General features: G+C 45.9%; 48 protein-coding genes (2 of these 48 only partly in view). 13 read left to right on the top strand and 35 right to left on the bottom strand.

Annotated elements, in window-relative coordinates; all coding sequences use genetic code 11:
• The 5 genes in view from hisB to hisIE are tightly spaced (at most 5 nt apart) and all read left to right on the top strand, a layout consistent with a single transcriptional unit that may run on beyond the window.
• Positions 1-76 carry the final stretch of a bifunctional histidinol-phosphatase/imidazoleglycerol-phosphate dehydratase HisB gene (hisB, locus tag KGP16_RS09315; RefSeq protein WP_179248903.1) on the top strand. The gene continues 992 nt to the left of window position 1, outside the view, so 76 of the gene's 1068 nt are visible here — the last part of the coding sequence; its start codon lies beyond the left edge, outside the window; it ends in the stop codon at positions 74-76.
• Positions 76-666: an imidazole glycerol phosphate synthase subunit HisH gene (gene hisH / locus KGP16_RS09310; RefSeq protein ID WP_223501217.1), complete on the top strand. Its 591-nt coding sequence runs from the start codon at positions 76-78 to the stop codon at positions 664-666. The genes hisB and hisH overlap by 1 nt, the downstream gene beginning before the upstream one ends.
• A gap of 5 nt (positions 667-671) precedes the next feature.
• Complete coding sequence (hisA, locus tag KGP16_RS09305) at positions 672-1409, top strand: 1-(5-phosphoribosyl)-5-[(5-phosphoribosylamino)methylideneamino]imidazole-4-carboxamide isomerase (RefSeq protein ID WP_021179971.1); 738 nt, start codon at positions 672-674, stop codon at positions 1407-1409.
• Positions 1391-2167, top strand: a complete 777-nt coding sequence (hisF, locus tag KGP16_RS09300; RefSeq protein WP_021179972.1) for an imidazole glycerol phosphate synthase subunit HisF — start codon at positions 1391-1393, stop codon at positions 2165-2167. The genes hisA and hisF overlap by 19 nt, the downstream gene beginning before the upstream one ends.
• Positions 2161-2778 (top strand): bifunctional phosphoribosyl-AMP cyclohydrolase/phosphoribosyl-ATP diphosphatase HisIE, encoded by a 618-nt coding sequence (hisIE, locus tag KGP16_RS09295; RefSeq protein ID WP_223501216.1) that lies wholly within the window; start codon positions 2161-2163, stop codon positions 2776-2778. The genes hisF and hisIE overlap by 7 nt, the downstream gene beginning before the upstream one ends.
• 74 nt (positions 2779-2852) lie before the next feature.
• Here the strand turns inward: hisIE and gndA are convergent, their stop codons facing one another.
• The 30 genes from gndA to galU (KGP16_RS09150) all read right to left on the bottom strand — a co-directional run bounded on the left by gndA (position 2853) and on the right by galU (KGP16_RS09150) (position 41240).
• A complete protein-coding gene (gene gndA / locus KGP16_RS09290) occupies positions 2853-4259 on the bottom strand; it encodes an NADP-dependent phosphogluconate dehydrogenase (RefSeq protein ID WP_021805011.1) in 1407 nt (468 codons plus the stop codon).
• 153 nt (positions 4260-4412) lie between these two features.
• Entirely contained in the window at positions 4413-5534 is a 1122-nt protein-coding gene (locus KGP16_RS09285; RefSeq protein ID WP_223501215.1) for a glycosyltransferase family 4 protein, read from the bottom strand.
• Positions 5535-5542: 8 nt separating this feature from the next.
• On the bottom strand, positions 5543-6676 hold the full coding sequence (locus KGP16_RS09280; RefSeq protein WP_223501213.1) for a glycosyltransferase family 1 protein: 1134 nt from the start codon (positions 6674-6676) through the stop codon (positions 5543-5545).
• Positions 6677-6678: 2 nt separating this feature from the next.
• On the bottom strand, positions 6679-7572 hold the full coding sequence (locus KGP16_RS09275) for a GDP-mannose 4,6-dehydratase (RefSeq protein ID WP_223501212.1): 894 nt from the start codon (positions 7570-7572) through the stop codon (positions 6679-6681).
• On the bottom strand, positions 7572-8639 hold the full coding sequence (gmd, locus tag KGP16_RS09270; protein WP_223501211.1) for a GDP-mannose 4,6-dehydratase: 1068 nt from the start codon (positions 8637-8639) through the stop codon (positions 7572-7574). The genes KGP16_RS09275 and gmd overlap by 1 nt, the downstream gene beginning before the upstream one ends.
• Before the next feature lie 2 nt (positions 8640-8641).
• The gene (locus KGP16_RS09265; RefSeq protein WP_223501210.1) at positions 8642-11743 is read right to left on the bottom strand and encodes a glycosyltransferase; all 3102 of its coding nucleotides are present in this window, start codon (positions 11741-11743) and stop codon (positions 8642-8644) included.
• Between the two features lie 5 nt (positions 11744-11748).
• Complete coding sequence (locus tag KGP16_RS09260) at positions 11749-13161, bottom strand: FkbM family methyltransferase (RefSeq protein WP_223501209.1); 1413 nt, start codon at positions 13159-13161, stop codon at positions 11749-11751.
• Positions 13158-14381: an ABC transporter ATP-binding protein gene (locus KGP16_RS09255; protein ID WP_223501208.1), complete on the bottom strand. Its 1224-nt coding sequence runs from the start codon at positions 14379-14381 to the stop codon at positions 13158-13160. Before KGP16_RS09255 ends, KGP16_RS09260 begins: the two co-directional genes overlap by 4 nt.
• Positions 14381-15175: an ABC transporter permease gene (locus KGP16_RS09250; protein WP_223501207.1), complete on the bottom strand. Its 795-nt coding sequence runs from the start codon at positions 15173-15175 to the stop codon at positions 14381-14383. The genes KGP16_RS09255 and KGP16_RS09250 overlap by 1 nt, the downstream gene beginning before the upstream one ends.
• Complete coding sequence (cpsG, locus tag KGP16_RS09245) at positions 15168-16547, bottom strand: phosphomannomutase CpsG (protein WP_223501205.1); 1380 nt, start codon at positions 16545-16547, stop codon at positions 15168-15170. Before cpsG ends, KGP16_RS09250 begins: the two co-directional genes overlap by 8 nt.
• Positions 16548-16561: 14 nt before the next feature.
• A complete protein-coding gene (locus KGP16_RS09240; RefSeq protein ID WP_199063809.1) occupies positions 16562-17971 on the bottom strand; it encodes a mannose-1-phosphate guanylyltransferase/mannose-6-phosphate isomerase in 1410 nt (469 codons plus the stop codon).
• A gap of 665 nt (positions 17972-18636) precedes the next feature.
• On the bottom strand, positions 18637-19659 hold the full coding sequence (gene galE, locus KGP16_RS09235) for a UDP-glucose 4-epimerase GalE (RefSeq protein WP_223501204.1): 1023 nt from the start codon (positions 19657-19659) through the stop codon (positions 18637-18639).
• Between the two features lie 412 nt (positions 19660-20071).
• Complete coding sequence (locus KGP16_RS27585; protein WP_256461126.1) at positions 20072-20449, bottom strand: SGNH hydrolase domain-containing protein; 378 nt, start codon at positions 20447-20449, stop codon at positions 20072-20074.
• A 4-nt stretch (positions 20450-20453) separates the two neighbouring features.
• The gene (locus tag KGP16_RS09230; protein WP_256461125.1) at positions 20454-22028 is read right to left on the bottom strand and encodes an acyltransferase family protein; all 1575 of its coding nucleotides are present in this window, start codon (positions 22026-22028) and stop codon (positions 20454-20456) included.
• Positions 22029-22380: 352 nt separating this feature from the next.
• Positions 22381-23268, bottom strand: coding sequence for a glucose-1-phosphate thymidylyltransferase RfbA (gene rfbA / locus KGP16_RS09225; protein ID WP_223501203.1), 888 nt, complete (start codon positions 23266-23268; stop codon positions 22381-22383).
• 20 nt (positions 23269-23288) lie between these two features.
• Complete coding sequence (gene rfbB, locus KGP16_RS09220; protein WP_223501202.1) at positions 23289-24353, bottom strand: dTDP-glucose 4,6-dehydratase; 1065 nt, start codon at positions 24351-24353, stop codon at positions 23289-23291.
• Between the two features lie 183 nt (positions 24354-24536).
• On the bottom strand, positions 24537-25667 hold the full coding sequence (locus KGP16_RS09215) for a TDP-N-acetylfucosamine:lipid II N-acetylfucosaminyltransferase (RefSeq protein WP_223501201.1): 1131 nt from the start codon (positions 25665-25667) through the stop codon (positions 24537-24539).
• 26 nt (positions 25668-25693) lie between these two features.
• Positions 25694-26257 (bottom strand): acyltransferase, encoded by a 564-nt coding sequence (locus tag KGP16_RS09210; protein WP_223501200.1) that lies wholly within the window; start codon positions 26255-26257, stop codon positions 25694-25696.
• Between the two features lie 14 nt (positions 26258-26271).
• On the bottom strand, positions 26272-27390 hold the full coding sequence (locus tag KGP16_RS09205) for a DegT/DnrJ/EryC1/StrS aminotransferase family protein (RefSeq protein ID WP_223501199.1): 1119 nt from the start codon (positions 27388-27390) through the stop codon (positions 26272-26274).
• A 143-nt stretch (positions 27391-27533) separates the two neighbouring features.
• Positions 27534-28958, bottom strand: coding sequence for an undecaprenyl-phosphate glucose phosphotransferase (locus KGP16_RS09200; protein ID WP_223501512.1), 1425 nt, complete (start codon positions 28956-28958; stop codon positions 27534-27536).
• A gap of 210 nt (positions 28959-29168) precedes the next feature.
• Entirely contained in the window at positions 29169-30626 is a 1458-nt protein-coding gene (locus tag KGP16_RS09195) for an oligosaccharide flippase family protein (RefSeq protein WP_223501198.1), read from the bottom strand.
• A 144-nt stretch (positions 30627-30770) separates the two neighbouring features.
• Complete coding sequence (locus KGP16_RS09190; RefSeq protein WP_223501197.1) at positions 30771-32093, bottom strand: hypothetical protein; 1323 nt, start codon at positions 32091-32093, stop codon at positions 30771-30773.
• 265 nt (positions 32094-32358) lie between these two features.
• Positions 32359-33108, bottom strand: coding sequence for a WecB/TagA/CpsF family glycosyltransferase (locus KGP16_RS09185; protein WP_223501196.1), 750 nt, complete (start codon positions 33106-33108; stop codon positions 32359-32361).
• Positions 33059-34024, bottom strand: coding sequence for a glycosyltransferase family 2 protein (locus tag KGP16_RS09180; RefSeq protein ID WP_223501195.1), 966 nt, complete (start codon positions 34022-34024; stop codon positions 33059-33061). The genes KGP16_RS09185 and KGP16_RS09180 overlap by 50 nt, the downstream gene beginning before the upstream one ends.
• Entirely contained in the window at positions 34021-35181 is a 1161-nt protein-coding gene (locus KGP16_RS09175; RefSeq protein ID WP_223501194.1) for an O-antigen ligase family protein, read from the bottom strand. The genes KGP16_RS09180 and KGP16_RS09175 overlap by 4 nt, the downstream gene beginning before the upstream one ends.
• Before the next feature lie 113 nt (positions 35182-35294).
• Positions 35295-37472, bottom strand: a complete 2178-nt coding sequence (gene wzc, locus KGP16_RS09170; RefSeq protein ID WP_223501192.1) for a tyrosine-protein kinase Wzc — start codon at positions 37470-37472, stop codon at positions 35295-35297.
• Positions 37473-37488: 16 nt separating this feature from the next.
• Positions 37489-37923 carry a protein tyrosine phosphatase gene (locus KGP16_RS09165; RefSeq protein WP_223501191.1) on the bottom strand — a complete coding sequence of 145 codons (435 nt, stop codon included), beginning with the start codon at positions 37921-37923 and terminating at the stop codon, positions 37489-37491.
• A 23-nt stretch (positions 37924-37946) separates the two neighbouring features.
• Positions 37947-39083, bottom strand: a complete 1137-nt coding sequence (locus KGP16_RS09160) for a polysaccharide export protein (RefSeq protein WP_223501190.1) — start codon at positions 39081-39083, stop codon at positions 37947-37949.
• A 314-nt stretch (positions 39084-39397) separates the two neighbouring features.
• Positions 39398-40294, bottom strand: a complete 897-nt coding sequence (gene galU, locus KGP16_RS09155; protein WP_021805038.1) for a UTP--glucose-1-phosphate uridylyltransferase GalU — start codon at positions 40292-40294, stop codon at positions 39398-39400.
• A gap of 46 nt (positions 40295-40340) precedes the next feature.
• On the bottom strand, positions 40341-41240 hold the full coding sequence (gene galU, locus KGP16_RS09150; protein WP_021180603.1) for a UTP--glucose-1-phosphate uridylyltransferase GalU: 900 nt from the start codon (positions 41238-41240) through the stop codon (positions 40341-40343).
• 667 nt (positions 41241-41907) lie between these two features.
• Between galU (KGP16_RS09150) and KGP16_RS09145 the strand changes: the two genes are divergently transcribed.
• On the top strand, positions 41908-43494 hold the full coding sequence (locus KGP16_RS09145; protein ID WP_071680823.1) for a TerC family protein: 1587 nt from the start codon (positions 41908-41910) through the stop codon (positions 43492-43494).
• A 68-nt stretch (positions 43495-43562) separates the two neighbouring features.
• Here KGP16_RS09145 and dcuC read toward each other — a convergent pair whose 3' ends face one another.
• Positions 43563-44921, bottom strand: a complete 1359-nt coding sequence (dcuC, locus tag KGP16_RS09140) for an anaerobic C4-dicarboxylate transporter DcuC (protein WP_094982915.1) — start codon at positions 44919-44921, stop codon at positions 43563-43565.
• A gap of 566 nt (positions 44922-45487) precedes the next feature.
• Between dcuC and KGP16_RS09135 the strand changes: the two genes are divergently transcribed.
• From KGP16_RS09135 to araD, 7 genes are all read left to right on the top strand, one after another.
• Positions 45488-46555: a zinc-binding dehydrogenase gene (locus tag KGP16_RS09135; RefSeq protein ID WP_024484881.1), complete on the top strand. Its 1068-nt coding sequence runs from the start codon at positions 45488-45490 to the stop codon at positions 46553-46555.
• Between the two features lie 133 nt (positions 46556-46688).
• The gene (locus KGP16_RS09130) at positions 46689-47606 is read left to right on the top strand and encodes an ABC transporter substrate-binding protein (RefSeq protein ID WP_021180599.1); all 918 of its coding nucleotides are present in this window, start codon (positions 46689-46691) and stop codon (positions 47604-47606) included.
• A 186-nt stretch (positions 47607-47792) separates the two neighbouring features.
• On the top strand, positions 47793-49283 hold the full coding sequence (locus KGP16_RS09125) for a sugar ABC transporter ATP-binding protein (RefSeq protein WP_021805042.1): 1491 nt from the start codon (positions 47793-47795) through the stop codon (positions 49281-49283).
• Entirely contained in the window at positions 49280-50269 is a 990-nt protein-coding gene (locus KGP16_RS09120) for an ABC transporter permease (RefSeq protein WP_223501189.1), read from the top strand. Before KGP16_RS09125 ends, KGP16_RS09120 begins: the two co-directional genes overlap by 4 nt.
• 16 nt (positions 50270-50285) lie before the next feature.
• A complete protein-coding gene (locus KGP16_RS09115) occupies positions 50286-51776 on the top strand; it encodes an FGGY-family carbohydrate kinase (protein ID WP_223501188.1) in 1491 nt (496 codons plus the stop codon).
• A complete protein-coding gene (locus KGP16_RS09110; RefSeq protein ID WP_223501187.1) occupies positions 51763-52632 on the top strand; it encodes an L-ribulose-5-phosphate 3-epimerase in 870 nt (289 codons plus the stop codon). Before KGP16_RS09115 ends, KGP16_RS09110 begins: the two co-directional genes overlap by 14 nt.
• On the top strand, positions 52626-53318 hold the full coding sequence (araD, locus tag KGP16_RS09105; RefSeq protein WP_071680828.1) for an L-ribulose-5-phosphate 4-epimerase: 693 nt from the start codon (positions 52626-52628) through the stop codon (positions 53316-53318). Before KGP16_RS09110 ends, araD begins: the two co-directional genes overlap by 7 nt.
• Before the next feature lie 208 nt (positions 53319-53526).
• Here araD and KGP16_RS09100 read toward each other — a convergent pair whose 3' ends face one another.
• From KGP16_RS09100 to udk, 4 genes are all read right to left on the bottom strand, one after another.
• On the bottom strand, positions 53527-54531 hold the full coding sequence (locus KGP16_RS09100) for a LacI family DNA-binding transcriptional regulator (RefSeq protein WP_059200312.1): 1005 nt from the start codon (positions 54529-54531) through the stop codon (positions 53527-53529).
• Positions 54532-54685: 154 nt separating this feature from the next.
• A complete protein-coding gene (gene asmA / locus KGP16_RS09095; RefSeq protein ID WP_223501186.1) occupies positions 54686-56527 on the bottom strand; it encodes an outer membrane assembly protein AsmA in 1842 nt (613 codons plus the stop codon).
• Between the two features lie 34 nt (positions 56528-56561).
• Positions 56562-57143 (bottom strand): dCTP deaminase, encoded by a 582-nt coding sequence (dcd, locus tag KGP16_RS09090; protein WP_021805049.1) that lies wholly within the window; start codon positions 57141-57143, stop codon positions 56562-56564.
• A gap of 126 nt (positions 57144-57269) precedes the next feature.
• A protein-coding gene (gene udk / locus KGP16_RS09085) for a uridine kinase (RefSeq protein ID WP_021180590.1) crosses the window boundary here: on the bottom strand, positions 57270-57671 show its 3' portion. Its footprint extends 240 nt past the window's final position; only the last 402 of its 642 coding nucleotides appear in the window; its start codon lies beyond the right edge, outside the window — the gene reads right to left on this strand; the stop codon is at positions 57270-57272.

Here is a 57671-nt window from a genome sequence, read left to right as displayed (position 1 = left end):
GGTGTTTGGCCGCACGCTGCGCCAGGCGATCCGCGTTGAGGGCAATACGCTGCCTAGCTCGAAAGGAGTGCTGTGATGAACGTGGTGATCCTGGATACCGGCTGCGCCAACCTCGCCTCGGTCAACTATGCGGTGCAACGCCTGGGCTATCAGCCACAGGTTAGCCGCGATCCAGAGATCGTGCTGCGCGCCGACAAACTGTTCCTCCCTGGTGTGGGTACTGCACAGGCGGCAATGAACCAGTTGGAACAGCGCGACCTGATCGATCTGATCAAGGCATGTACCCAGCCAGTGCTGGGGATCTGCCTGGGCATGCAGTTGCTGGCAGCCAGCAGTGAAGAAAATGGGGGTATCAAAACGCTAGGGATTATCGATACTCCGGTAACACAGATGACCGATTTTGGCCTGCCTTTGCCCCATATGGGCTGGAATCAGGTTACGGCGCAGGCCGGCGATCATCTGTTCCGCGGCATCGAGGATGGTGCTTACTTTTACTTCGTTCACAGTTATGCGATGCCGATATGCTCAAGCACCATCGCTCAGGCGAACTACGGCGAGCCCTTCACCGCCGCCGTACAAAAAGACAACTTCTTTGGCGTGCAGTTTCATCCAGAGCGATCTGGCAACGCCGGGGCGCAACTGTTGAAGAACTTTCTGGAGATGTAGGCAGCATGATTATTCCCGCTTTGGATTTGATCGACGGTAACGTAGTGCGTCTTCATCAGGGCGATTACGGCCAACAGCGCGACTACGGCAACGATCCGCTGCTGCGTCTGCAAGACTATCAGCAGCAAGGGGCGCAAGTTTTACACCTGGTTGATTTGACCGGGGCCAAAGACCCGGCTGCTCGCCAGATCCCGCTGTTGCGTAAACTGCTGGCCGGAGTAAGCGTGCCGGTACAGGTTGGCGGCGGTATTCGTAACGAACAAGACGTTGCCGCGCTGCTGGAAGCCGGAGCCACGCGCGTGGTCATCGGTTCCACCGCAGTCAAGCAGCCAGAGATGGTACAGGGGTGGTTTGAACGCTACGGTGCCGATGCCATGGTGCTGGCGCTGGACGTACGCATCGACGCCGCAGGCCGCAAGAACGTGGCTATCAGCGGCTGGCAGGAAGACTCGGAGGCCACGCTGGAACAGGTGGTTGAGCAATATCTGCCGTTTGGCCTGAAGCACGTGCTGTGCACCGATATCTCACGCGACGGTACGCTGAAAGGTTCTAACGTGGGGCTGTATCAGGAAGTGTGCCAACGTTATCCGCAGATCGCCTTCCAGGCTTCTGGCGGCATCGGCAACCTGGACGATATCGCCCAGCTGCGTGGCAGTGGTGTGGAAGGGGTGATCGTCGGGCGCGCCCTGTTAGATGGTAAATTCAGCGTTGAGGAGGCTATCGCATGCTGGCAAAACGGATAATCCCTTGTCTGGACGTCAAGGACGGGCAAGTGGTCAAGGGCGTGCAGTTCCGTAACCACGAAATCATTGGCGATATCGTGCCGCTGGCCCAGCGCTACGCGCAGGAAGGTGCCGACGAACTGGTCTTTTACGATATCACCGCTTCCAGCGATGGGCGGGTGGTAGATAAAAGCTGGGTATCACGCGTGGCGGAAGTGATCGATATTCCGTTCTGCGTGGCCGGGGGCATCAAGAGTGCCGAAGACGCCAGCCAGATCCTTTCCTTTGGGGCGGACAAGATCTCCATCAACTCCCCTGCGCTGGCCGACCCAACGCTGATCAGCCGCCTGGCAGATCGCTTCGGCGTACAGTGCATCGTGGTCGGGATCGACACCTGGTATGAAGCCGCAACCGGCAAATACCACGTCAACCAATATACCGGCGATGAAAGCCGCACCCGAGTCACCGAGTGGCAAACCCTCGATTGGGTGCAGGAAGTGCAAAAGCGTGGCGCTGGGGAGATTGTGCTCAACATGATGAACCAGGACGGCGTACGCAACGGTTACGATCTGGAACAGTTGAAGCGGGTACGTGAAGTGTGCAAGGTGCCGCTGATCGCCTCCGGCGGTGCCGGTACCATGGAACACTTCCTGGAAGCCTTCCGCGATGCCGACGTTGACGGCGCGCTGGCGGCTTCGGTATTCCATAAGCAAATCATCAATATCGGCGAACTGAAACGGTTCCTGGCAGAGAAAGGCGTGGAGATACGCGTGTGTTAACAGAACAACAGAAAGCTAAACTGGATTGGGCAAAAACCGACAACCTGATGCCAGCGATCGTACAACATGCCGTTTCCGGCGAAGTGCTGATGCTGGGCTATATGGATCAGGCAGCTCTGGACGTGACCGAGCAAACCGGCAAGGTGACGTTCTTCTCACGCACCAAGCAGCGCCTGTGGACCAAAGGCGAAAGCTCCGGCAACTTCCTTAACGTGGTCAGCATTACGCCAGACTGCGATAACGATACCCTGCTGATCCTGGCCAACCCGATTGGCCCAACCTGCCATTTGGGTAACGACAGTTGCTTCCATCCGGCAAGCAGCGACTGGGGCTTCCTGTACCAGCTTGAACAATTGCTGGCTTCGCGTAAAACCGCCAGCCCGGACAGCTCGTACACTGCCAAGCTGTATGCCAGCGGTACCAAGCGCATCGCACAGAAGGTAGGTGAGGAAGGCGTAGAAACAGCCCTGGCCGCCACGGTGAACGATCGCGAAGAGCTGACCAACGAAGCTTCCGACCTGATTTACCACCTGCTGGTGCTGTTGCAGGATCAGGAGCTGGATTTGAGTAAGGTGATTGGCCGCCTGCGCGAACGGCACGAGCAAAAGTAATCCTGTTTTGCGAACAATAAAAAAGCCGCCGGGCGTTAACCTCGGCGGCTTTTTTTATCGTTCAACGTGCGGGATTATTCCATCCATTCGGTATGGAATACGCCTTCTTTGTCGGTACGCTTATAAGTGTGTGCACCGAAGTAGTCACGCTGCGCCTGGATCAGGTTGGCAGGCAGCACCGCAGAGCGGTAGCTGTCGTAGTACGCGATCGCCGCAGAGAAGGTTGGCGTTGGGATACCGTTCTGCACCGCATAGGAAACCACGTCACGCAGTGCCTGCTGATACTCATCGGCGATTTGCTTGAAGTAAGGTGCCAGCAGCAGGTTGGCGATGTCGGCATTCTCAGCGTAGGCATCGGTGATCTTCTGCAGGAACTGAGCGCGGATGATGCAACCGGCACGGAAGATCTTGGCAATTTCGCCGTAGTTCAGATCCCAGTTGTTTTCCTTGGAGGCCGCTTTCAGCTGAGAGAAGCCTTGCGCATAGGAAACGATTTTACCCAGGTACAGAGCGCGACGAACTTTCTCGACAAACTCGGCTTTCTCGCCGCTGAAGGCTGCAACTTTCGGGCCGGTCAGGACTTTAGAAGCCGCTACGCGCTGGTCTTTCAGAGAAGACAGGTAACGAGCGAATACAGACTCGGTGATCAATGACAGTGGCTCGCCCAGATCCAGAGAACTCTGGCTGGTCCATTTGCCGGTGCCTTTGTTGGCCGCTTCATCCAGGATCACATCAACCAGGTATTTACCCTCTTCGTCTTTCTTGGTGAAGATGTCTTTGGTGATGTCGATCAGGTAGCTGTTCAGTTCGCCCTTGTTCCACTCGGCGAAGGTGTCAGCCAACTGCTCGTTGTTCAGATTCAGCGCCTGCTTCAGCAAGGAGTAGGCTTCTGCGATCAGCTGCATGTCGCCATATTCGATACCGTTGTGCACCATCTTCACGTAGTGGCCAGCACCGTCGGCACCGATATAGGCTACGCATGGCTCACCTTCGGCCACAGCGGCGATTTTCTTCAGGATTGGTGCCACCAGCTCGTAAGCTTCTTTCTGGCCACCAGGCATGATTGAAGGCCCTTTCAGCGCCCCTTCTTCGCCACCGGAAACGCCGGTGCCAATAAAGTTGAAGCCCTGAGCAGACAGCTCGCGGTTACGACGGATGGTATCCTGATAGTAGGTGTTACCACCGTCGATCAGGATATCGCCTTTATCCAGGTGCGGAGTCAGCGAGGCAATGGTCTTGTCCGTAGCTTCGCCCGCTTTTACCATCAGCAAAATGCGGCGCGGTGTTTCCAGCGATGCAACAAACTCTTCGACGGTGTAGTGCGGCACCAGGTTTTTGCCCGGGTTCTCTGCAATAACTTCGTCAGTCTTGTCGCCTGAACGGTTAAAGATAGAAACGGTATAGCCACGGCTTTCGATGTTCAAAGCCAGATTGCGGCCCATCACCGCCATGCCGACAACGCCGATTTGCTGTTTGGACATTAGGAACTCCTGTCTGAGGATGACACCTGTATCACGGCTCTTGGCCAACAGGTTTTTGATGTGGCCAACATGTTAACTCAGGATTGTGTTCGCTGGGTAGTGATTGGTGCGATAGGTCACATAATTGCATATCACGGATAGACAATGCGCTTTTTACAGGCGCTTTTCGATCAACTGCTGGTAAAGCTCAATGTAGCTTTCCGCCATACGTGCAGACGTGAACAGGTCCTGGAAACGTTTGGCAGCATTCTCTCCATAACGAGCTGCCAACTGCGGATCGTTCCACAGTTGCACCATCGCTTGGCGCAATGCATCAGCATCTGACGGAGGTACGACGATGCCGGTTTCCTTATCCAGATTGATGTAGGTTGTCCCTGTGCCGATCTCGCTGGAAATGAGCGGCTTACCAAACATCGCCCCTTCCAGCAAGGTTATGCCAAACGCTTCAGAACGCAGATGGGAAGGGAAAACGACGCTGTAGCACAACTGCAGCAACGCGGCCTTATCCTCATCAGGTAAAGCGCCAAGGAAATGAATATTCTTCAATCCTAAATCTGTCGCCTGCTGTTTCAACTCTTGCTCAATAGGCCCGGCCCCAACAATGACTAATGGGAAATCAGTGCCTTTCGCCGCATCCAGTAAAATATGCAACCCTTTGTAGTAACGGAAAGCACCAACAAACAGGAAAAAGCGATCGCCCACCTTTTGACGCCAGTAGTCAAGATGTTGCTCATCCGCCATTGGGTACGAGTTTCTATCCAGGCCGTAAGGGATCACTTTGACTTTAGGCAGATATTTCTGCAAGGTCGTGCTCGTTTTCACATAGTTTGGCGAAGCCGCGACGATACAATCAACCGAATCTAAAAACTTGTTCATCAACGGCGTATAAAATTTTAACGCCAATTTTTGTTTCACGATGTCCGAGTGATAGCTAACAATCGTCGGTTTTTTTACACCAGCGATAAAATGCACCATATCCATAAATGGGTATGGAAAATGATAATGAATAATATCTGCCTGTGCAGCCAGCTGTTTAAACTTTTTTACTGCACTGAGAGAAAATGGTGTTGAGGCCACTTCAAAATTGGTTGCTGCGTAATAGGCCGAGTGCGTGCCGACGCGCTCATTATCTATATCACCACGCGTGCTTAGCGATAGCGTCGTCGATTCGATATCATGACATATGCCAGCTTCGCTTAACTGGTAGATAACCTGTTCAATGCCGCCAAAAGAATCAGGATAATATGTTTTATAAAAATGCAGAACTTTTAACATGAAAGCTATTAAACCTGCTGATATGCGTGAATAGTCTCTGCGGCACAACGCTGCCAAGAGAAGGTTTTTGCCCGACTTAACCCACCGGTGATGGCAGATCCACGCCAAGTCTCATCTTCAATGCTCTGATGAATTAACTGCGTCAAGGTTTCGACATCTAGAGCGGCGCAGGTCAATGCGCACTCGCCAACCACTTCGGGTAACGAAGAACTATTGGAACACACCACCGGCACGCCCGATGCCATGGCTTCCAGCACCGGCAATCCAAATCCTTCATATAAAGATGGGAACAGGAAACTCCTGGCGCCAGCGAATAGATAAGGTAAATCGATTGACTTGGTGTAGCCCAGATAACATAACCACCCTTCGCGTTCAGCCTGTTCAAAACGCACGTGCAAAGCTTCACTACGCCAGCCTTTAAAGCCGCTGATAGCTAATGGATAAGCCTTTCTTAAGCCAAGAGGCAACCGTTCGTAGGCGGATAGCAAGGTTTCAATATTCTTGCGCGGCTCAATCGACCCGGTAAATAAACAATATCGCCCTGCCTGCAGCCCATACTGAGATACTACGGCAGTAATAGACTCAGGATCGCGAGGGTAAAATTCCCCACTGCTAGCCAGCCTTGCCGCATACACTTTATTAGCAGGCAGGTTAAAATAATCCATCACCTCTTGCCGTGTAAAGTCTGAGTCAGTGATCAAGATATCGGCACGTTTCATCGTCAGCAGCAGTTCTTTCTGCATAAAACGGACGCGTTCTTGAGGATGACATTGTGGCCATGTAAAGACAGAGAGATCGTGAAAGGTGGCTACGCTTGGCCCGACTTTGGGAGGTAAATAGAAATTTGGGCCGTGGTAGATGGCATCCGGGTGTTTCTTTAACGCTAACGTTTTTAACCAAGGAGCCGTCAAACGGTATATCTCAGAAGCAACTCTGCTTTTTTGCACCATGTGACGCAAACCCTGGCTTGAAGAACTGCTTTCCCTGGCTTGCGGTATTTGCTTACTTAGCCTACGCCCCTGAAGAAATAAAAGCTCGGATATCTCCGAGCTTTTAGTTAAACAGTTAGCTAACTCATAAGCATATCGGCCAATCCCAGTTAACGGATATTTAATCGGGTCAGTACCAAATATGACTTTCATCGTCAGTTTTCCAACATCCAGCGCAAGGTTTCCTCCAACGGGGGAGTATCCCAATCACCGACAAGACTGCGCAGTTTTGTCGCATCGCCACACAGTATCTTGACTTCGTTAGGGCGGACAAAAGCCGGATTTACGCGGATATCCAGGTGGTGCGATGTGATTTTTTCACATAAATCAACCGCGTCACGTAAAGAATAAGTTCGGCCGGAGCAAACATTGATCGTTTCGCCGATAGGCTTGACCCGTAACAGTGCCACATAGGCCTTGCTCAAGGCGCGGACATCGGTAAAGTCACGCCAAACGTCGATATTGCCGAGCTCGATAACGGCAGCCTTACTCTTGTAGTGCTTGACGATTTTCGGCAACAAGAAATTATCTGCCTGGCCAACACCGGTATAATTAAAGGGCCGCGTAATGAATATCGGCAGTTTATCCACCCACAATCTGGCCATAAACTCCATGGCTAGCTTACTCACCGCATAATCATTCGCCGGGTTGGCGGGGGTCTCCTCACCGAGTTTACCCTCAGTGCTGTTACCATAAACATTGGCACTGCTGGCAATTAACACGGCATCCAATGGATGGGCACTGTCGGAAAGTGCCTGGAGTAAATTCCGAGTGCCCTGCAGGTTTACGCTATAGAAAGCATTCGCGTCACCATGGCCCACAAACGCAATGGCAGCAAGATGAACAACGACATCTGGCTTAACCTGGCCGATAGCTTCCGCTAACGCCGCTTCGTCTTGCAAGTCTACCTGAAAATAGTCCGCCTGGGCCGAAGGTAATGAACCCAGCCCATAAACCCGATATCCGGCAGCGGATAATTCCGCTGCCACATAGCGGCCGGTAAACCCATTGATGCCCGTAACCAAGGCACGTTTGCCGGCGCCGAACATCAGAAGGAAGACCCTTTCTGATTACGTACCAGATCCTGCTCCACCATCATCTGGCACAGTTGCTCCAGAGTGGTCTTAGGCTCCCAACCCAAAATTTCCTTGGCGCGAGCTGGATTACCGATCAACAGTTCCACTTCTGCCGGACGGAAGAATTTCGGGTTAACGCGAACCAGCGTTTTACCGCTAGCAACGTCAATCCCGACTTCTTGCTCATCTTTACCTTCAAAGCGCAGGGTATAACCGGCGGCTTTAAATGCCATGGCAACGAAGTCACGAACGGTTTCTGTACGGTTGGTTGCCAGCACGAAGGTATCCGGCTGCTCAGCCTGCAGCATACGCCACATACCTTCGACATATTCTTTGGCAAAGCCCCAGTCACGTTTGGCGTCCATGTTACCCAGTTCCAACACGTCCAGTTTGCCCAGTTTGATCTTGGCAACGGAGTCAGTGATTTTACGGGTAACAAACTCACGACCACGCAATGGTGATTCATGGTTAAACAGAATGCCACTGGAGGCGAAGATACCGTAGCTTTCACGGTAGTTGATGGTCATCCAGTGGGCATACAGTTTGGCAACGCCATACGGGCTGCGCGGGTAGAATGGCGTATCTTCCTTCTGCGGCACTGCCTGCACTAAACCGAACATTTCAGAGGTCGATGCCTGATAGAAACGGATTTTAGTGTTAACAATGCGGATCGCTTCCAGCAGGTTAACCGGGCCAATACCGGTTATTTCCGCTGTGGTAATAGGCTGTTCGAAAGACACCCCCACAAAGCTCTGTGCGGCCAGGTTATAAACCTCCGTTGCCCCTGTTTGCTGCAACAAACGGATGCTGGCCGACAGATCGGTCAGATCATACTCAACCAGATGCAGATTCGGGTGCTTATTAATCCCCAGTTCTTCTATGCGCCAGAAGTTTACTGAGCTGGTACGGCGATAGGTTCCATAAACCACATACCCTTTTTCAAGGAGAAGCTCAGCAAGATATGCGCCGTCTTGGCCAGTGATACCTGTAATTACTGCGATCTTTTGCACAGAAAAGTTCCTATTTTGATCAAAACACATGATTACGCATCCAACAATGCTGCCATCCACTGAGGCACAGGTTCATTTTCTCTATCAAAACCTAGCAGCAGATTTTCTTTAAAGCCTGAAGTAATAGCGTAATGTCTCTCTTGTAAAAAAAGCTCATGGTACTTATCCGGGTGTTTGCGGTAAAGCAGAACATCCTTCTGGAAGAAACGAGCACGGATTACCGCTGACTCCCGCTCTTTTGAACGTAATTGAGCCGGATGAAATACATCAACATCCCTTGCATAAGGCACTGCACCTAACTGCTGCATTCTCCAGCCAAAGTCCGTATCCTCACGAAAATGTGGGTGGTCAAATTGCAAATCAAATCCGCCCAAATAATTGAATACAGAACTTCTTACCAGCAGATTTGCCGTCATGAAGCCAATACTTTCAAAACCAACATTGGTGACCGGACGCCAATTATCATCACCCAAATGATCTGAAGTGATCATGCCTTCAATACCAACAACACCTTCTAGCTCAAAATACTTCCGTGCATTGGCTAACCAGTTAGGACCAGGGCGACAATCATCATCGGTGAAGGCGATGATCTTCCCTTGAGCCAACATCGCCCCCGTATTCCTCGCGCGTACCGCACCTTTCACCGGAGAGTGGTAGTAACACAGCGGGAAACCGAAATCACGCTCACGCTCTGACCACGGGCTCTCACTTTGATCGATGATAATGACCTCAAAATCTCGCTCTACCTGCTTTTGCAGATATCCCACCAACTCCTGGAGCTGATCGGGCCTTTCGTAGCTCGGGATCACCACAGAGAAATGCGGTTGCGGCTGGTTTGCCAACTGAGCCCTAGAAGCAAACATTTGGCCTACAACATCTGAGATTCGCTCCCAGGCATAACTGTTTTCAACGCAAACACGTGCTGCAGAGCCAATGGCTTTACTGGTTTGCACATCAAAGAGAGAACGGATAGCCGTAGCGAACGCCTGTTCTGTCGGTTCAACCACCAGCATGGCATTAAGCCCACCGGTATCAATACCACGCGCACCAATTTGGGTGGTTACAGTCGGCATTGCCATTGACATAAAGTCAAACATCTTGATATTGGTGCCAGAGCCAGAAAACATCGGGTTCACAGCCATATCTGCCGCAGATAGCCATAACGCTTTATCTTCTTCACTCAACATGCCAGTCACACGCACATTACCGTGACTCACTTTTTCAACTGCCGCTCCGACCCCACCGGCGATAACAAAGGTGACATCAGGAACAACTGCAGCAAGCGACCCCATAATAAAGTGGGCAGCCTCGACATTTGGACCGTAAGCACTGCCGATAAAAATGGCAATTTTATCATCATTGGTAAAACCAAGTGCTTTTTTGGCTTTGACTCTTTCAGCCTCACCGGGGACATCATTTTTAAACGCCATGACCCCATTGGGGACAACCCGCATTTTTTCTGGCGAGAATTCATAAACCCGGTTGAATCGCAACAAATCCTCTTGAGAGCATGCCAGTATCACATCAGCACGTAGCCCTAGTTGATATTCATCACTAATAACCTGTCGTATAGCGGCTAACTCAGCCTCATTACTCTCATCAAAGAGTTGTGCCCGTAGATAACCCTCAACATTTTGAGAGTCATAGACCACCACTTTTCCTTGCAACAAGTTGGGCTCAATTAATGGATAGACCCACGGATGAGAGAATACGACTACATCTGCCCGTTTAATATTCTCAATGACTTCATTTAAATAATTCGGCGACAAATGCCCTTGCTGACTGAATACCACGTCAATGACAGTTTTGCCCCCCGCTTGGGTCGCCCATTGTTGTGCAGCCAGGTGGTGCTCATCACTCAGGGGGACATTAATTTCTTCCAGACCCGGGCTGAGTTGGTGCTTACGATACTTTTCGCCTGGCCAGTCATATGAACCAACATAGGTGGCCTTAATATCCGTTCCCAAATTATGGTAGAGACCGAGCAGACGCAAACGCCCTCCCCCAATAGGCGGATCAATAGGCTGCATATCCGTGATGAGTACGTTCACAGCTTCTTGCTTCAGAGCTACATCAGGAGCCATTGCCGCAGAAATTAGCTGTTTACCAACGGTAGCCCAAGACATGCCTTGAATTACATCGTATCCCTGTTGCCCCATTGCGGCCGCTTGTGATGTGTTATTGAATAACCATTCAAATCCATCACGCAGACTCTCAGCGGTGGGCTCACAAATTAGCCCGGTTTCTTTATGCTTGACGAAATAAGTCGGTTCACCAGAGTCAGTGCAAGTGATTACCGGCTTACCACTGGCGAATCCTTCCAGTGTGACATAGCCGTAATCTTCTTTCTTTGGCACAAAAGCAACGGCCAGAGAATCAGCATAGTAAGCTAACAACTCTTCATCGCTGAGCCTGCCAACGAACTCAATTCTGTTATCACCAGCAGCCAACGCCTTAAGATCACTTTCCGCTTCACCAATCCCTGAAATAACCAGGCGCATAGGTAACTTGGAGGCTTTTACAGCCTTAATAGCCAAGTCAACCCGCTTCCAAGGGTGAAGCCGCCCTGGAAGGAAAAAGTAGTTGCCGGTTTGTCCTTGTCTGAAACCATTGACACCTAACGGAGGGTGAATGACCTCTGAATGAATACCACGCCACCGATATAGACGATTAGAAACCTCGTGACCAATGGTAAATTTAGCTTTTGCCTTCGAAATCGCCTCAAAATCCCATTGATGCAAAATCGCTCGCTCAGCCATCCGTACAGGATCATTACCCGGGAATGACTCACTGAACATGTCGTCAAATACGCGAACCGTATGTACTAAATACATCACATGGTTAGGGTGATTGACAGCAAAGGTCGGCGTCTTGGTCGAAATAACGGCATCAAAACGCGTCAAATCAAGATCACGGCAATACTGATAGTTATTGCCTATCTGCTCGAAGGAAGACTCGTCTGCAATGACCGACACAATTTCAGCTGCACAGCCAATCTCGAGTAAACCGCCAAGTAGCCCTTGATAAAAGCGCTCGGCCCCACCGACTTCACCTTGCGCCGATTCCGTCGCTAAAACCGCAACGCGTAACCCTTTAAAGTCTTTCAACCCAGTGTATTGATTATGGTATTTCACTGATATCACCCTTGATCCTTATTGACTTCAAGTTCTTTTTTGATCCTTCGGTGCAATTCATCAATACTGAGGGAGTCAGAAGACTTAAACGATGAGAACGTATTGTTTTGCGCCGCTAAAACATCTTTTGCAGAAAACGCAGTATTTGGGCTACTCCCCAACAACATTCTGAGGTAAAGATTGCGTAGCGCGTTATACAAACCTAATTTTTTAGAGGTACGCACTACCAGCATTCTTAATCTTGGGTTTTGATTGGCGATCCGGGATAGCTTTCTCAGGCCCCGTTTCAGCAGCCCAGTGCTTGATGCTTGAGATGAAGGAGCATTTCTATTTTTCAAACGCCCTAACAAACGAACCGGAGAACTTATGCGCCACGAAGTACTGCAGTAGATTTGATCGAAGTGTTTGCGCATCTGTTCGAGCTCTTGTTCTTGAGCATAGATGCGTTCATTGGCCGCGTCATACGCCTGAGATAGCGCGCTATAGGCCGTATGTACTCGTTCATTCTCTGCGGTTAAGGAAGAAGTTTTGTGGATCAGATCCTGATATTTTTCTGTGTGATTTAAACGGCCAGATACTTCCTCTAAGCCAACAGCCACTCCATCAAGCTTATCATTAAGCTTGTCATTTTTATCATTTAGCAGCGTGAGTATTTTAGCCAAAGTGCCATTATATTCTTGCTTGTAATTAGCCAACTCTTGACTAAGGGCTTCAGCGTTTTTCAACGCAATATACTCATTGTACGTTTGGTAGTCATCAAAAACACTAGGAGGATATTTAAGTGACGCGACCAGATCCTGATGCTCAAGGGAGACATAAAAACGATTAAGTCCGTCAGCATAAGCAAAGAGATAGTTATTTTCAATGAGCAGTTCTTCAACTTCCGAGTGCGTTTCAATCTGCGTATTGGGGAAGGTGGACTCAACCACCACTACCCATGGCCGAAACTTATCCCAATCATTGCCTTTTAAAACAGCAATTTCCAAGCCTTCGACATCAACCTTCAAGAAGTGGATATTTTCTGGCTGATATTCCTCACAGACATCGGCTAATGTTCTTACCGTAACCTGATGCCATTGACCGTTATGCCCTTCGGCCTCATGCGCTTTGGCAACTTCTTTATCAAGAGTCGCCCAACCGCGAATATCACACTCCCAGATTTCCAACTGGCCAGAACATTCATTTAACGCACAATTAAGGTTTATATCTTCAGGCCGATCGGCGACAAGTTCATTGAAGTGACCAAGAATAGGCTCAACATTGATGCCACGCCAACCCAAGTTATAAAATGAGCGAGTTACGGAATCGATAATGGGATCATTTGCTCCCACATCGATATAAAAACCGTTCTCCACATTTTTAAGGGCCTTCCAAAGCACCACATCCTCTAAATTCTGCGCATATGAAATAAAACTCATTTTTGATGAATCCCTATTTTTGGATCTAACCACGTCAGCCCGACAAAATTGGCCTTATCAATATTCACAACGTTAAAAAGCAATGCCAAATCACGCCACTCATAATTATTAACTAAATGAGTATCAGTACTTACCAACGCGGTTTGTACGGAGTAGCTGCCGGGGCCAAGGTTCGCGTCAAAGCTGAAATCGTAAACCAACGTTGTACCAGCTTTAACATTCTCAATAACGCTCTTTTTCAAGTCTGTATTTGTGCCATACAGCACTTGACCTAAACGATCTTTAATACCATATCCTAAAACTAATCGCGGAATATCTTTATTAACTTTAACTTCGATATGCAAGGTCACCGCTTGACCTACGTTAACAAACTCAACCTTCCGCTTATCGCTATCCTGTAAGGATATTTCGGAGACTTCGGCCTCCCCAGTTCCGGAAATGGTTTGAACCTTTCCTTCAGCGGTAACTTTTTGCTCAACTTTTTGATTCTGTTTAGCAGCCAATAATGCATTATAATAATCCATTACGGCTTCAGGTTCGCCTTCCATCTCAATACGGCCGGCATTAAGAAGAATTGCCCGATCGCAGATACTTTGTATGGCTTGTTTATCATGAGAAACGATTAACAGCGTGGTTCCTTGCCGACGAAATTCACGTATTCTTTCAAAACTTTTATGTTGAAAGTAATCATCACCAACGGAAAGCGCTTCATCAACAATCAGAACATCCGGCCTGATGGCCGTTGCCACGCTAAACGCCAAACGCATCTGCATGCCACTGGAATAGACTCTTACCGGGCTATCAAGATATTCACCAATCTCTGCGAATGCTTCAATCTCCGGCATCAAACTGGAAATTTCATCCCCATGCAACCCCAGCAATTGCCCCGCCATATACACGTTTTGACGGCCAGTAAAATCTGGGTGAAACCCCATACCTAACTCTAATAATGCGGCAACACGCCCAGAAATATGGATATGCCCTTTAGTAGGTTGGCTGGTACCGGTGATCATCTTGAGTAATGTGCTTTTACCCGCACCATTGATACCAATAATACCAACAGCTTCGCCAGGATTTACGGTGAAATTGATATCCTGCAGTACCCATTTCAACTGATGCTTTACGACATTACCAGGGCAGAACCACTCTATAAGACGCGCCCAGCGATTAGGATATTGTTTAAATGCCTTCCCAATATTACTTACACTGATAGTACTCATTAAAGTTCATCCACCATTTCTGCCGCACGCTTTTGGAATAGGCGCATCCCAAAAATGCAAAGCAACACGCCAATGATTGCTGCGGGCAAAATCCCATACCAATCAGGCAACTCACCTTTGACCAAGACCGTTTGGCAAGCCATGACGACCCCCGCCAGCGGATTGTACTCAATAAAACCGCGGAAATTTTCCGGTAAAATAGTTACCGAGTAAACGATCGGAGTAAGCCAGAACCAAAACTGTAAAAAGATACCAAAAAACTGCCCGACATCACTAAAGAAAACGTTGAGGACACCAATCGTCAAACCGAGCCCAATAGCAAAAAGAATCAAAACGGCAATAACGGGTATTAGTGAGAGTATTACCCAACCAGGGAAATAACCGCTAATTATTAAAAAAACACAAAAGATGAAAGATACAATAAAGAAGTTTAGCAGCGAGCTTCCAACGATGATTGTAGGAATGCATATCCGCGGAAAATTAATCTTCTTAAGCAGATTGCCATTATCAACGAACATAACCTGTGATCGAGAAATTATTTCAGCAAATAAACCCCAACTTAAAATACCAGCACAGAGATAGATACTATAAGCAAATGTATGATCTACGCCAGGTAATTTGGCCCGCATTATTTGAGAGAAAATAACCGTATAAATAACAATCATAGCCAAAGGATTCAGGACATTCCATACGGCCCCTAACAATGAATTTCTATATTTAGTTTGAAACTCACGTTTAATACTACCCAAAATAAAGCTACGGTATTGCCATAGCCCTTTTATCATATTAAACATTGTTAGTCCCTTTGATGATAGCTTCAATCTCTTTAACTTTCTTTGATACTATATTTCTATCACTCTTGGCTTCAACATTAAGCCTTAGCAAGGCTTCGGTATTAGAGCAGCGAACGTTAAAACGCCAATCATGGAACTCAATTGAAAGACCATCAGTTTTATCAACAACTGCATTATGCCCATAAATAATTTCTATTTCTTTTAGCAGGCTTTCGGCGCTGGTGACTTTATAATTGATCTCCCCGCTACACGGGTACTGGGTAATACGTTCCCCAACCAACTGGCTCAACGTCCTTCCTTTAACCGAAAGAAAACTTGCTACCAACAACCATGGGATCATCCCACTATCACAGTAGGCAAAATCACGGAAGTAGTGATGAGCACTCATTTCCCCGCCATAAACGGCATCTTCTTTACGCATACGCTCTTTGATAAACGCATGACCGGTCTTAGACATTACCGCTGTACCACCAGCCTGGCTGACAATATCAATGGTATTCCAGGATAGACGAGGGTCATGAATAATTTTCGCGCCTGGGGTAGTTTGCAGGAATGCTTCCGCCAATAAACCAACGATATAGTAGCCTTCAATGAAGGTTGCGTTTTCATCAAATAGGAAACAGCGATCGAAATCGCCATCAAACGCGATCCCCATATCAGCCTGGTGCTCCAATACCGCTTTTGCGGTATCAGCACGACACTCTGGCAACAAAGGGTTGGGAATGCCATTTGGGAATTGGCCGTCCGGCTGGTTATGCACCTTAACAAAGGAAACAGGCACATTATCTTGCTTGAAACGCCGTTCGATCTCATCGATCACATGGCCGGCAGCACCATTCCCTGAGTTGATCACCAATTTCATTGGGCTTAGCGTCTTGGTATCAATGTACCCTAGCAGATGATCGACATAATCATTCAGAATAGAGATCTGCTGATAGCTACCACGTTTGCTTTCATCAACCGGAGCGAAATTATTCACTTCGGCCAATTCCTTAATCGCAAACAGGCCTGTGTCGCCACTGATAGGCTGCGCATTCTCGCGAACCAGCTTCATCCCATTATAATTCATAGGGTTGTGGCTTGCTGTAACTTCGATCCCACCATCCATATTGAGATGGAATGTAGCAAAGTAAACTTCCTCTGTCCCACTTAACCCAATGTCAAAAACATCTGCACCAGCATCACGCAGGCCGTTAGCCAGAGCCAATTTTAATGCTTCACTCGTTAAGCGCACATCGCCCCCCACGATTATGCGCTTTGGCTTTAAATATTCGCCATAGGCTCGCCCAATACGGTAAGCAATATCTTCGTTTAACTCTTCACCAAGTTGACCGCGAATATCATAAGCCTTAAAGCATGTTAAACAGTTCATTAAAACCTCAAAAATTAGCAACGCCCGTAGTGATCTTTAATGCGGATAACGTCATCGTCCCCAAGATAAGAGCCAGACTGAATCTCAATCAATTCTAGCGGAATGTTACCTGGGTTTTCTAAACGATGGATAACCGCAACTGGGATGAATGTTGACTGATTCTCGGTAATCAAGAACGTCTTGTCGCCAGTAGTCACTCTCGCAGTGCCGGAAAGCACGACCCAATGCTCAGCGCGATGGTGGTGCATTTGCAAAGAGAACGCCTCACCCGGATTCACAGTAATACGATTGACGTTAAAGCGTTTCTCGGCGACCAAAATGTCGCAACGGCCCCATGGACGATACACCTCACGATGACGACGGTATTCACTACGCTTGTTCTTCTTCAGATGTTCAACAATCTTTTTAACATCTTGAACCTTGGATCTATCTACTACCAACACGGCATCTTTGGTGTTAACAATCACCAGGTTTTCTACACCTACAGCAGCGACCAGCTTCTCGTCAGTATTGATGTAGCAGTCACGGGAGTCATAGAGGAAAGTATCCCCAGTTAGCGCATTACCCGCCGAGTCTTTCTTGCTTACTTCCCACAACGCCGACCAAGATCCGACGTCACTCCAACCAGCATCCAAGGGAATGACCACCGCATCGTGAGTCTTCTCCATTACCGCATAGTCAACCGAGTCATCCGGGCAGGCAGAAAACGCATCGCGATCAACATTGATAAAGTTTTTATCGCATTCGGTGTTATCAAGCGCATCACGGCAAGCCGCAAGGATATCTGGGCGGAATTTCTCCAGCTCTTCCAGATAGCGCTTGGCACGAAACATGAACATGCCGCTATTCCAGTAGTATTCACCGGTCTCGATATAGCTTTGTGCCGTCTCGCTGTCAGGCTTCTCTACAAACCGTTGAACAGGCGCAGCCACCGATCCATTCTTACATTCCCCACGTTGAATATACCCGTAACCCGTTTCAGGCCCGGTGGGGACGATACCAAAAGTGACCAGACTCTTTGCAGCCGCATGTGGCAGTGCCAGGTCAATGGCACGATGGAATGCTTCGACATCGTTGATAATGTGGTCGGCCGCCAACACCAACATGATAGGGTCATTGCCCTGAGCAATGGCATTCAATGCTGCCAGTGCGATCGCTGGAGCCGTATTGCGCCCTACCGGTTCCAAAATGATGTTATGCGATAACATGTCGATCTGCCGAAGTTGTTCAGCAACCATAAAGCGGTGATCTTCGTTACAGATTACAACAGGCTCACTGACGCCGACACCATCAAGCCGCTTTAACGTTTCTTGCAGCATTGAATGGATGCTATGCAAACGCAGAAATTGCTTGGGATGGAGTTCACGGGACATTGGCCATAAACGACTGCCAGTGCCGCCTGCCATAATTACGGGTAGTAACATTATTTATCCTTTATTACGTTAAGCTAAAAAGCTTTAAGTAATACAATCACTTAATAAAAATACGCCAATCGCAGTCTTTAACTCGCTTTCTTAGGTCATCACTCAGTCTTAATCCTCTTGGCAGTCAGTATGTCATTATTCCGATTTTAACCCAAACCGTCATACTTTGTTACATCATGAAGTATAATGGTTGATTGTAGAGGCGAGGTCAAAAAACAACCAAAAAGCCATTTTACTCACTGCCAGATCAAAAAAGCACGCTACCGCCCTTGGCTCAACAGCTACCAATAGACTGAAAATAAAGTATAAATTTTACGTTTTGTCCAATCCATACGCTAAGTTAAGCATACAACAAGGCACACGATCATTACTTAAACGCGTACTTGTGCCCATTGGACGAGATTTTTGTTGCGTATGCTACCACCTAAGCGGACAAAACACCTGTACATTGTCCACTCTTTCAGTTTAATCTGAAGACGGTTGTTGGTTTATTGAGCTAACCGCCTGCTCTATCAGCAAATTTATTTTATATCAATTAATTAAGATCGAAAAAATCCCTAAACGCTGTAACAAAGCCTGCAAATAGATAGTCGCCTTATCATTGTAAGGGCGAAAAAAAAGCCCACGAATGGGCTTTTTAGAATGCACAATACTAAAGAATTTTCTTAGTTTTTACTAGCATAACCTTGAGGATTGTTCTTCTGCCAGTTCCAGGTATCACGCATCATTTCATCGATACCACGACTCACCTCCCAGCCCAATTCTTGGCGAGCCAAGTTGGCGTCAGCCCAGAATGCTGGCAAATCACCATCGCGGCGCGGCAAGATCTGATAAGGGATAGCGACACCGGAGGCTTTCTCGAAAGCATGCACCATCTCCAGCACCGAGAACCCAACACCAGCTCCCAGATTATAAGCTTTGAACCCTTCGACCTTCTTCAGATGATCCATGGCCATCAGGTGGCCTTCCGCCAGATCCATCACATGAATGTAGTCACGCACACCGGTACCGTCTTTCGTTGGATAATCACCGCCGAAAACACCCAGTTTCTCCAGCTTGCCAATAGCAACCTGCGAGATGTATGGCAACAGGTTATTAGGGATGCCATTGGGATCTTCACCGATCAGGCCAGACTCATGGGCGCCAACTGGGTTGAAGTAACGTAAAGCGATAATCGAAAACTGCGGCTCTGCCTTGGCGAAGTCCTGCAGGATTTGCTCAACCATCAGTTTGGATGTGCCATACGGACTAGTCGTACCGCCAATAGGTGTGGTTTCAACATAAGGTACTGGAGAGTTAGCACCATAAACAGTGGCTGAGGAACTGAAGATAAACTGATGAACTCCAGCACGACGCATCTCATCCAGGAGCACAAGGGTGCCAGAGACGTTGTTCTGATAATATTCTAACGGTTTGCGGGTGGACTCCCCTACCGCCTTGAGGCCAGCAAAGTGGATCACCGCCGAGATATGGTGACCATCGAAGATACGGTTCAGACACTCCGGATCTTGAATGTCGCCTTGGTAGAAGATGGCTGCTTTGCCTGTTAGCTGCTCCACACGGTGCAGTGACTCTTCGGATGAGTTCGAGAGGTTGTCTAGGACGACAACCTCTTCTCCACGTTCAAGCAGGGCCAGAACGGTGTGGGAACCTATGTAGCCGGCTCCGCCGGTGACTAGAATTGCCATTGTTACCCCTTTTGTGCGCGCTGGCGCGCATAGAATCAGAAACCTGTAGCCTTCTATTCTACTCATTAAAAGTTTAGCGACTAGCAGGTTTGGCAAAATCCTCTGCCTAGGAACCACATTCAGCCATATTAAACATAGTTAAAAGGGATGAGTCTAACAGAGCACTTATTTTGATGTAACAACAGATTTTACCTTTCTGAAAAGAACAAGCAGCTAAACTATCATCGTTTATAAATGGTAAACGCCAATCATACATGAAGCAACTCTGTTACTCATACACATCATAGAGTAAAAAACCACATTATTGGCATCAAAACATGAAATTATAATCTAAGATTTACTAGCCAAAAGAAACATAACAAACAATTCCTAAAATAAACAACCCCAGTAGAAATAATGCCCCTTTAAGTTTTCAGAAAATTTTCTGAAACATAGGGACCAAAATTTTATTACCATACTCACTTAAATGGTCATCATCGTAATAAATAGGTCTACCATCATGCATACTTCCACATATTCCATTTTTGCACAACAGCGGTAATGGATTAAGTATCTTCACGCCACATTTTTTTGCAGCCTTGTCCTGAGCCTCCCAGACAAAGGAATGACGATTCATGTAATCTATTTCGGATAAATAAATATGTGGTGTTTCCTTGCCAAACATCATCGCTCTAGACAACGTTTTTGGAACATCAGACATCATCTCCGGAATAGGACGAACTATAAACACTGGGTGAGTTGAAGCAATTTCACACACAGTATCAATAAGTCCCTTTTCAAATTCACTCAAAAATTCAGGAGTTGGTGTACGGAAAAACAGACGTGAAGTAGACGATTGGCCTATTCATCTTTTCTAGAATGTTATGTTGTCCAAATGCATATGCTGAAGTTCTGTTTATGATGACCACAGGAATGGATTTATCCATAGTGGCCAACTTCTTTTTTTCCCACTGATTGTACTCAAAGCAATGCTGGTTATCAGGAGCTTCTCCTGGAATAACCTTTGCACTATAAATAGTTGGGCAATTAGCATAAGTCAGGTCTAATACACCATAACTCTTTGATGGAAGTGCAGCTTGTACCGCAGTTGTCATGGCGTCAGCGTGGCTATCACCAACAACAATAGCCTTGATATCACTTCCCCCGTATACACAAGCATTAGAGGTTGTACCTGATGTCGAGAAACACTTATCCCGGCTAGGTTTGATGTTGTAGCTTTCGTTTGCGATAAGATCAATCTTCGCGGGGACGCGGCTTACAAAATTAACTTTATAGATGGCGAGTGATGCTGCGCTGATGATCACCATGCATAGAACTATTGTTAATACGTTCCCCCATGGTGTTTGTTTTGATAGCCTTCTGCGTGCTGGGTTTTCAATCAGGTGCAGGGATAGTTCGCCAAGCACGAGGCTGACGATGATCCCGATAACTATCCACTGCCACTGGTGTGCAGTTTCAGTATATGTCAACAAAACCACTACCGGCCAATGCCAAAGATATATCGAATAGGACGATACACCTAGTCGTTCGGCAATGAAATTGGATGTAAATATTGAGTTTTGACGGCCAGCCCCCAGGACGAGCATCGCCCCTATAACAGGAACTGCTGCATACAGACCCGGCCACGCAAGTGAAGGGCTAAAAAGCACAATTGACGCACTTATTAAAATAAAGCCAAGAAGTTCGATCTGTTTTGCTTTTGGCGCTGAAATTGTAGCATTACGAGTACCCCACCAGACCGCACCGCCAGCCAGCATTTCCCATGCACGGGTAGGCAATAAGAAAAATGCAGCTGCAGGCGTTTTAAAGGCCAGATAGCTTGACAGTGCAAAGGAAAGAATACAGCCAGCAAAAATAACAAACTTAATCCCATTTTTTTTCCAGAAATGCCACATTACCATGAAAGCAATCGGTAATATCAAATAGAACTGCCATTCAACGGATAAAGACCAGGTATGAAGTAGCCACTTTTCATGGGATGCAGCGTCGAAGTATCCAGCCTCCCTCCAAAACTTGATATTTGAAATGAAGAAAATAGCTGATAGTGTATGGATAGAGAGCGTTTTATAATCTGCTGTGGGGAGCCAAAACCAACCCAAGGCCAATAGGCACAGACACAAGGCAACGAGTGCTGGTATGATCCTTCTGGCTCGCGCAAGGTAAAACTTCCATATTGAAAACTTGTCTGCTTCAAGCCCGTTGACGATGATTTTTGTCATAAGGAAGCCAGAGATGACAAAGAATACGTCTACACCGACAAACCCACCGCCGAAGCAAGGGATGCCAAAATGGAACAAAACAACAGCAATGACAGCCCAAGCTCTGAGTCCATTGATGTCATGCCTAAAAGCCGTTACATTTGAAGACATAATTTAACTCGATTAGCAAAAAATGAATATATTGTTGAACACAAAAAAAATGTCATCAAAACTTAAAGTTGGCTAACATTCCTCATCTAATGTTCGGAGGTTATGAGAATGTAATGCCACTCATATACAAATAACGACTGGCATAAAATCATTAAATAAGAGAAGAACACTATAATGACAAAAAATTGAATTTTTAAAATAAATTAGAGTCGAAAAGAAAAAGATATTAGCGAAAATTACAGTCTGGATTATCGTAACTTTATCAATTAAGGATAATTGAAGCATCACATTACGACATTAATAACCTCGTTTTAAAGAGTGCATTAAACCAGACTTGAAATTATATTTACAATTAACTTTTATTTATGTCCGAGCGCTCACCAATAACATGCGATAAATATTGTCCATAAAGCGTTTTTCCTAACAACTTGGCCTCTTCCTCAACTTGCTCACGAGAAAGCCAGCCTTTACGAAATGCAATTTCTTCCAAACAAGCAACTTTAAAACCTTGGCGTTTCTCAATTGTATGAATAAACTGTGACGCTTCAATAAGGCTATCATGAGTACCAGTATCTAACCAAGCGAAACCTCGACCAAGTAATTCAACATTCAACTGACCTGCTTCAAGATACATTTGATTCAGAGTAGTAATCTCTAGTTCGCCACGGTGAGATGGTTTAACATTTTTGGCCATTTCCACCACAGCTGCATCGTAGAAATATAATCCTGTAACAGCCCAGTTCGACTTGGGAGCAGTAGGCTTTTCTTCAAGTGAAAGAGCACTAAACTTTCCGTCAAACTCGACAACACCAAACCGTTCAGGATCCATCACCTGATAACCAAATACCGTAGCACCAACTTCTCGTTTAGCAACGCTTTCAAGTTTCGTGCTGAAACTTTGACCAAAGAAAATATTATCCCCAAGAACCAATGCACATCGTTCTTTATCTATAAATTCTTCACCAATGAGGAAAGCCTGTGCAAGCCCATCTGGACTAGGCTGAATCTCGTAGCTGAGTTTTATTCCGAAGCGACTGCCATCACCAAGTAAGCGTTTAAATGAGGGTATATCATCAGGCGTTGATATGATTAGAATATCTCTGATCCCTGCCAGCATCAGTACAGAGAGCGGATAGTAGATCATTGGTTTATCATAAATAGGGAGTAATTGCTTGGATACACCGCGAGTGATGGGATACAGACGAGTTCCAGACCCACCAGCTAAAACAATTCCTTTCATATTCACTTTCCTAGATTAAATTAACGGGTAAGCGCTAAACGTTCACTTTTGTAGGAGCTATCCTTAACACGACGCCACCATTCTTCATTTGCTAAATACCATTCAACAGTTCTTCGAATTCCACTTTCGAAAGTCTCCTGAGGGCTCCAGCCGAGTTCTCGTTCTATTTTCGAAGCATCAATTGCATAACGCATATCATGTCCGGGACGATCGGTAACAAAGGTGATCAATTCTTCATACATAACTAGGTTACGGGGTTTATTCGGCACCATAACATCCAAAATACGACAGATCGTTTGCACAACTTCAATATTTTTGCGCTCGTTATGGCCACCAATGTTGTACGTTTCACCTACTTCACCGTCACAGACAACTTTGTACAGAGCCCGTGCGTGATCCTCTACATACAGCCAGTCACGCACTTGAGCACCATTGCCATAAATTGGCAATGCTTTACCTTCAAGCGCATTAAGGATGGTTAGCGGGATCAGTTTTTCTGGGAAGTGATAAGGGCCATAGTTATTGGAGCAGTTCGTTACGATCGTTGGCAACCCGTAAGTGCGTAGCCAAGCTCTGACTAGGTGATCGCTTGAAGCTTTAGAAGCAGAATAAGGACTGCTTGGTGCATAAGGTGTGGTTTCAGTGAATAAATCATCGGTACCGTGCAGATCGCCATATACTTCATCAGTCGAAATATGGTGGAAGCGGAAGGTTTTCTTTGCCTGCTCCCCCAAAGTTTGCCAATACTTGCGGGCAGTTTCAAGAAGCGTATAAGTTCCCAAAATATTGGTTTCTATAAAAGCATCAGGACCATCAATAGAGCGATCAACGTGACTCTCAGCAGCCAAGTGCATTACCGCCTCAGGTTGGAATTCGGCAAAAATATGGTCTAACTCGGCTCGATTACAAATATCTAAATGTTCAAACCTGTAACAGTCACTTTGTGCTATCGAGGCTAAAGACTCGAGATTACCTGCATAAGTAAGGCTATCTATGATCAAGATTTGATCTTTAGTTTCGTTAATAATATATCGCGCTAAGGCAGAACCAATAAAACCAGCACCACCGGTAATAAGAATTTTCATATTCCCCCTCAGAGTAGCTACACAATGTGAGCTATCGATTGTCCACACAGTTATTAACTACTAATGACAAACCAATATAATTCCCTACGTAATAACATTGTCTATTAAACATTAACAACAGAGTCATTAATGACTATGATACTTTATGAACTTACAACGCTATTCTTTAGAAATGCTTATAACTTAATTTATTACAACATCGGAATCATTAGATGTCATTATATTAATAAACCTTTCAGTTTTAGAAAATTGAGCCTCAGCGCCCCAAATTGAAAGAATTATGCTTCTATTTTTCGTAACATCGGGTTTTGGTAGTGAATGAACGGTTTTTATATCATCAATACTGTAAATATCAAAACCACTTTCCGATAAAAATGCATATAAAGGATTAGCCTTATCTAAAAAAACGTAAGCACCTACAAACAGGGATATGATAATGTTACCCAGCCCTTGTTGTCTAAGATGATTCATTACAACATAAGGACAATCCTGCAGCAGACTGACATATTCATCGAATGAAACAAAGTCAGTTAATAACTGTAAATCTTCAGATTCAAATGATTCATTAAACAATCTAACAATTATATTTTTATAGCAATTAGTGTCACCATAACTCAGTGGAACCACTATTTTATACCCTGACCCGAAATTGATTACATCTTTAAAAGCATCAATATGATTATTCGTAGGTGTACAACTATTCCCTAAAAGAACCTTTTTACTATCATAATTAACCTTAAGGTCACCTAGCAAATGAAGAGTGTTAACGAAGCCACAATAGTTCCAATCAATATAATTCATTTCGCAATTGAACTTATCTGAAACCAAACTAAACTCGCTGAATAAAACAGGTGAAAAATAATTAATGCTCTTTGGATTAAAGAACACGGAAATCATCCTCTTTATAAAGGCACTCAAAAATGAGTCTGGCTTAGAGTTTCCATAAATATCAATTGCAATTTTTTTTGTGTCAGGTTTTAAAATGTAAAGCTCGTCATTTTCTATGATGTTATAATAATCAAAACCAAAACCTATCCAAGCCCTCTTAACTCTAGCCGAGCTGAATAGGCAGGCTATTTTGGCTGGTTGAGTAAGGGAGTGAAAAATGATTGCGTCAAATTTATTCAGTTTACCAAGTATGCACAACATTAAAAATTTTTGAAAAGAAAATACTTTTATCCGTTTACTTTTGACGAATTCAGGAGTTTTTTTCTTTGATATTACCCAATACTCATTAATATCCTCATTGACAGCATCAAATTGGGCGATCGCATCATCGATGAATTTCTCATCTGCAGCCAAATGTAAAATCATGTTATAGTTAAAGCTCCACTACAAAATTAAAAAAGAACATTTATTTTTTTCTCTAACTCAAGGATATTCATCTTCCTAAGACCGACTATCTTCGCAGGAACTCCTGCATAAATGGTGAATTGATTACAAAATCCTTTTATAAGACTTAATGCTCCGATAGCTACACCAACATCTAATTTAGCACCTGGTAAAATAACAGAACCAGATCCAACAATACAATGTTTCTCTAATGTAACTCCTTGATGGTGAACATTTGTCAAATATGCAGGAACCATTGGGTTTGTCATAAACTCACCGGAATAATCATCAGAACTTGAGTATATACTTACTCTTGATGATATATTGCAGTAATCCTTAATTGTAATAGTTCCTTTTCCAATAATGGAAGTATAAACAGCAATATGTACAAAATCCCCAATTATTACACCATCACTTCCAGCAGATATCACACAGAAATCATCAATCCTAACATTACTACCGATGGTAATATTACTAGTATTGTGGAATGATGCCTTATCCGATATTAATACATTATTACCAAAAGACTTGAACCCGACTTTTTTTAAGTCATTTAAAGATAACCATCCCACAATTGTCTCCAGCTTTATTTTTTACGATAGTTAATTATTAAGTTAGCAACTTTAGCAATATCATTGCTAGACAAACTGGCATGAAGAGGTAGACAAATAACATTATCGGAAATTTGCCTTGCGTTTGGTAGATTTGATGGATCTGAAGATGGTAATCCTCTATAGGTTGAAAAATCAGAAATCAAAGGATAAAAATATCTACGACCTAGTACATCATTATCTTTTAAATGATTATAAAGCTCATCTCTACTTCTTCCATATAGAGTTGAGTTGACAATAATAGGATAATAAGAATAATTATAGACCACATTGTCAGATAAAATTGGCAATTTTATACCATCAACATCACCTAATAAGGTCAAATACTCCTCGAAGGCAACTTTGCGTTGACTTATTGCTTGATCAACATAGTTTAGGGACAACAATCCAAAAGCAGCCTGAACTTCATTCATTTTGGCATTTATGCCAGGAGCAATCACAGTAACTTCATCTCTAAAACCAAAATTTTTTAAATCATCAATGTGCTGTTTCATTTTCCTATCTTTGCAAATAATTGCACCACCTTCAATCGTAGAATATGTTTTGGTAGCATGAAAGCTTAAAATAGATAAGTCTCCCCAGTTTAAAACAGACTCACCATCCGATTTAACTCCAAATGCATGCGCTGCATCATAAATGACTTTTAAATTATATTTCTCAGCAATGTCCATGATTTTTTTATTATCACATGGATTTCCATAGACATGTACCGGCATAATAGCTGTAGTCTTCGGTGTAATTGCAGCCTCGATCTTTTCCGGATCCAAGTTAAACGTAACTGGATCGATATCAACAAAAACTGGCTTTATTCCATTCCACCAAAGGGAATGAGTTGTAGCTACAAAACTGTACGGCGTGGTTATTACTTCTCCGCTAATTCTGAGAGCCTGTAGAGCAGTTATTAATGCTAATGTACCATTTGAAAATACGCTTATATATTCCGTATCTAAATATTCGGCTAATTTTTTTTCTAACTCTTGGTGATATGTGCCATTATTTGTTAGCCATTTTTTCTCCCAAATCTTCTCCAAGTAAGGAATAAACTCTTCCAGAGGAGGTAATAAAGGAGATGTGACAGTAATTTTATCGCTCATATAAACTCTATATTTCTATTAACAGTGGATTTATCTTGAACATCATTAAATTCAAGAGTCATGTATAGATTATCCGCACGGATCTTTATCCTTTAAACACTAAGAATAAAACGAAGTGCATTTATTTCGATATGGCTAGCAATCTAATAAGCTGATTTATTTATAAATCCTTTAAAAACAGTCAAGAAAATTATCTTTAAATCTAACCACAAACTCCAATTCCTTATATATTCAAGATCATATTGAATTCTTTTTTCCATTTTTTCGTTTGTATCTGTCTCACCACGCCAACCGTTTATTTGTGCCCAACCAGTAATCCCTGGCTTAACTTTGTGGCGCAACATATAGCCTTGGATGATTTTTCGATACTCTTCGTTATGAGCTATGGCATGTGGTCTAGGGCCAACTATTGACATATCACCAATAAGTGTATTAAAGAATTGAGGTAATTCATCCAGTGATGTCTTCCTTAAAAAACCTCCTATCACTGTAAACCTAGAATCATTCTTTGTCGCTTGCGTAACTTTAGCACCATCCTCCATGACAGTCATACTTCTAAACTTCCAGACTTGTATAGACTTTCCATCCATACCGTAGCGCTTTTGTTTGAATAAAATAGGTCCACTCGAAGTAAACTTTACGGCGCACCCTATAGAAAACAGCACAGGAGAAATAAAAATTAAAATGATTACTGATAATACGATATCTTCTAACCGTTTAATTATACGATTTAACCCAGTAAGGGGTGTATCGCACAATGAAAGAACAGGGATGCCATTCACTTCTTCACTACGATGTTTTAATATCTCCAATGAGAATAAATCTGGTACTAACATTACTGAGCAAGTTGTATCCGCAAGTTCATGCATTATTCTTTTTATTTCTTTTTCATTTTTCATTGGCAATGCAATATAAATTTTGTCAATATCCCCACTCTTGGCATCCATTACCATTTGGTCAATTGAACCAAGAAATGCAACATCTGCATCATATACCACATTATCCTGACTTGTTATAGTACTCTCTGAGCCACTATAAAAACCTTTAAGCAAAAGTCCGAGCCAAGGAGCTGAAGTGAGTGACTTAGCCAAATGAATGCCAGGTAAAGTTCTCCCGACTATAACGACATTTCTCGTATTGTATCCCATTGAACGAAGAGAATTGATGGTAAGTCGTATAAGATAGCGAGCAAGGCAACCAAATATCAGAACTAAAAAATACCAAAGAAGGAAAGATGAATCATCGATATTAAAGTATTCAAGCCCCCCTGTAAATAACATTATAATTACAGTAATAATGGCGCTTAAAGACCAGTTCTTGACAAACCCTAGCAACTCTTTAAATAAAGACATTCCTCGCCAAGAGCGATAAAAGTCAGAGACACCACCGATTAACTGAAATATAACAATTGCTAATAGTGCAATTATATTACTATGAATACTAAAGCTTTCATTATTTATGTAACACAGCGCTAGTATGCTAAAATATATTATTGATAAATCAGAAATCCTTTGCAAAAGTGAAATCACTGATGCATTAGCTTGTCTCGTATGATTTACAGTCGACATCATTTTATTCACTTAATTGATAAGCCTATCGGTTAACTGCTATGATAATTCAAAATTAGCGAAACAATAAAACAGGTAAGATAGCAGTGTAATTTAAATAACAAATAACACTATAAAATGCCTTTTATTCTATATCTATAATTCTACTTCTAAGAAGCATAATTAGCTCTCGATATTACATACCTTAACTACTATTAAAAGAATGCCTATTTACTTTTTTCTAACAGTGTTAATTATTTTACTCTTGACTAGGTTAATCAACAGAGGACTGAACAATGCTGTAATAAGCACTCCCTTGATCAATATTGATACGTATTTATTGATATAGACTTTACTTTCAAAACCCGTAATATAAGAGAGTATACATATAGATAGAAAAATAAAAAATATTACAGTATGTATTGTCAAATATTTTATTGAACTTTTTGAAAAACATTCTTTATACATTATATAGTAATTGATGTAAAAATTAATATAGAATGCAAGTACAATTAATATTGATAATGACACAAGGCTTTTTTGTACTATACCAATAAAGATCATCGTGACCATTATCCCCATGGAATACAGTCCCGTTTTGAATAGTACTTTGGCTTTCCCCATTCCTTGAAAAAAACTTCCACTTGTAGATAATACGACTTGCACAGGTATTGAAAGAGCTAATATTTTTATTATGCTTGCAACATCTGACCATGAGTCACCTAATATTATTTCTACTATCTCTTTAGAACAGATAAATATGCCTAGACCTAAAAAGGAACCAATTATGGCTAGTTGCCTAGAAAAAGCCTTATGGACACTTTCTATCACAGATAAATCTTTACTCCCTTGTATAACTGGTTGTATAGCAGGTGTCATCGCAAATGTTAATAACATTAATGGATATCGCATCAGTTGATAACTTCGGTCATATATACCAAGTGATGACATACCTAAATATCTACCGACAAGTATATTATCCAAGTTCCTTGAGAAGTAGTTCACAAAATTAAACAAGAACTGGTAAATAGCAAAATGATATATGATTTTTATTTGATAAATTTCCTTTCCAATCTTCGCTCTGCCGAAGAAAGTATCCTTAGATGAAATGTAATATGATAAAAATCTAAATGAAGCAGTAAGAAGACCTTTGATAGACAAACAAATCAGTGGGGGAAATATTGAGTACGCAAAAAAAATCAAAACCAAAATTAGCGTAACCATTTCACTAAGCACATCGCAAATACCGATTCTTATAAATTGCCTATCCTTTTGCATACTTGCCAATGGTAAAATGGATGCACAGAAAAATAAGATACTAAACGCAACATAAGGTACTGCCAGAGAAATTTCACTATCATTATAAAATGAAACTAATAAAGGAGTAGCCGAATAAAAAACAATGGAGAGAACACATCCTAGTAAAATTGTGAATGAAAAAATCCCATCTCTTTGTTCAATGGAAAGATTATTTTCATTAATAAGTGCTGGTCCAATTCCAGCTTCAGACAACAATTGAAAGAAAACATAAAAAACCTGAATAGATGCTACAATTCCAAATATTTCAGGAGGGAATAGACGTGAATATATTACAAGTGAAAGAACTTGAAAAATGTAATTTAAATAACGCCCTCCCATACTCCTTATGACAGAGTGATGAAGAGACTTAGTGACTTTACTTTCTGTCATTATCATTCCTTATCTACTACAACTTCTCGACAATATCACACCTGATGATATAGAAAGCCCGCACATGCTGTTTTAGTCTTTAATCTATTATTTAAGTGATAGCATTTTTATATTTATCTATTCTCTTAATTTAATAACTAGCAATTAATTTTTAATGGTACTGTTACTCATTCCAATGTTACCACTGATAGCAAATCTAGCGGGAATACTAATGTTATTCCAAGTATTTTTTGTGCAACCAGTTAAATCGCTTCCAGAGACAATTAGTTTTTGATTTTCAGAACTACCGAAAGTTGTTAGGCTATATGCTGGTGAGACGACGCCATCTCTATTGTCATTTTGCCCAATTGCTGTATAAACGCCATTAAGAATTAATTCTGCTTCTTTGCCTTCCATGTAAAAATGGCAAGACTCCTTTGACTCCCCTGCTTTCGAACCATTTCTTCTGAAAACAGCACCACTCACTATCCATGTAGACTCAATTGATTTAACACCGCAAAAAGCAGCTCTATCGCAGATGCCAGATGTAATTACATTGTTTTTCGCTCGGTATGCAAAGTAATTATTCCCGCGATTCCATTCATTTTTTATATTTATAAATACATTATCATTCGCGCCTTCTTGTAAGTTAACCCCATCATCATGATTATTATTAATAGTCCCACCTTGAATTTTAGAGTCAAGAATATTTTGCACACCTCTGAAATTTGAAGAAATCATACAACCATTTAAATCAACTCCAACGTATTTATTGTTTTCTCCAATCGCAATGCGAAAACCGTAAAAACCACAATAAAAAGCTCTAAATACCCCTATTAAAGATTTGTCGACAACCTGAAGCCCATCAATTTTATAAGAAGGCCCTCCATATTGAACTATTCCAAAGAACGTTACATTGGTGTCAAACTTAAAAATAGCCGTCCCGCCATCTGCTAGTACAATTCCGGCTCCAACACCAAGAATATCCTCTTTACTGTTAACGGTATAAGGAAGCGAAGAATTGCCAACTAACCAACAACCTTTGGGTAGTATGACGTTTTTTATTAGATAGTAACCTTTAACATTTGGGAAATAAACATGTGGGGATATGCGTAATGCCTCAATTAAAGCCTTAGAATGATCTAAACTTGGCCTCGAAGAATTAGCATCTGCAATTTCATAGTCAGACATAAAATCTTGGATACTCACTAATTCTTTATTTTCCCAACCAACACGATTAATATTGCAGTCCGTAATCTGTACATTATTGCTAAACCTTTCATTATTATCGACTACTTTATTTTCACCTTGTTCAAGTTCATTTCCTACTCCAGCATAAGTCTTATCCATAACAAACGGAGTAACGATAGTACTTAGTAGGATTTTTTTAAGCAGTACTCTTCGTTGGTGATAATATTTTTCGTTATTTAATCTACCTTGCAATACCTCAGTTACAAGACTTTGAATAACTTTTCTAAAATTTATCATGTTTTTTTTCCAACTGAGATTCATAAATTTCTAGATTGTATTGAGTATTTATCTTTTCTTAAGTGCTTTGCTTGTATTAATCTTGTTCGTTATTTGTGATTAGTATAGCATTCTTAATCTCAAAGATAACTTCTTTTTAAATACTCCTTTTTCTCTTGTAAGTAATTAACTCTTGTAGTTATTGAGCTCTTTAATTTAATATTATATAATATCTTTAGTTTTAAAGATCGTCAATATAAACACATCGGCATATAACTAATCTGTATTATTTAGGCGACTTTTTTGAAACATTTACAATACGAAATTTAAAGTAATCATAATAAAATGCAATAACTGACAAGGGATAATATAAAACATATCTTTTCAGTAATTTGGGTTCATCCCAAATTCTGTAGGCCCAGCGTAAATTTAGGTTGTTTATTAATTTTGGATAATAGTTAATACCTTTCTTGCATGTTTGATGAAGAAAACCTCCGCAAGTAAAGCCAATCCCCTGCCAACCTGCATTTTTTAATTCGACTATAAAGTTCTCTTGATGTGGTGTCCCCATACCAGCAATTACAAACGTGGGATTGATTTTTGTAATATAATCTATGTATGCTAACCGTTCCGTTTCACTTTGAAAAAAACCATGCCTTACATCAATAATATCTAGATTCACAAAGTTCTCACTTAATATATCTTTCACGCTCTTTGCAACACCTTCTTCGCTACCAATAAGAACCAATTTTTCATTGTGTTCACTCGCATAATTGAAAACAATTGGAGCTAAAGATGTCATGTCAAAACTAACTCTTGATGCTTTAATGTTTATAGAGCGCATCATTTTTTCAAAAATTATTCCATCACAAAATATTGCATCGATAGACTTAAATGAATCAATGTTTTTTCTAAAAACATAATAAGAATAACAATTTAAAAACGTATATACTTTATTCTTTTTAGTCAGATCTATGCATGTTTCTTCAGTGACCTTTTCTTTTATTATTTTTATGTTCTCTATATTCCATGACATAACACTTTAACCTTTTATAATTAATATAAAATAAATTTTGCAATGAGTATGGTATAACTAGAATAGCACAATATGTAAATAGTTTTCTTGCTGTACACACTTCTTTTTTTAATTTCATTGCAGCTTTTAAACTGTATTTTTTATTATTATTTCTTGCTGCCTTTAAAACCACAAAATTATAATAAAATTCATTTATAGCCGATGGTGACATTCTATCTTTATTTTCGACTAACCAATTATACGAATAATCAAAAGACTCCCCTTTTAAGTTTGGTCTATCTTTCGAATTCCAAAATATTGCCGTTCCAACTGTATCAACAAACTCTATCTTTAATCCACTGAATTCGAAAGACAAACATAAGTCGTAGTCTTGATGCCTTATATATCTTTCATTGAATCCGTTATCATCAAAAAAAGACCTTCTAACTGTTAAAGTCGAAGTTTGCATCAACTCTTTGGACGTAAATAGGTAATCACTGATATGCTCATCGTCTTTAATCGGTCTACTAGGAACTATTGACTCAAGTTTATTGTTAAAGTAAACAAGGGCTTTGTTATAGTACACATCAGATTCTGAGGATACTGCATTTGCTAGAGATATCAGTTTACCTGGCAAAAAAATATCATCGGAATCAAGGAAGCTGACCCATTTTGTTTTTGCCCGTCTAGCCCCCTGATTTCTTGTCACTGCTGCATTGCTTTTGAAACTGTTATTAATCATCATTATCTTTGCAGAGTTAAGTTTTTCTACAGCCGCAATGATTTCATCTATGTTATCACTATCATCATCAACAATAATTATTGAATCTAACAGTTCTTCACTAAGCTCTTGGTTAAGGACACTCTCTAAAGCTCTAACTAACTCTGTCACTCTTTTGAAATTTGGAATGACAACAGTAAATTTGCTATTATTCAATTAATTACTCCTTCTTCACTTCCCTCTTGCCTTTTTTTCCTAAAATCACTATCTATGCCAATGAACAAAATAAGTGACAAAGCCACATATACATTATTTAATGAGGAAACGGATAAGGCTGTTGCGAGTAAGATCAGAATCACACATATCTTATGTTTTGTTTTAAATTTATATAAATATATCCATATAGGGATAAGTAACATGAAAAAACCAATTATGCCATGATCATAAATTACTCTAAGCAGGAATGAATGCAATATCACTGAATAACACTCACCATTTCCTGCATAACTAAATAATGATTCGTAATAGGCTAGATCATTACATGCTCCTATTGATAGAGGAGTTATAGCCTCTGAGCCTATAAAGAAACGCCACCAAGGCCAGTCAGAAACTGAGTAGATAAACGCTAATAAAAATCTATATCTATCAATAGACTCCAGAGTTGAACCAGAGGTTAACCTCTCGCTAAAAATGAAAAACACTAAAGAGAGAACTATTGGAATTAAAACCATATATAGTATTTTTCGTATATCTAACTTTTTATCCATAGAAAACAAAATTGCTATGAACAGTGCCGAAAATGACGACCTTGATCCTGATATAAAGCAAACAATAAGTATAATCATTGTATCAACAATACCTAACTTTCCTCTTATTATATTCACTAGGTAATATGTCAATATTAACATTATCAATTCAAAATTATTTTCAATCAATAACGTTGGTCTTTCAATATTTAGTAGCAATTTATCTGCACTGTACTTAACCAAGAATAGTATAACTATAACTCTATAAAACTTAACAATATTCTCTTCAGAGAATATCTGTCGCTTATAAAAAAAACCAAGCAGTATAAGGTAATAATATGATTTATAAGCCTGAATAAAATCTATTATATTTTTTTGTGTTATCAGAAGTACAAAAAATAATGAATACAACAGATACAAAAGTGATAGTAATGAAAAAACAAACGCAGTTTTATTAATCCCATATTTAATAAAGGCAAGGAGTGCAGCCATGAAGAATATGATTTCAAGCAAACCAGTTTCGGATATTATTAAGAAACCCGAGAGATAAGTAGCTCCCAATATGCATAGCAATGTTATCGAGTATAATGAAAACCTCTCACATCGATTTTTAGTTTCTAAATACATGTTTTTTTATCTTCATAATTTGTCTGTTATTTATTTAATTTTATAATCTTATCGGCGAGAACAACCTAAATACTGAACTCGCCTTGAATGACTATTTATATCTTATAGTAAGCCTAATCTTTTGACTTGTATTCATAGTTATAATAGTCATAACCATAGTTGTAGTAATTAGCCGCCTTCCTCATAACAGCATTAAGAATCACGCCCTTAATTTCAATACCATTTTGTTCAAATCTTCTGAAGCTAACCTCCACCTCTTTAGGGCTATTCAACTCAAATCTAGCAACCATTAAGGATGTTCCAACATGCTTACCGATAATTGCTGCATCAGTAACTGCAAGAATTGGAGGAGTATCAACCAAGACTAAATCATAATTCTTTGATGCCCAGTCCAATGTAGCTGTAAATCTCGAATGCATCAATAGTTCTGAAGGATTTGGTGGGATTTGGCCCCGAGGAAGAAAATCGAATCCCTCATGTCTAGTTTTCTGAATTACCGATGATAAATCTAGTCTACCCGCAAGAACATCAGATAGCCCTATTTTGCCCTCTACGCCAAGTAACTCATGCGCGTAACCCTTTCGCATGTCACTATCAATAAATAAAACCTTTTGTCCACTTTGGGCAATTACTGCTGCCAAGTTAGCGCTAATGAACGTTTTCCCTATCCCAGGACTGGCACCTGAAATCATTAGAATATTATTCTTTGATTCCATCATTGCAAAGTGCAAACTCGTACGTAAACTTCGTATTGCTTCTATGGCTAGATCCGCTGGATTACCAAATGCTAATAGTGAGTTAGAGTCTGTATTAATCTTCCTTCCTTTATGCTTGCTGACAAACTCCAAATCTCTCTTTCTCTGCCATTCGGATAATGGAACACTTGCATAAACATTAATACCCAAAGATTCTAACTGTTCAGGACTTTCAATTCCTCTATGTAAGAAAGAGCGTGTAAGTATATAACCTATAGACAAGACTCCACCGAAGATAACACTAAGGATAAGAATAATTATTTTTTTCGGTTGAACTGGAGTAGGTTGAGTTATTGCATGGTCAATTATTCTTACATTACCTACAGTACTAGCCTTCGAAATACTTAACTCTTGCTCTTTATTCAACAACTGCATGTATACTTCTTGCCCTGACTGAACATCACGGCTAAGGCGTAGTATTTCCTGTTGTGTTTTAGGCATTGAGCTAACACGTTTATTTAGTTTTTCACGTTGATCTTCTAAGGTCTGCCTTTTTTCTAAAAGAGCCCGATAAGATGGGTGTTCCTTTGTATATAGCTTTGAGATTTCGGCTTCTTTAAATGTCAGCTCATTTAATTGAGTATCGACTGATACTATAGAATCTAAAACAGACTTTGCTTCTAAAGATAGATCAACAGAGTCGTTCTGTTGTCTATATTTATTTAACGTATTCTCTGCAGAATCAAGTGCGTTTCTAACTTTGGGAAGCTGTTCTCGCAAGAAATCAAGACTACGAGCATCTTCTTCAGATTTTCTTTCAACATTCTGTTCTAGATAGTTTTTAGTAATTCTATCCAATATCTTTTGTATTTTGATAGGGTTTTCGCCAGTTAATGTTAATCCTAGCACCCCTGTATTTTTTCCCTTATCTGCAACATCAAATTGCTTTAGCAATAAATTGATTGCTTCTAACTCTGTATTTTTACTGATATCAAATACAGTTCCTGGCTTTGCATCAATATCGCTGACCAAAATAGAAAAACCATTTTTGCTGAGTATACTTCCAACTTTGCCTTCAGCAAAATTACTACCATCCCTGGTTATTGTATATTCATTATTCTCACCTACGTTTAAACTCAACGTAGGATCTGCTGCCCAAGACTCCGGCAATTCCAGCCTCGACACAACAATCCTAGCTTGATCTCGTTTCATTAACCGAGCCAGCCCTTTCCCAATAATTGGAAAGTGTCGTTCTTCTATTACTGTCCGTAAATTTAAGTCATCAACTGTTTTACTTAAAATCATTCTTGACTTTAGCAGTTCAATTTCAGGCGCTGATTCTGGCTGCCCACTTGGAAGCATCTGATTAATATTATTCAGTAATGAATTACCAACACTTTGTTCAACTTGGACCATGGCATCTGCACGGTAAACTGGCGATGCAAAAAGACTGTACAGAATACCAATTGTTAAGAATGTTGCGGTAACACCAATAATTAGCCATTTATTATCAACCAATTCACCAATTAGGCGTCTTACGTCAATTTCATCAGATTTTTCATTTCTAATATTATTTGCTTTATTTTTTTCTAACATTTGAAGTCCTGGCTAGCTATCTGCTTAGTGCTTTAGCCCATTTTTGGGCTGATTCATCAAGAAGTTGGTACACAAACTCAAAAGATTCTCGACTTTGGCGATATGGATCTGCAATTTCTCGTTGGTTCAGCCAATGACCAAAAAGCATAGTTTTACCCCGAACCTCTGGAGCTAATCTGCATACGCCATCGATATGACCTTTCTCCATAACTAGTATTAAGTCATATTCTCGACACATCTTGCCAGTGAGTTGTTTTCCCTGATGCCCTTCAAGAGAGAGTGAGTGGTTTTTAGCAACATCAGTTGCTGTCGCATCTGCCGGTTTACCAACCAAAGCGCCTAGTCCAGCGGAAGATATTTTTTTATCTGGCAATACCTGTTTTAGCAAACGCTCCCCCGTGGGGGAACGGCAAATATTACCTACACAAACCACTAGAATAGAATTAAACATATTGCCATCCTACATAATCACTACTATGGCCAGTTACGTACACGCAATGCACCTTCGCTTAAGTTGTTAAACCCACTTATTGTAGGCACTAACTGCATAATCAAACGGTTCCAACGCGCAACAGGCGCTGTAGTAACATAAACTATATCATACGGCTGTAATTGGAATTCTGTACCCATTACCAAAGCCGTCGCGTCAGAGGCATTTAGCTGATAAATGCTGGCAAGCTTGCTGCCTTCAGTACCCCGTAGTGGGCGGATAACAAAAATCCCAGTTGCATCCGATACCGTCTGGTCCATGCCTTGAGCATTGCCTAAGGCTTCGGTCAGCGTCATGCCACTGCGATCCATCTTCAGCGTAGTTTGCTGTTTGACTTCACCCATAACGAAAACTTTCAGGTCGTCATTACGCGGAACATAAAGAATATCACCAGGATAAAGAAGATGGTTCTGCATCAGGTCGCCCTTCTGCATTAGTGCCTGAAGCGATATACGCTGCTCTTTGCCATTGTGTGTTAACACCACGTTTCGCCAGTCAGCATTTTCTGCAAGCCCACCTGCTGCATTGATGGCATCCATTACGGTTAACGGCACGTTGGTAATCGGTTGTTGGCCTGATTTTGCCACCTCACCTGTTACATACGCTTTTTGCGAACGGAATGCCGCAATGCTCACATCAACCTGTGGGCTTTCAATATATTGCGCCAACCGACTGGCAATATCGTTACGCACCTGGCTAGCAGTTTTCCCTACAACCTTCACCTTTCCAATGTAAGGATAGAAGATAGTTCCGTCGGCATTCACCCAGTTGCCAGTATCGCTAGCACTGCGGTATTGGCCTGCCGGAGTAGTCAGCTCTGGGTGATCCCAAACGGTCACCATCAGCACATCGCCGACACCGATACGGTACTCATAGCTCTGCAGGTCACGTTCCAAGGCAGGGTTGGTTTGCGCAGAGACCGGCTTTGGTCGCATTTTATCAACCAGGCTCGGCGTCATCGGGTAGATATTGACCAGTTCGTTCAGATTAAAATCGCTGTCTTCTTGCTTAACAACGTTTTTACCGCTGGTAGAGAGGTGGGTACCAGGGACCACGGTACAACCGCTGATCACACTGATTGATACCAGGAGCGGTATCAGCTTCCATTGTTTCTTTGCCATCGAATTTTCATCACTTTCAAAGTAAGTAAACTTGCAACGCTAAACACCTGGCCAACCATGGCCGCTTGGGGTGGTGCTTAGCAAAATTTTTTGTTTGCGCTATGTACGGCAGTCCTGCGATACATGCATGAAAGCACTCATTGAGCAAACGTTGAGCCTGGGTTTGCTAAGATGCCTCTCAGACTCGTAGTGAGTGGCGCATGCACCAGGAGTGTTTTCATGTGCGAACGGTCTCGGACAAGTCAAAAGGCCCGCCGAGATTTCCGCAGGCCTCTAACTATAAAGATTTTTCCGCTCTTTTTCAGTACAAATTACTACAGTTTTAGCTGCTCGGCCCATTCGCGGAAGGCTTCGCCCTGCGTGGGGTGGCGTAAGCCATAGGTCACAAAGGCTTGGAGATAGCCTAGTTTTTCACCACAGTTAAACGATTCCCCTACCAGTTCCATCGCTTCTACCGTCTGTTGTTTCATCAGGTCAGCAATCGCATCGGTCAGTTGAATTCGGCCCCAGGCGCCTGGCTGCGTTTTTTCCAAAATCGGCCAGATGTCGGCAGAGAGCACATAACGGCCAACAGCAGAATAATTGGATTTCAGTTTCACTTCACGGCTTGGCTTCTCAATGATCGACGTCATGCGTGAGCTCTCCCCTGGTTGCAGGGTAGTGGTCTCACATTCTGCCACCGAGTAGTCATACAGCACGTTTTCATCCGCAGGCTGCACCAGTACCTGGCTCAGCCCATTCTCTTCGAAGCGGGCAATCATATGCGCCAGGTTGTCTTTGTGCATATCCGCCTTGGCGTCATCCAGCAGCACGTCCGGCAGCACTACCACGAAAGGTGAATCACCTACCAGTGGTTTGGCACACAGTACCGCATGCCCCAATCCTTTCGGCTGCCCTTGGCGGATGTGCATCAGGGTTACGCCCTTCGGCGTGATGGATTTAACTTCATCCAGCAGCTGACGCTTCACGCGCGCTTCAAGCATCGCCTCAAGCTCATAAGACGTATCGAAATGGTTTTCGATCGCGTTCTTGGAGGAGTGGGTAACCAGAATGATTTCCTTGATCCCGGCAGCCACGCATTCGTTGACGATATATTGGATCAACGGCTTATCAACGATCGGCAACATCTCTTTCGGGATCGCCTTGGTCGCAGGCAACATGCGCATACCCAGACCAGCAACAGGAATGACGGCTTTCAACTTCATCGACATGGTGTTCCTCATAAAATCTCGTGGTCGTGCTAACCGGCTCAGGCAATTACTTGCTGTTCAGGGTCTGTTTCATCCACTGGGTGAAGTTTTCGCCTTCGGAAGGGTGGCGCAGGGCATACTGGACAAACGCCTTCATATAGCCCAGTTTGTCACCACAATCGTGGGATTTACCGCTCATATGGAAAGCTTCTACCGTTTCCTGCTCCATCAACATGGCAATAGCGTCGGTCAGTTGGATTTCATCACCAGCACCCGGGGGAGTTTTCTCTAACAATGGCCAGATATCGGCAGAGAGAACATAGCGCCCTACTACGGCCAGGTTAGAAGGTGCATCTTCCCGTGCAGGCTTCTCTACCACCGCGGTCATTGGCGTACTTGCACCAGCGGCTAACGCCACGCCGCCACAATCGACCACACCGTATTTGGAAACGTCCTCTTCCGGTACTGGCTCAACCATAATCTGGCTAAAGCCGGTTTGCTCAAAACGCTGGATCATTTTGGCCAGGTTTTCTTTCTGCAGATCGGCAGTAGAGTCATCCAATAACACGTCTGGCAACAGCACCACAAATGGGTTATCCCCAATCATTGGTTGAGCACATAACACCGCGTGACCCAGCCCTTTGGCTTGCCCTTGACGTACCTGCATCACCGTTACATCTGGCGGGCAGATACTTTGAACTTCGGCAAGCAGTTGGCGTTTTACCCGAGCTTCCAACGTCGCTTCCAGCTCAAAGGAAGTATCAAAGTGGTTTTCGATCGCGTTTTTCGATGAGTGCGTAACCAGTACGATATCCTTGATACCCGCCGCAACGCATTCACTCACGATGTACTGAATCAATGGCTTATCGACCACAGGCAGCATTTCTTTAGGGATCGCCTTGGTTGCGGGCAGCATACGGGTGCCCAAACCTGCTACTGGGATAACGGCCTTCAATCTTTTTTGCATAAATTTCTTCCACCGACAAATAACAAGTAAGTGTAACAGAGCCAGGAAAAGTGGTAGAGCCTTACGTCCAAATGAATTTTTAACTATAAAAATCAATTAATTAAAATATTAAAGTGACGTTTTAGGCACGCTACCGCCCTTGGCTTGCAGCTACCAATGCACTGTAGACAATGTTTGAACTGACGAGCGTGCAGCCGACTCCACGCTCGTAGATGAACCTGAGGTTCTGTTCAGAATTTAATGAGAGGCAAGTCGCAGAATAGGGAAAAGGCTATGCCTTCCTGGCCAAGTGGTCAGTCTTGCTATCATTTATAGGATGCTAAGATTCTTATACTATTGACCCGGTGAAACAAGTCTTAGTGGCTGCATTAAGACCTTTTCAGAATAAGACTACTAAGGATACTCGATTTTTAAGATTTTACTCGTTTAACTACTTTATAACAAATTGATTATAATGCTTATTATCTAAGCGCGGAATTTATAAACAGCCATTTATTCTATGTTTTCTGGTGCTTACCCCTAAAGACCAGATCCTGACACTGTCTAATTATTCTACTAACATAGATTACCCGCACCCAGTGCGGATTTAATGTTGAAATCCCCTCCCTCAGCGTCCATCATTCTCAAAGCGGCATAAGCCGTCGAACTAAAAGGTGAAATTAGGCGTATGGAATGGATCGCAGATCCAACAATTTGGGCCGGCTTGGCCACCCTGGTTGTACTGGAAATCGTACTGGGCATTGACAACCTGATCTTTATCGCCATTTTGGCGGAAAAATTACCTAAGAAACAACGTGATAAAGCCCGCATTGTCGGTCTTTTACTGGCGCTCGTGATGCGCCTGTTGCTGCTGGCCTCGATATCCTGGCTAGCCACCCTGACCAAACCGCTGTTTGTGGCCATGGGACACGCTTTCAGTGGCCGCGACCTGATAATGCTGGTCGGGGGTATCTTCCTGCTGTTTAAAGCTACTATGGAGCTGAACGAGCGGCTGGAGGGTAAAGACGAGGAACACCATGGGACACGCAAAGGTGCGCGTTTCTGGCCAGTGGTCGCGCAGATTGTGGTACTGGATGCCGTCTTCTCGCTGGATTCGGTGATCACCGCAGTCGGGATGGTCGATCATCTGGCCGTGATGATGATCGCGGTGTGTATCGCCATTGGGTTGATGTTGCTGGCCAGCAAACCGCTCACGCGCTTTGTGAATGCTCATCCCACCATTGTTATTCTGTGTCTCAGCTTCTTGCTGATGATTGGTTTCAGCCTGGTGGCCGAAGGCTTTGGCTATGCCATTCCGAAGGGCTATCTCTACGCAGCGATCGGTTTCTCGGTGATGATCGAAGCCTTGAACCAGTTTGCCCAGTTTAACCGCCGCCGTTTCCTTTCCAAGGTGCGGCCTTTGCGTGAGCGTACCGCAGAAGCCGTATTGCGCATGTTAAGCGGCAAGCACGAAGAGGCCGAGATCGACAGCCATTCGGCACATCTGCTGGCAGACAGCTATAACGAGAATGGTGAAATCTTCAACCAGCAGGAACGCCATATGATCGAGCGGGTGCTGGGCATGGCACAGCGTACCGTCAGCAGTATCATGACTTCGCGGCACGATGTGGAATACCTTGGGCTTAACGGCCCGCTGGATAAATTGACGCAGCTGTTGGAGAAAAACCAGCATACGCGCATCGTGGTAACCGAAAATAGCGCCAGCGATGAGCCATTAGGGGTGATCCACACCATTGATGTGCTGAAACAGCAGTTGCAGCAATCACCGCTGGATCTGCGGGCCTTGGTGCGCCAGCCACTGATCTTCCCGGAGCAGTTAACGCTGCTGTCTGCGTTGGAGCAGTTCCGCCAGGCCAAAACCCACTTTGCGTTTGTGGTGGATGAGTTTGGTTCGGTCGAAGGGGTGGTGACGTTAACCGACGTGATGGAAACCATCGCCGGTAATCTGCCAGAGGCCGATGAAGAGGTGGATGCACGCCATGATATCCAGCAAACCAGCGAAGGTTGCTGGATTGCCAATGGCCATATGCCGCTGGAAGATCTGGTGCTGTATGTGCCACTGCCGATAGAAGAAAAGCGGGAATATCATACCTTGGCAGGCTTGCTGATGGAGCATTGCCAGCGCATTCCACGCGAAGGTGAGCAACTGAAGATTGGCGACTATCTGTTTGAACCGTTGGAAATCAGTAGCCACCGCATCGTGAAGGTGAAGATCACGCCGTTAGTGACACCTAACGAAGAGGACGAAGAGTAAATCTTTACTGGGCACCCACTTGAGGTGCCCAGCATTGATGTCAAACGGGCACAGCATGCCTACATAGCTTACAGGTGCACTGGCACCAGCAACTCCGTCGCCACAATCACCACCACCAGCCCGACAATCACCGGTACCGAGGTACGTTTCACTACTTCGAACGGTGAGATTTTTGCCATACCAGAAACCGCTACCACTACGCCAGAAACCGGCGAGAGCGTACGGCCCAGGTTGGAAGCTTGCAGCATCGGGATCACCAGGTAAGCCGGGTTAACCCCCATCTGTGCCGCCAGTTTCGGGATCAGCTCAACAAACGCATAGAACGGCGCATTACCAGAGCCGGTCGTCATCGCCGCCAGCATGGTGATCACCACCAGCACCAACATCATGATGATACCGCCGGTACCAAACGACTGTGCCAGGCTGATCAAGCCGCTGATGAAGCCAACGGTGCTCAAGCCTTGGGCAAACACCCCAGCTGCCACCAACAGCATCACCACGCTGGCAAACGCATCGGCCATGCCACGGTAAGCCACTTCTAAACCGGCGAACACCGTTTTGGCGTTGAAGCTACGGATAAACTCGATCACCGCAGCCATGAACATACAAATCACCAATACGGTAATGATGTGCAGCTCCGGCCCCCATTTACCATCAAAGACCAGTACCCCCAGGATCGGGGTAAACGGCAAGATGGCGTAAAAACCGGGCGCATTGGTAGTGATTTCACTCACGTCCATGATGTGGTGCTGTTCGTTGGCTTTACGGTCGAGATAGCGTTGCCAGAAGAAGTGGGCAATCGCCATACAGATAATGGCAGCGATAGAGATCGGCAGCGTGGTTTTGAAGGCGAAATCCACCAGCGGCATTTCGGCCGCCTTGGCGGCCAGCACCACATCACCCGAAGTAGGCGAAAGGATAATGGCTGCAGGAGAAGCACAGATAGCTGCCGCCGCACCGCGGCTGATCCCCACGTTAACCATCAGCGGGAACAGCGTTGCCATCAATAGCACGCCAAGCCCTGTCGCCGAAGAGACGGCCAGTGACATCAGGCAGGCAACAAAGTAGGCCGCAATCATCAGTAAATAGGGGGAATTGATCATCTGCAATGGACGGGACGCCAGCTTGACCACCACGTCATTGGCGCCAATGTGCGTCATGTAAGCGGCGAAGCCACACAGCATCATGATCATCATGCCGAGATCGCCACCGCGGCTCATCAGCAGGATTTTGACATATTCGAAAATATCGGTGGCGCGCCACCCGGTCGACGTCGCACTCGCGGGCAGCAGATTTTTGCCCATAAAGGCACTCACCGCCAGCAGCACCAGGCCGCCAACCATTAACACCCCAGTGGCAGAATAGCCCTTGATGATGTAACGGCCAACGAACACCGCTACCAAGGCTCCAATCAGAAGTTCCATTATTATTCCTCGATTTAATTATTTTACTTCAGCTCATCGCCCGATAGCAGCCGATTGACGCCACACTCTGCCGAAAAGCACTACAAGATATTATGACATTCATCAATGTTACAGGGGGAAACTATCAACAAATCGTGAAATTCCCAGCCAGGTCGCTTTGGCGATAACCTTCCACCGGGCGGGTAGATGTCGGAAGCCGCAGCCAGACAGCCCAGAGCAAGCAAACTGACCATCAAACAGGAAAATAATTGATTTAATTTCAATAAATTAAATGGCTCATCTCTCCCCTATCTTACATACAGCCGACATAACATTGTGATCATGATCTGAATTTGTAGAATCTTTACGTCAGATGTTAACGATGTGTGAGTTTGATCAAACAAATGTTTTCTCCAGTTTGGTTATATGATCGCCAATGTTCACGTTGTCATTTTCAGTAAAGAGTTTAAATTTATTATCAACATCATGAAAAATATAACTTAAATAAATATTAACCTTTTTATTTCTCTAAAAATGACAACGTCAACATTGGTTTCGTATCGCTATCTAGCATGATAATGGAGAGGAAAATGAGTCAGTTACCCGAAAAGATGAGCGCGGTGGTTTGCCATGGCCCGCAGGATTACCGGTTTGAACAAGTCCCTACCCCGCTACCTAAAGCCAAGGAGTTGGTGATCAAGGTCGAAGGCTGCGGGATCTGCGCCGGCGATTGTAAATGTAAAAACGGTGCCCAGATGTTTTGGGGTGAAAACCCTTGGGTAAAACCGCCGGTCGTGCCCGGCCACGAATTTTACGGCCGTATTGTTGCCATGGGAGAAGGCACAGAGCAGAAGTACAAGATCGGCGAACGCGTCATTGCCGAGCAGATCGTGCCTTGCTGGGAGTGCCGTTACTGTAAGTCCGGCAGCTATTGGATGTGTGAGACGCACAATATCTACGGCTTCCAAAAGGACGTGGCCGAGGGGGGAATGTCGGAATACATGCGTTTTTCCGCCAATGCCATCGTGCACAAGATCCCGGAAAGCCTCAGCCATGAAGATGCCGTGCTGATCGAGCCAATGGCCTGTGCCATCCACACCGTTGCCCGTGGGGATATCCAGTTAGACGACGTGGTAGTGCTGGCCGGTGCCGGGCCGTTGGGGCTTTGTATGGTACAGGTTGCCAAGCTGAAGACGCCGAAAAAGCTGATCGTGATTGACGCCATCGACGAACGCTTGGAGCTGGCAAAAGCCTTCGGTGCCGACGTGGTCATCAACCCGCTCAAGGAAGATGCCGATAAAATCGTCAAGGCGTTAACCGACGGCTACGGCTGTGATGTTTACATCGAAGCAACCGGCGCACCGATTGGGGTTACCCAAGGATTGCAGATGATCCGTAAGCTTGGCCGCTTTGTCGAGTTCAGCGTGTTTGGTAAGGAAACCACCGTAGACTGGTCAATCATCGGCGATCGCAAAGAGTTGGATATTCGCGGGGCGCACCTGGCACCTTACAGCTATGAAATTGCCATCGATCTTTTTGAACGGGGTCTGGTGACCTCCAAAGGCGTGGTGACCCACAGTTATTCATTAAAAGAATGGGATCAGGCATTCGCCTTGGCCGATTCAACGGATTCCATCAAGGTTATTTTAGTCCCTTAATATTGAGTGATTAGTTTTAAGCAAACAATGATAACGCCCTTTGATGGCGAGGCCGACTTCTGGCCGATAACGACCTAATTATTATAAATAACACTGAAAGAAAAATACCGCCCCTACAACAGGAGAATAAACTATGTTTTCATTATTCAAGAAAACCTTACCCGTGATGCTCGCCGGCGGCATGCTGCTGGCCAGCCAATCGGCATTAGCTAAACAGATCACCATTGGCGTTTCATTCCAGGAAATGAATAACGACTATTTTGTCTCCATGAAACAGGCATTAGAGCAGGCCGCCGGTGATATTGGCGCCAAGCTGTATATTGCGGATGCCCATCATGACGTCTCAAAGCAGATAAATGATGTGGAAGATATGCTGCAAAAGAAAGTCGATATTTTACTGATTAACCCGACAGATTCGGTTGGCGTGCAGTCGGCGGTGATCTCGGCCCACAAGGCCGGGGCGGTGGTCGTGGCGATCGATGCCCAGGCCGAAGGCCCGTTGGATTCCTTTGTCGGTTCGGAAAACTATGATGCCGGTTTCCAGGCGGGTGAATACCTGGCCAAATCCCTGGGCAACAAAGGCAAAGTGGCGATCCTGGACGGTATCCCGGTGGTGCCGATCCTGGAACGCGTCCGTGGTTTTGAAGACGCCATTAAAAAGCACCCGGAAATGAAGATTGTCACCAAGCAGAATGGTAAACAAGAGCGTGATACCGCACTGACCGTGACCGAAAACATGCTGCAATCTACTCCCGACCTGGCCGGTATCTTTAGCGTCAACGACGTAGGTGCCCTGGGCGCATTGGCAGCCATTGAGAGTAACGGTGCCAAGGTCAAGCTAGTCAGCGTCGATGGTCAGCCTGAAGCGATTAAGGAGATCCTGAAACCAAACTCACCGTTTATCGCCACCTCCGCCCAGTTCCCACGCGACCAGGCACGTATTGCCTTGGGGATTGCTCTGGCCCGCTACTGGGGTGCCAACGTACCAAGCACCATTCCGGTGAAAGTGAAGCTGATCGACAGCAGCAACGCCAAAGGCTTCAGCTGGTAAACGCCCGGCCTCGAGTTTGATGACCACGCGGCAATGCTGCTGAATGTGTAGTTTGCCTCAAACCAACGCATTGATTATCAAAGCGGGCGCAGAAGACGGCGCCCCTACAACACAACGAGCCGGTTGAGGTTTGTACCCGACCTATTGATTTCGCAACGGTAGGTATAAAACCCGGAGGAGTTAACCGTGACGGCGTTATTAGAATTAAAACAGATCAAGAAGTCCTTTCCGGGCGTGAAGGCGTTGGACGGTATTGACCTCACCATTCAACACGGCCAAATACACGCCTTGCTTGGGGAAAACGGAGCCGGTAAATCGACGTTGGTGAAAATCCTGTGTGGTATTCACCAACCGGATTCGGGCGAAATAATCATGGAGGGCACCAGCCGCCAGTTTGATAATTATCGGCAGGCCATTAACGCCGGAGTGGGGATCATATTTCAGGAATTCTCGCTTATTCCTTATATGAACGCCCTGGACAATATTTTCCTCAATCGGGAAATCAAGAACCGCTGGGGATTATTAGATCGCAAAGCCATGCGAAAAAAAGCCGAGGCTATTTTCAAACGGCTGACGGTGAATATCGATCTGGATTGCCCAGTGGCGCAGCTGAGCGTGGCGCAGCAACAGTTTGTCGAGATTGCCAAGGCGCTGTCGCTCGACGCACGCGTACTGGTGCTGGATGAGCCTACCGCCACCTTGACGCCGGGAGAAGCCGATCACCTGTTCAGCGTCATGAACGATTTGAAACTGCTGGGCGTCGGCATGATTTTCATCTCGCACCACCTGGATGAAATCTTCACCATCTGCGACCAGATCACCGTCTTGCGCGACGGCACCTATGTGCAAACGCTGCCCACGGCCGATACCAACGTGGATGAACTGGTGAAGCTGATGGTCGGGCGCAAAATCGAAAATGCCTTCCCGGTGAAGTCGCACCCTGTTGATACCTCGGTTCGCCTGCTGGAAGCCAGCATTCAGCGCACCAAGCATCAGCAGGAAGATCGCTTCCACCTGTTCAAAGGCGAGATCCTGGGATTTGCCGGATTAGTGGGCTCGGGCCGTACAGAGACGGTCTCCGCATTGATCGGTGCCAGCGCCTGCTATCGCAAGCAGGTCACCCTTGGCGGGCAACCAACCACCCTGCGGAACCCGGCTTTGGCATTGAAGCAAGGCATTGGCCTGCTGCCGGAAAGCCGTAAAACCGAGGGGCTGGTGCTGCCCTTTTCCGTGGCGCAGAACATCACCCTCAACCGCCATGAGCGGTTCGGCAAGATATTCGTTAACGCCCGCAAGGACGACGATATCGTTCAGCGCCTGATCCGTGCGGTAGGTGTGAAAACCCCGGACGCGGATACCGCCGTCAGCACCCTGAGCGGCGGCAACCAGCAAAAAGTGGTCATTGCCCGCTGGCTGAACAATGACTGCAACATCCTTATTTTTGATGAGCCTACCCGTGGCATTGACGTCGGCGCCAAATCCGAAATCTATCAGCTGATGCAACAGCTCACGCAGAAAGGCATTTCTATCATCATGATTTCATCCGAGTTACCGGAAATCATCGGCGTTTGCGATCGCGTGCTGGTGTTCCGTGGCGGCCACATTGTTGCCGAATTGGCAGGGGATGAAATCGAGTCTCATAACATCATGCTTCATGCAACCGGGAGTGCATTATGATCGGAATTGAACAATCCCCACCTACCCACGCGGCCCAGAAGCAGAGCCTCGGCAAGCGCTGGGAGAAGTTGTTGCACCACCCCGCGATGCTGCCTTTTATCGGCTTCGCCATTCTGTTCCTGCTGATGAGCGGGCTTAATGACAGCTTCCTGACGGTCAACAACCTGACCAACGTGGCACGCCAGGTGTCGATCAACGCCATTATTGCGGTGGGCATGACCTGCGCAATCCTGACTGGGGGCATCGATCTCTCGGTCGGGCCGGTGATGGCACTGTCCGGTTCCATTGCGGCTGGCTTGATGCTGGGAGGGATCCCTATTCCTCTGGCGATGGTCGCCGCGTTGGCGATCGGCGCCCTGTTTGGCTTGGCCAACGGTGCCTGCATTGCCTATCTGCGGATGCCACCGATTATCGTCACCCTGGCCTCAATGGGTATCGCCCGTGGTTTGGCACTGCTGTACACCGGCGGCTACCCGATTTCTGGCTTGCCGGACATGTTCTCCTTCTTCGGCCGCGGTTCCGTACTGGGTATTCAAGTACCGGTGCTGATCATGATTGGCGTTTATATTCTGGCCTACCTGATGCTTAACCATCTGCCGTTTGGCCGCTATGTCTACGCCATTGGCGGCAACGAAGAGGCCGCGCGCCTGAGCGGTATTCGCGTACCCCGTTACAAAGTCCTGGTGTATGTGGTGAGCGGGACAACAGCCGCACTGGCTGGGTTGGTACTCACCTCACGCCTGATGAGCGGGCAACCCAACGCCGGTGAAGGTTTTGAACTGGATGCCATCGCCGCCGTAGTGCTTGGTGGGGCCGCCATCTCCGGTGGCAGAGGCGCCATTATCGGCACGCTGGTCGGCGCCATGATGCTTGGCGTACTGAATAACGGCCTCAACCTGATGAGCGTATCGCCTTACATCCAGAACGTGGTCAAGGGTGGCATTATCCTCGCCGCTATCTACCTCAGTTCCAGCCGCCGCAAATAAGCTAGGGAGAACCGATATGGGATATTTTCTGGGCATTGATATTGGCGGCACGCTGATCAAGGCAGGTCTATACCGGGCTAACGGTGAGGAAATTGCCGTAGCGGAGTGTGATGGGGAAACCGTTTCCCCGCAGCCCGGTTTCTCTGAGCGCGAGATGGAGGTTTTGTGGTGTGACCTTTGCCAAACCATTCGCCAAGTACTCAGCCTCGCGGATATAACTGGCGATCGAGTGCGTGGCGTAAGCTTCTCATCACACGGCAAAGGTCTATATGCCATTGATAAAAAGGGCCAGCCGGTCCGCAACGGCATTGTTTCTTCGGATACTCGTGCCGGGGCGATGGTGGTTGAGTTACAGCAGCAGGGTATCGAAGCCGTCACCTACCCGCGTAGCCTGCAACCCATCTGGAACAGCCATCCGGCAGTACTGTTACGTTGGTTGAAACAGCATGAGCCCGCGCAATATGAGGCGATTGATCGGGTGCTGATGGCCCATGACTACCTGCGCTTTCGCCTGACGGGTGAAGCAACGGCGGAGATCACCAACATCTCCGGCAGCAACCTGTTCAACCAGCAAACGGCCGACTACGACCCTGCATTGATGGCAGCATTCGGCATTGAGGAAGTGGCCGATAAAACCGCGCCGCTGCTAGGTTCCGCCGAGCTTGCCGGGCAAGTGACCGCCACTGCCGCTGCCCAATGCGGATTACCCGCAGGAACGGCGGTGTATGGCGGCCTGTTTGATGTGGTCGGCGCGGCCTTGTGCTCGGGAGTCGTCGATGATCGCACCCTGAGTGCCGTAGCGGGTACCTGGTCGATCGCCACCTGTGTGACGGAAGACCTCCTCCCCTCCTCCCATCCCTTTGCCTGGGGACGTTATTGCATGGAGGGCCGCTACTTTGTTCACGAAGGCAGCCCAACCTCAGCGAGCAATCTGGCCTGGTTTTTACGGCAGTTTTGCGACAACGATCATCAGCGCTATGCGCAGTTCAACCGTTGGGTACAAGAGCGCAGCAAGCAGCCGAGCGACATCACATTCCTGCCGTACCTATTTGGCTCCAACCTCGGTAGCAATCTGCCGGGCGGGCTGATTGGCCTGAGCGGGCACCATGATATGGCCGATATTGTGCATGCGATCTATCAGGGCATCGTGTTCTCTCATCTGGTTCATCAGGATCGCCTGGTGACGCTGAATCCGCGCGTAGAGCGTATTCGCATGACCGGCGGCCCCACGCAGTCCGACGTCTGGATGCAGATGTTTGCCAACGCCGGTAATTTGCCGCTGGAGGTGGTGGACATCCAGCAAAGCGGCTGCCGGGCTGCGGCGATCTGTGCCGCCGTTGGTGCCGGGGAGTACAGCAGCTTTACCGAGGCCGTGCAGGTCATTCAGCCTGAAGTACACACCTATTATCCCGACGCGGCGGCTAACCGACGCTTACGCGATCGCTTTGCGGGCTACCTGAATATCGCCCAAGCATTAAATGAGGCCAACCAGCATGCAAACCACTAATACCGTCTCACTTGGGCTGTACGAAAAAGCCTTGCCAGCGGATCTTGATTGGGCACAACGCCTGGGTATCGCCAGCGAGTTGGGTTTCCAGTTTATGGAGATCTCCATTGATGAGCAGCCGGAACGCCAACAGCGCCTGGACTGGGATCGTCAGCAGCGGCTGGCGCTGATCAACGCGCGTTTTGACAGCGGTATCACGGTGCCCAGCATGTGTTTATCCGCCCATCGTCGTTATCCGTTTGGCAGCCATGATGCCGCCATCCGCCAGCAGGCGCGCACGTTGATGGAAAAGGCGTTGGATTTCGCCGTCGACGTCGGGATCAGGAATATTCAGCTAGCGGGGTATGACGTCTATTACGAAACGGCCGATCGCCATACACGCCACCGTTTTATCGAAGGTCTGCAATGGGCGGTAGAACTGGCGGCCAAGGCACAGGTGATGCTGTCCGTGGAGATAATGGATACCACCTTTATCAACAGCATCAGCAAATGGCGCGAGTTTGCCCGGCAGATTGCAAGCCCGTGGTTTACCGTCTATCCCGATATCGGCAACCTCAGCGCCTGGGGCAATGACGTCGATTTTGAGCTGGAGCATGGCATCGACAAGATCACCGCCATCCATTTAAAAGATACCTTACCGGTGCTGCCTGGCACCACAGGGCAATTCCGCGATGTGCCTTTCGGCAGCGGCTGCGTGGACTTTGCCCATACGTTTGGCGTGTTAAAACGGCTCAACTATCGCGGCCCATTCCTGCTGGAAATGTGGACGCGCAACGATGGTCAGGATATCCAACATATCACCCAGGCCAAGAGCTGGATCGAGCAGCAGATGAAACAGGGAGGCATCACATGTTAAGCGAGTTGAAGCAGCAGGTTTTGGCGGCCAATCTCAGCCTGCCGGGTTATGGTTTGGTGACCTTTACCTGGGGTAACGTGTCGGCGATCGATCGCCAACAGGGGCTGGTGGTGATCAAACCTTCGGGGATCGCTTATGAGGTGATGACGGTAGACGATCTGGTGGTGGTGGATTTGGACGGTGTGATCCAGGAAGGGCAGCGTAAACCGTCCTCGGATACCGATACCCATTTGGCGCTGTATCGCGCCTTTCCCGAGATTGGCGGCATCGTCCATACCCACAGCCGTAATGCCACCATCTGGGCACAGGCTGGCCAGGCGATCCCGGCTCTGGGCACCACCCATGCCGACTATTTTTATGGTGACATTCCCTGTACCCGCCCTATGCGTGAGGACGAGATTGCTGGCGACTATGAGCGGGAAACCGGCCAGGTGATTATCGAGACGTTCCAACAGACGAAGCGCGATCCGCAACAGGTGCCGGGGGTGTTGGTCTATTCTCACGGGCCGTTCGCCTGGGGAAAAACGGCGGCGGATGCGGTGCATAATGCGGTGGTGATGGAGGAAGTGGCGGCAATGGCGATGGCCACGCGGCAATTGACTCCGGCGATCCCACCTATGCAACCCGCGCTGTTGGATAAGCATTTTTTACGCAAGCACGGTAAAAATGCTTACTATGGGCAGTAATGGGGTGGGATTAGCCTGATAATTCAGATAATGACCCCTCACCCTAACCCTCTCCCACAGGGAGAGGGGACCGATCGAGTTCGTTGATTGCCCTGAGTAAGACCTTGCCTTTCTTGTTTTTACTCCCTACTTTCCGAAGCTACGCGGGCTACGTATGTGCACCGTACAGCTCCCTCTCCCTGTGGGAGAGGGTTGGGGTGAGGGGCCATCACTCGACAAGCAACATCCCGGTAAAAAATTCCCGTCTTAATGGTTGATCGCTGTGATTATTTTTAATCGCATTAAACAATAACTCCGCCGCGATTTCCCCTAACACCTGCGTATCGTGATAAACCCCGGCAATATGCTGCCCATAATCCCGCGCCTTGGGCGGTTCATCGATCGAGAAGAATTTCACCCGATGGTAAATACCCAGCTGATGGCATAAAGAAATAGCACCCAGCGTGATAATACCGTTGAGGCCCACGATATAATCCGGCTGATGCCGTTCATCGGCAAGATATTCTTTCACCCGTGCCTCTTGTGAAATAAAATCATAGTCGCCATTGATAATGGTGATTTTACTGCCCTTCTCCTCCAGAGCATCAATAATCCCCTGGGTTCGCGCCAAGGTAATTTCCGAGTCGGCCGGCCCCCCCAGGATCAGGATATTACTTTCCGGCTGCTCGGCCAGATATTTCCCGGCCAGTTTGCCAATCTCTTGGTTGTTGAGGAACACGCCACTAAGCTGTTGATTATAAATGTCCCTGTCGATCAGGATCAGCGGAGTGTGATAGCGTTCGGCCTGATCAAGGTAGGCGGGTTGATAGTGCCGATCGTCGCGTACGGCAGAGAGCAAGATGCCCCGAGCCTTATAACCGAACAGCGCCTGTACCGCCTGCATTTCAGCTTCTTCACTGCCGTCGGTATCAAACAGCATAATCTGATAGCCCTGCATGCGGGCAATACGCGATACGGTTTGGATCAGGTTGGAATAAAAAGGGTTATACATGCTACTGGTAACAATGCCGATAATTTGGCTGCTGCTTTTCTTTAATCCCTGAGCGAAAGCATTGGGAACATAATTAAGCTCTTTGGCAATAGCGTGAATTTTCTCGAGCGTTTCAGACTTGACCAGTTCGGGTTTATTAAAAGCACGGGAGACAGTGATATTGGTCACGTTGGCTCGGCGGGCAATATCCACAATGGTGGCATTAGAATTCGCTTTTGACACCGTCAATCCTTGCTTTATTCATTAACAGATCCCTTATTGTAGGGAAGCCATCAGCAGTATGCCAGATGAATATCAAAGGTATTGATTTTGTCGTCCGGGGGGCAAACCCGCGCTCATCCAACCTAAAGAGAGCGCGGGCAGTGTTTGATAAGGTTTACAGCTTATCGAGCAGTTTTTTCAGATCCTGGCCATCTTGGGACCCTTTATTCTTCTCCGCCCACTTGTTCAAGGCGTCTTTGGCACGATCCTGCAGCTTTTTACGCAATAGCTGATCGACCTGCAGTTGATAATTGAGCTGATCCCAAGGGCCATAGACGCGCAGAGGGATCGGCGTTTCGCGCAGTTGTGCGATTAACGCATTGTTGCCCTGCCAACCTCCCGTGACCAGTACGTTCATGGTTAAATCGCACTGTTTGCCAGGCATATTGAGCGTACCGCTGCCGGTCAGGTTCATCACCGGTGATTCTGCCTGTAACTCGCTGAGCGTGAGCTGCCCCTTGCTCAAGCTGGCCTTGGCGCTCATTTGTTGCACCGCGGTGTAGCGCTGGTTGTTATCCTCACCACGCACGCTACTGTCATTACGCGCCACGGCTTGCTGGATAAGCTGTTGAATATTCAGGCCATGAAGCTGCGCATTCTGCATGGACAACTCCGCCGTTCCTTGCCAACGATGTTCGAAAGCCTTGGCATTGAGGCGGTCGCCGCTCAAATCGCCCTGCATGTTGAACGTGCCGGTCAGCGCCAATGGCATGTCGAAGGCCTTGAGTACCTCGCCCAGCTCAATGTGCCGTAACTGCGGCTGCAGTTTAATCAGCGGCTTATCAGTTCGCGCATCCATCGAACCAGGCAGGGAGAAATCACCGCCGGCCAACTTACCAGACAGCGTAGCCACCGTCATTAATCCCTGTTGGTTGCTTGCCTGCACCGCCAACTGACTAATCAACATCCCACGGTAGGTAACCTGGTCCGCCTTCAGCTTGAGCTGTGCGTTGAAGTCACGTAACACCTGTAAATTCTGTTGTGGATCGTCCGCCTGATTGGCGATCACCGGGGATGCGGTCACCGGCTGCGGTAGCTTCTCCTCATCAGGGGTTTTTGTCTGCCAGCCCGAGAGCGCATCCAGATTGAGTTGTGTGGCACTGAGATCCAGGGTGTAAGCAGGCACGGGGCCGAACTGCGCGCTAGCACTCCCCGTCAACTGGCTATCATTGACACTGAGCATCAGTTGGCTCAAGACAATCTGCTGCGAAGCCTGCTGATAAACCGCCTGTACGCTCCCTTCCCCCTTGATGGCACCGGCAAGAATATCTGCGCCCTCAAGCTGGTAGCTAAACTGCGTGACCTGTGCACCTATCTGGCGGGGAAACTGTTGTAGATCGAGATTGGCCGCTAGGTTGAAGCTCAGATCGCGTTGGTCGCGATTCACCCGGCTGGAAAGCTCGATCTGCGCCTGATGCTGGTCATTTTGCTGCAGGGTTAAATTGATATCGCGAACGTTAATCTGCTCGTTGTTGGCTCGTTGCCAGATCAGCAGGCTGTCCACCACCCGCAGGTTGTCGATATCAAATTTCCACAGGGATCCCGAGCCATCATCCGCCTGGTTACCACCGGGGGCGATAGGGGCATCGGGCTGGTTTTGCTCTGCGCTGTCGGGGGTCAGGCGGATAACGGCATTTTTCAGCATCACCTGCTTAACGTAAAGCTGGTGGGAAAGGAGCGGCAGCAGTTTGACATCCAGACGCATATTATCTGCGCTGACCGCCGGAGCCGCTGCCCCTGGCGCCGTCAGCGTCATTCGCCCGGCAAGAATGCTCAACTGTGGCCAGACGTGCCAACGAAGGTCGCCTTCCAGCGTCAGATGATAGCCGCTGCTCTGCTCAACCTTCTTGATCATATAGCCGCGGAAATCATTCGGATTAACCAACAGCACCAAGGCAGACATCCCCGCCACCAGCACCACCAGCAAAATCACCAAAGTCGTCAGTAGTCTTCTCATGCCATCCTCGTGTCAGCGTAATACCGGTTCGCTGTTAATCCTTGTCAATACGACTGGCCACGGCCCCTTGCTGATCCCTGTATTTCGCGTCCTGGCGGCTATTGTATGGCCGTGACGCAGGCCCGGAAAGCGGTTCAAAACTCAGCGCACCGATCAACATGCCAGGGCGTAGTGCCAACGGCAGCTTACCTGAATTATAGAACTCCAGCACAATACAGCCTTGCCAGCCTGGATCGATACGGTGTGCGGTAACGTGCACCATCAATCCCAGGCGGGCTAACGAAGAGCGGCCATCGAGCCAGCCAACCAGATCGTTGGGGATGGTGACCGACTCCAGCGTCACCGCCAGCGCCAGTTCACCCGGATGGAGGAAGAAAGCTTCGCCTTCCGGCAGCACGATTTCATCGCTCATTACGCGGTCTAGAGCGGCGCTCACTTCATCCTTTGGGCCACTGAGATCGATAAACGCAGCGGTATGGCCACGGAACACGCGGAACTGATTGCCCAGACGGACATCCACTGTGGCCCCGTTAATGCGCTCAATGGGAGGACGCGGTGAAATCACCAGTTTTCCGTTATCCAGCCAGGCTTCGATATCGCGGTCGCACAGTCTCATTATTTTCTCCATTCCATCAAGGCGCATAAACTTATACGAAAACTGCCACACAACGGGCTCAAGGTCTATGTCGGGACTCAAATAGTTCGTTAAAGACCAGCAAAAACAGGCTGGCCTGTTAAGGACTTATTCAAAGAATTGGCTGATTTTTGCCTTCAGGATATCTATCGCGATACGGTTTTTACCCCCGCGCGGTACGATAATATCGGCGTATTGCTTCGAAGGCTCAATAAACTGCAGGAACATTGGGCGGACGGTTTTCTGGTACTGCGCCATTACGGAATCCATGGAGCGGCCACGCTCATTCACGTCGCGCTTCATGCGGCGCATCAGGCAAATATCCAGTGGGGTATCGACAAAAATCGAGAAGTTCATTTCCTGGCGCAGGCGGATATCCGTCAATAACAGGATCCCTTCCAGGATGATGACTTTCTTGGGTTCGAGATGGATCGTCTCTTTCTTACGCGTATGTTCGGTGTAGCTATACAGCGGCAACTCAATCGCCTGGCCGGATTTCAGCATTTGCAG

Origin of the sequence: Serratia sp. JSRIV006, from assembly GCF_019968685.1 — a bacterium.
Classification (GTDB): domain Bacteria; phylum Pseudomonadota; class Gammaproteobacteria; order Enterobacterales; family Enterobacteriaceae; genus Chania; species Chania fonticola_B.
The sequence above is the reverse complement of the archived record's forward strand: the minus strand, read 5'-3'. Positions and strand labels throughout refer to the sequence as shown.

Bases quoted from the DNA above. Each gene is read 5' to 3' on its own strand.
- hisH (WP_223501217.1), top strand. From the start codon at position 76: ATGAACGTGGTGATCCTGGATACCGGCTGCGCCAACCTCGCCTCGGTC.
- hisA (WP_021179971.1), top strand. From the start codon at position 672: ATGATTATTCCCGCTTTGGATTTGATCGACGGTAACGTAGTGCGTCTT.
- hisF (WP_021179972.1), top strand. From the start codon at position 1,391: ATGCTGGCAAAACGGATAATCCCTTGTCTGGACGTCAAGGACGGGCAA.
- gndA (WP_021805011.1), bottom strand. From the start codon at position 4,259: ATGTCCAAACAGCAAATCGGCGTTGTCGGCATGGCGGTGATGGGCCGC.
- KGP16_RS09285 (WP_223501215.1), bottom strand. From the start codon at position 5,534: ATGTTAAAAGTTCTGCATTTTTATAAAACATATTATCCTGATTCTTTT.
- KGP16_RS09280 (WP_223501213.1), bottom strand. From the start codon at position 6,676: ATGAAAGTCATATTTGGTACTGACCCGATTAAATATCCGTTAACTGGG.
- KGP16_RS09275 (WP_223501212.1), bottom strand. From the start codon at position 7,572: ATGTTCGGCGCCGGCAAACGTGCCTTGGTTACGGGCATCAATGGGTTT.
- gmd (WP_223501211.1), bottom strand. From the start codon at position 8,639: ATGTGTTTTGATCAAAATAGGAACTTTTCTGTGCAAAAGATCGCAGTA.
- KGP16_RS09260 (WP_223501209.1), bottom strand. From the start codon at position 13,161: ATGAGTTTTATTTCATATGCGCAGAATTTAGAGGATGTGGTGCTTTGG.
- KGP16_RS09255 (WP_223501208.1), bottom strand. From the start codon at position 14,381: ATGAGTACTATCAGTGTAAGTAATATTGGGAAGGCATTTAAACAATAT.
- KGP16_RS09250 (WP_223501207.1), bottom strand. From the start codon at position 15,175: ATGTTTAATATGATAAAAGGGCTATGGCAATACCGTAGCTTTATTTTG.
- cpsG (WP_223501205.1), bottom strand. From the start codon at position 16,547: ATGAACTGTTTAACATGCTTTAAGGCTTATGATATTCGCGGTCAACTT.
- KGP16_RS09240 (WP_199063809.1), bottom strand. From the start codon at position 17,971: ATGTTACTACCCGTAATTATGGCAGGCGGCACTGGCAGTCGTTTATGG.
- galE (WP_223501204.1), bottom strand. From the start codon at position 19,659: ATGGCAATTCTAGTCACCGGCGGAGCCGGCTACATAGGTTCCCACACC.
- KGP16_RS09230 (WP_256461125.1), bottom strand. From the start codon at position 22,028: ATGTCTTCAAATGTAACGGCTTTTAGGCATGACATCAATGGACTCAGA.
- rfbA (WP_223501203.1), bottom strand. From the start codon at position 23,268: ATGAAAGGAATTGTTTTAGCTGGTGGGTCTGGAACTCGTCTGTATCCC.
- rfbB (WP_223501202.1), bottom strand. From the start codon at position 24,353: ATGAAAATTCTTATTACCGGTGGTGCTGGTTTTATTGGTTCTGCCTTA.
- KGP16_RS09215 (WP_223501201.1), bottom strand. From the start codon at position 25,667: ATGATTTTACATTTGGCTGCAGATGAGAAATTCATCGATGATGCGATC.
- KGP16_RS09205 (WP_223501199.1), bottom strand. From the start codon at position 27,390: ATGAGCGATAAAATTACTGTCACATCTCCTTTATTACCTCCTCTGGAA.
- KGP16_RS09200 (WP_223501512.1), bottom strand. From the start codon at position 28,958: ATGTCGACTGTAAATCATACGAGACAAGCTAATGCATCAGTGATTTCA.
- KGP16_RS09195 (WP_223501198.1), bottom strand. From the start codon at position 30,626: ATGACAGAAAGTAAAGTCACTAAGTCTCTTCATCACTCTGTCATAAGG.
- KGP16_RS09190 (WP_223501197.1), bottom strand. From the start codon at position 32,093: ATGATAAATTTTAGAAAAGTTATTCAAAGTCTTGTAACTGAGGTATTG.
- KGP16_RS09185 (WP_223501196.1), bottom strand. From the start codon at position 33,108: ATGTCATGGAATATAGAGAACATAAAAATAATAAAAGAAAAGGTCACT.
- KGP16_RS09175 (WP_223501194.1), bottom strand. From the start codon at position 35,181: ATGTATTTAGAAACTAAAAATCGATGTGAGAGGTTTTCATTATACTCG.
- wzc (WP_223501192.1), bottom strand. From the start codon at position 37,472: ATGTTAGAAAAAAATAAAGCAAATAATATTAGAAATGAAAAATCTGAT.
- KGP16_RS09165 (WP_223501191.1), bottom strand. From the start codon at position 37,923: ATGTTTAATTCTATTCTAGTGGTTTGTGTAGGTAATATTTGCCGTTCC.
- KGP16_RS09160 (WP_223501190.1), bottom strand. From the start codon at position 39,083: ATGGCAAAGAAACAATGGAAGCTGATACCGCTCCTGGTATCAATCAGT.
- galU (WP_021805038.1), bottom strand. From the start codon at position 40,294: ATGTCGATGAAGTTGAAAGCCGTCATTCCTGTTGCTGGTCTGGGTATG.
- galU (WP_021180603.1), bottom strand. From the start codon at position 41,240: ATGCAAAAAAGATTGAAGGCCGTTATCCCAGTAGCAGGTTTGGGCACC.
- KGP16_RS09145 (WP_071680823.1), top strand. From the start codon at position 41,908: ATGGAATGGATCGCAGATCCAACAATTTGGGCCGGCTTGGCCACCCTG.
- KGP16_RS09135 (WP_024484881.1), top strand. From the start codon at position 45,488: ATGAGTCAGTTACCCGAAAAGATGAGCGCGGTGGTTTGCCATGGCCCG.
- KGP16_RS09130 (WP_021180599.1), top strand. From the start codon at position 46,689: ATGTTTTCATTATTCAAGAAAACCTTACCCGTGATGCTCGCCGGCGGC.
- KGP16_RS09120 (WP_223501189.1), top strand. From the start codon at position 49,280: ATGATCGGAATTGAACAATCCCCACCTACCCACGCGGCCCAGAAGCAG.
- KGP16_RS09115 (WP_223501188.1), top strand. From the start codon at position 50,286: ATGGGATATTTTCTGGGCATTGATATTGGCGGCACGCTGATCAAGGCA.
- KGP16_RS09110 (WP_223501187.1), top strand. From the start codon at position 51,763: ATGCAAACCACTAATACCGTCTCACTTGGGCTGTACGAAAAAGCCTTG.
- araD (WP_071680828.1), top strand. From the start codon at position 52,626: ATGTTAAGCGAGTTGAAGCAGCAGGTTTTGGCGGCCAATCTCAGCCTG.
- asmA (WP_223501186.1), bottom strand. From the start codon at position 56,527: ATGAGAAGACTACTGACGACTTTGGTGATTTTGCTGGTGGTGCTGGTG.
- dcd (WP_021805049.1), bottom strand. From the start codon at position 57,143: ATGAGACTGTGCGACCGCGATATCGAAGCCTGGCTGGATAACGGAAAA.